Source organism: Massilia sp. Masssp93 (assembly GCF_059491295.1).
The window spans coordinates 4,699,284-4,754,868 of the sequence record NZ_CP168502.1; the positions used below are offsets into that span (position 1 = coordinate 4,699,284).

Consider the following 55,585-nt stretch of genomic DNA (forward strand, 5'->3'; position numbering starts at 1 on the left):
TCCGGTCCGCGCGCCGCCAGCCAGCGCGCCACCGCGAACGCAGGCACGGTGACGCCGCTTGGCAGCGTGGTCGCCGGCACGACGACGAAGCCGGCCGGGAGCGGCGCGGCCGGCCGAGGTCCGGCCGGAAGCGGCGCGGCCGCCACGACGGCCATATCCACCTCGAGATTGCCCATGCGCTACCTAGAACATCTGGTAGACATAGGGCGACAGCGCCGCCCGCGGCCGCGCCGCGACGTGCAGTTCGTGCAGCGCCCGCGCCGCCTCGGCCACGCGCGGCGCGAGCGCTGCCAGCTCGGGATGCCCGTGCGCGCGCCAGTGCGCGGCGAGGCGCGCGCCGAACTCGTCGGCATCCAGGCACGACGGCGCCAGGAAATCGCCGAGGCCCATCGTCGTGCGCGTGCGCTGCGTGTAATAGCTGGCCAGGCGCGGGTTCGGGCCCAGCGGGAACGGCACCTGGCCGGGCACGCAGCCGGCGGTCAGGGCGTCGAACAGCGGCGCCGCAAGGTCGCGCACGGCCGCGTCGTCAATCGAGCTCATAGGTCTTCCTCCAGTCTTCGTCATCCGCCAGCGGCGGCTGTTCGCGGCGCCACAACACGACGTCCTCCAGCACCAGCAGATCCATCTCCGTGCGCATGAAGCAGCGGTAGGCATCCTGCGGACTGCACACGATCGGCTCGCCGCGCACGTTGAACGACGTGTTCACGAGCAGCGGGCAGCCGGTCAGCCGTTCGAACGCTTCGAGCAGCGCGCGGAATTCCGGATGGCCGTCGCGATCCACGGTCTGGATCCGCGCCGAGTAGTCGACGTGCGTGATGGCCGGGACGTCGCTGCGGGGCTGGTTGATGACGGCCATCATGTCGTCGTCGCCGGCCTCGAACGCCCCTGTATCCATCGGCAGCCGGCGCATGTCGTTCACGGGCGCCACCATCAGCATGTAGGGACTGTCGCCGTCAAGATCGAAGTACTCGACGCAGCGCTCGCGCAGCACGGCCGGTGCGAACGGGCGGAACGATTCGCGGAACTTGATCTTGAGGTTCATGGTGGCCTGCGTGCGCGGGTTGCGCGGATCGCCGAGGATCGAACGCGCGCCCAGCGCGCGCGGCCCGAACTCCATCCGTCCCGACAGCCAGCCGACGATCCTGCCGGCCGCAAGCTGCTCGGCCACGAGGGCCAGGCGCTCGCCGCGCTCGGGAATGCGCCGGTACGGATAGCCCTTGCGGTCGAGGAAGGCGAGGATCTCCTCGCTCGAATAGCGTGGTCCGAGATAGCTGCCGCGCTGGGCGTCGCCGGCGCCGGGCGCGCGCCGGCGCGGGGCCTCGAACGCCATGTGATGCGCGAGCAGGGCCGCGCCGAGCGCGCCGCGGGCGGCCCCGGCGGCTGGCTGGATCCAGATACCGTCGAAGATGCCGGCCGCGGCCAGCTTGCCGTTGGCGACGCAGTTCAGCGCCACGCCGCCGGCCAGCACGAGCCGGCTTTCTCCGCTCAGGCGGCGCAGGTGGCGCGCCGTCTTGAGTACGATCTCCTCGGTCACCTGCTGGATGCTGGCCGCGAGGTCCATCTCGCGCCGCGTGATGGGCGTTTCGGGCTGGCGCGCCGGGCCGTCGAACAGGTCGGCGAAGCGCGGGCCCGGCATCGCCATCCCGTCCAGCCAGCCGAAGAACGCCATATCCAGCCGGTACGAACCGTCGGTGCGGACGTCGATCAGGTGGTCGCGGATGCGCCCGGCGTAACGCGGACGGCCGTAAGGCGCGAGGCCCATCAGCTTGTACTCGCCGGAATTGACCTTGAAGCCGCAGAAGCTCGTGAAGGCGCTGTACAGCAGGCCGAGCGAATGCGGGTAGTCGATCTCGGCGAACAGCTCGAGCTTGCGGCCGTGGCCGACGCCCAGCGTCGTCGTGGCCCATTCGCCGACGCCGTCGATGGTCAGCACGGCGGCGCTGTCGAACGGCGACGGGTAGAAGGCGCTGGCGGCGTGCGCCATATGGTGCTCGGCGAACAGCACGCGGCCGGCGCGGCCCAGCGTGCCGAGCGTCTGCCGGACGTGCTCGTTCACCCAGATCTTATCGCCCAGCACGGCCCCCGCCGCCTGCGCGAACAGGCCGCGCGCGCCGGCCGCATCTCCGCGGACGGCGCCGGCGCAGGCGTTCTGCACGACGCGGTCGAACGTCAGCAGCGGATTGTCGTAGAAGACGATCGCATCGAGGTCGGCGGCGTCGACGAAGCCTTCCTCGAGACAGTAATTGATGGCGTTGGCGGGAAACGACGGATCGTGCTTGCGGCGCGTGAAGCGCTCCTCTTGCGCGGCCGCGACGATCGCGCCGCCCTGCACCAGCGCCGCCGCCGCGTCATGGTAATAGCCGGCGATGCCCAGGATGGTCTTGGCCATGGCGCCCCCTCAGCTCGCGCGGGCCAGTTGCGCGCCCAGCAGCGCGGCGACGACGGGTTCGAGCGAGCACGCGAGGGCGTCGTGGCCGGCCGGCGTGAAATGGATGTCTGTTTCCCAGCGCAGGCGGCGCCGCGTCGCGGGCGCGATGCGCAGCAGGTCGGGCAGCGGATCGTGCAGGCGGCAGCCGAGTTCGGCGGTCAGTTCGGCAAAACGGGCCTGGTACGGCGCGGCATCGCAGGTCTCGTCGAGATGCTGCGGCAACGGCAGCGGCATCAGCACCACGGGCCGGTCGAGCGCGCGCACCCATTGCGTCAGGATCGCGCGCATCAGGCGCCAGGCCGGCGTGGCGGGCGAATCGTAATGCGGCAGCGGCTGGTATTGAGTGAGGTGCTGGACCATGTCGCGCATGCCAAGCCTGGTGATCATCTTGCGCAGCAGGAGGAAGCGCCCGCCCTGGTCCACCGCCGCGGCCTGGGCGGCGTCGAGTTCGTGGTCCTCGTACGGTTCGCGCCGCGGCGGCATGTGGCACAGCCGCAAGGCGTCGTTCTCCAGCCGGAAGTACGGCTTGGCGTAGATGCGCTCGATGCCATGTTCGTCGCGGTGCGGACGGAATTGCGCGGCGACGCGCCGGATGTTCTCGACGAAGACGGCGATCACGACGAGGTCGTGCTCGATGTCGCGGGCGAATTCGCGCCAGATGAGATATTGCTGGTCGGTGCCCGTCGACGACAGGCCGAAATTGTAGAACTCGACGGGCGGCGTGCCGGCGTCGGGCAGCCGCGTTTCCAGCAGATCCGTATAGCGCTGGCGGTTGGGCACGGCGTCGCCGGCCGTGAACGAATCGCCGAACACGAGTACCCGCCGGTGCCCGGGCGTGCGCGCCCGCACGAAGGGCCGATCGGCGCGGAACCCCTGTTCGTTGACCTGCATGAGATATCCCCCGCCTTCATGCGGAATCCGCACCCGCAGGCGGGGGATGTAGCGATAGCCGACGACAGGGTGGTATTCGTATAATTGCCTCATCATTTCCTCGTGTGGTCTTTTCGGACGAAATGATGATGCGTTATTTGATTGTGAGGATTTTTATGCAACCTCAAATTCTCGATTCCCAATGAAATAACGGATTCGTTTCCTCTCATATATTATTTTTGGAAAAGTATTTAAACGCAGAAACGAAATGCGCCGCACTGCGTTTCATTGGCGCCGCACAAAATCGGCGTCGGCAAGATCACTCATATTTATGCGGTCGCCCGCAGCACTGGAACGCTCTGCGCAGGGCTGCGGCAGTGCGCGGCGGATGGCACGACGGAATTCTTGGTTTAGGAAAATAGAAAAGCGGATACGCAAATTGAACAACGGGGCCGAGCATGCGACCATCGACTTTTCACCACAATGGTTTATTGATCCGATACCTGATGGTGTTTTTGATCGGCTATGTTCTATTTTCTATTTATGCCCGTGCCGATACCCGACACCATCGATTGGGCGCACGGTCCGCTCAGACGATTTCCGAATGCGGATCGGCCCGCAATTCGAGAATGCGGTCGAATGCCGCGCACGCGCCGGCGCAGGCGTCCGCGATCTCGGCCGGCGTGCGCACGTTGGCGCGCAGCGCCTGCATGAAGGCGCGCCAGCGGGGGCCGGGGCCGCCGGCGTCGCCCTTCAGGTAGCGCAGCCGGTGCGGCGCCAGGCGCGCGCGCAGGCGTCCGTACAGCACGGCGCCGCCCAGTTGCGAGCCTTCGATCACGTAGTGCACGCCCCAGCGGTAGGCGGGGCTTGCCGCTGCCGGCCATGCATCCGCGACCGCGTACTTTTCAGCATGAACCGGTATGCCCGCCTCGGCCAGGTCGGTCTCGATCAGGCCGAGCCGCGCGCCATGATCGAAAGCCGGGCCGTCCGCAAAGCCGGCCAGCCACGCGTGCAGCGGACCGAGCCAGGCGCGCAGCAGGGCCAGGTGGGCCGTGTAGTCGTCCAGCGAGGCGTCGGGGGCGCCGATGGGCAGGCCGCTGTCGAGCGCCGCGTGGCGCGTGGCGGTGGCTGCGCGCAGGGCGGCCAATGGATCGGCAGCGTGCGCGGCATGCGCGGCATCGAGAGAGCGGGTCATGGGATGGACAGGGTGAAACCGGGCATCTTATCAGCGGCGGCAATCCCGCGCCGGATGGCATGCGAGCGGCACCGTCAGTCCGCGACCGGCGCCGGGTACTCGACGCTCAGGATGTCCAGTTCGTCATTGCCTTGCGGCGTATGCAGCGCGACGGTGTCGCCTTCGCGCGCCTTGGTCAGTGCGCGCGCCACCGGCGAGACCCAGCTGATCTTGCCCTTGAGCGGGTCGAGTTCGTCGATGCCGACGATGGTGACGGTATGTTCCTCGCCCGCCTTGTTGACGTAGGTGACGGTGGCGCCGAAGAACACCTGGTCGTTGCCGTGGTGGACGGACGGGTCCACGACGAAGGCCGAATCCAGGCGCTTGGTGAGGAAGCGGATGCGCCGGTCGATCTCGCGCAGGCGGCGCTTGCCGTAGATGTAGTCGCCGTTCTCCGAGCGGTCGCCGTTGGACGCGGCCCAGTGCACGACGCGCACGACTTCCGGCCGGTCGACGTCGATCAGCTGGAGCAGCTCGTCCTTGATGGCCTGGTGGCCGGCCGGCGTGATGTAGTTCTTGGACCCGGCGGGAATCGCCCGGGCCAGCGCCAGGGCCTCGTCGTCATCGTCGTCGTTGTCCGACTCTTTTACAAATGCCTTGTTCATGCGTGTATTGTAGCGCCTTCGACAACACGCACGCGCATGCGGCGTGCCGGTCCCGCGCCGGTTTCCCGTATCATGAGGTCATGACACGCGCCCTTCCACGCAGCCGGATGTTCGCGCCACTGGTGTATCTGGCGGCCGTGGTGCTGCTCGTCGAGGAATGGTGCTGGGATACCGGCATGCGCCTGACGCGTGCCCTCGCGCGCTGGCCCGCGCTGGCGGCGCTGGAGGTCCGCGTGCGCACGCTGCCGCCGTACGGTGCCCTGTGCGCCTTCGTGCTCCCCGGCCTGCTGCTGCTGCCCGTCAAGGTCCTGGCCGTCGTCGCCATCGCCCACGGCCACGCGCTGTCCGGCATCGCGACCATCGTGCTGGCCAAGATCGGTGGCGCGGCCGTGGTGGCCCGGCTGTACGTGCTGACGTTGCCGACCTTGCTCGCGGTCGGATGGTTCGCGCGCTGCCACGGCTGGTTCATGGTGGCCAGGGCCCGTTGCCTGGATTACCTGCGCACGAGCCACGCCTACCACCTGGCCGGCCGCGCGCTGCGCGGACTGCGGATCGGCCTCAGGCGCGTGCTGCGCCGGCTGCGTCCACACCCGGCCGATGCGCAAGGCCGCCATGCCAGCCGCACCGTGCGGGTGCTGCGCCGCTTCGTGGTCCAGTGGCGCGCGCGCCGGCGCTAACCGACAGACGATATGAACATGAGTCCAGACATCTCCAGCCGCAGCCCCCGCGCCGCGCAAACGCAGGCGGCCCCGCCCGCGCAGTCTCCCGCCCCCGGCCTCGTCTACCAGTTCGTGCTGCGCGCCGACGGCACCATGGCCTACCCGCACCTGAGCGAGGGTTGCACGGCGCTGCTGGGCGTGGCGGCGTCCGAACTGCAACAGGACCCGGAATGCTTCGTGCGGCTGATCCTGCCCGACGACCGCGCAGGCTGGCGCGAGGCGATGGCGGCGTCGAAGGCGACGCTGGCCGCGTGGAACTGGGAAGGCCGCATCTGCGCCCGCGGCTGGAACGACGTCAAATGGATCAGCCTGCGCGCGACGCCGCTGCCGCTGATGGACGGCGGCGTGCAGTGGGACGGCATCATGACCAACATCACCGCGAGCAAGCTGGTGCAGGAAGAAACCCGGCGTTCGCGCGCGCGCCTGGCCGAACTGACGGACCACATCCAGCAGGTCAAGGAACAGGAGCGGGCCCGCATCGCGCGCGAGATCCACGACGACCTGGGCGGCAACCTCACGGCGATCAAGATGGCCCTCGCCATGCTGGCCGCGCGCCTGCCCGACGATCCCGCCCTGCGCGACAAGGCCGATTACCTGGACGACCTCGTCGACCGCACGATCGAGGCCGTGCATCGCATCTCGCTGGACCTGCGTCCCGGCACGCTCGACCTGGGGCTCGTCGCCGCCCTCGAGTGGCAGGCGCGCGAATTCGAAAAGCAGATGGGCATCGCCTGCGTGTTCCGCAGCGCCGACAAGGACATCGACCTCGACCCGGACCAGGCGGTCGCGCTGTTCCGCATCGTCCAGGAGGCGCTGACGAATATCGCCAAGCACGCCGGCGCCACGCGCGTGACGGTGAGCCTGCGCCGCCTGCGCCAGCACCTGACGCTCAGCATCTGCGATAATGGCCGCGGCATCACGCCCGCCGACCGTCTCAAGCCGCAATCGTTCGGCCTGCGCGGCATGAGCGAACGCGCCCGCGCGCTGGGCGGCACGCTCGCCTTGTCGCAGGCGCCCGGAGGTGGCACGATGGTCGTCGTCAAGATCAGCCTGGCCGCCGCCGCGGCCGGACGCAGCGAATCCACCCGAGCATGACAGAAAAAGCCAGCATCCGCGTTTTTATTGCAGACGACCACGCCATCGTGCGTGAAGGCCTGAAGCAGATCCTCGCCGAACAGCGCGACATCGTCGTGGCGGGCGAAGCCGAGACCGGTCTCGATGCCGTCAAGCTGTTCCGCAAGTCGCGCTGCAACGTGCTGCTGCTCGACATCTCCCTGCCCGACCGCAACGGCATCGAAGTGCTCAAGCAGATCAAGAGCGAGAAGCCGGAACTGGCCGTGCTGATGCTGTCCATGCACCGCGAAGACCAGTACGCGATCCGCTCGCTGAAGGCGGGCGCCGCCGGCTACCTGACGAAGCAGAGCGCGCCGAAGGAACTCGTCAACGCGATCCGCCAGGTGGCGGACGGCCAGCGCTACGTCAGCGCGCAACTGGCCCAGGTGCTGGCGGCCCAGCTCGGCGAAAACCACGACGCGCCGGCGCACGAAGGACTGTCCGACCGCGAATACCAGACACTCACCATGATCGCCTCCGGCAAGACCGTCAGCGAGATCGCGCGCGAACTCTCGCTGTCGGTGAAGACGGTCAGCGAATACCGCTCGCGCCTGCTGGCCAAGATGAAACTCAAGACCAGTGCCGAACTCACGCATTACGCGATTCGCAATCAGCTGATCGATTAAACTGTCCGGTGGGCACGTGCCCACGCGTTACGCCAACACATCGCGAACGTTGCGCGTGGGCGGAGGGCCGCCCACCTGCCGCTGTCATTACAGTCCGTGAGACTGCGTGGTAATTGCGCGCTTGTTCAACGGTTTGATTTTTTGTCAGCGGCATACCATGGTGACAATAAGAATTCCATATTGCAACGTCCAAAATGTCCAGCTCACAACGCCCGCCGGGGGATCCCGGCCAGAATCCAGCGGAAATCGCACGCGAAGCGTTCCGCCGGCTCGCCACGCGGCGCATCGCGCCGACGCCGGACGCCTACCGCGAGATCTATAACGAGATCGCCGGCGTCGACGTCCTGCCGCCGCCATCCGATCCGGGCGCGGAGAACGTCCTGTCCGGCTTTGCGCACCGGCTGGCCGACACCCCGGGCGAACTGGCCGAGTTCGGCGTCCGCTTCAACCGCGCCGTCAAGCAGCGCGACTGGGACGGCTATGCGCGCCTGCTTTCGCAACTGGCCGAGAAACACCTGCGCCGCCATACCCACCCCGCCCTTGCGCTGGGCGCCGAGAACGGCGAAGCGAAGCTGCTGCGCGACCTGCTCAGCCGCACGCTGACGTTCGCCGTCGCATCACTGCTGGCGGGCACGCCGAACCTGTCCGGCGAGGCGGAATCGCTGGGCGCCGCCGTCAAGGCCGCCCACGGCGAGGATGCGCTGCAGGAAATCGCCGGGCGTTTGAAGGACCTGTGCTACCAGATCGAACTCAAGAGCGGCGACACGGCCGAACAGCAGGAGCTGCTGCTGCGCCTGTTCAAGCTGTTGCTGGAGAACGTGTCCGAACTACTGGACGACGACAGCTGGATGCGCGGCCAGATCGCCGCCGTGCAGGACCTCATCGCCGGCCCGCTCGACCACCGCGCACTGGAAGACGCGACGCGCAGCCTCAAGGATGTCATCTACAAGCAGGGCCAGCTGAAACACGGCATCGCGGACGTCAAGGCGACCGTCAAGAACATGATGATGACGTTCATCGACCGGCTCGGTTCGGTGGCGGCGTCGACCGGCGACTTCCACGAAAAGATCGGCGGCTTTTCCGAGCGCATCCGTCACGCCGGCAATATCGAAGAACTCAACGAGGTGCTGGAAGAAGTGCTGCGCGAGACCAGGCTCGTGCAGGCCGAGGCGATGGCATCGCGCGACCGCATGGTGGCCGCGCACCAGGAAGTGCAGGAAGCGGAGGCGCGCATCAAGGATCTGGAAGCGAAGCTGCAACATATGAGCGAGCTGGTGCGCGAAGACCAGCTGACGGGCAGCCTCAACCGCCGCGGCCTGGACGACGTGTTCGAGCGCGAGAGCGCGCGCGCCGACCGCCGCGGCACGCCGCTGTGCGTGGCCCTGCTCGACCTGGACAATTTCAAGAAGCTCAACGACACCTATGGCCACCTGGCCGGCGACAACGCCTTGCGCCACCTCGTGAAGATTGTCCGCGATACATTGCGCTCGATGGACGTGATCGCCCGCTTCGGCGGCGAGGAGTTCCTCATCCTGTTGCCGGAAACGAATGTCGAGGCGGCCTCGGCCGCGATGGTGCGGGTGCAGCGCGAACTGACCAAGCATTTCTTCCTGCACGAAAACGAGAAGATGCTGATCACGTTCTCGTGCGGCGTGGCCCTGCGGCATCCGAACGAGGACCAGGCCAGCCTGATGTCGCGCGCGGACCGGGCCATGTACCAGGCCAAGCAAACGGGGAAGAACCGCGTGGTGGTGGCCGAGTAACGGGCGCCACGCGAACGCCGCCACGCCCACGCGTCGGCGGCTTTTTTATTGTCCGGCACCAAAAAAATAATTTTTTTCGCCCTAAAGTTCCCGAATTCAGCGCCGCCAAGACAAGCCCGCCCCGGCCGATGACACAAAAATTTCGGTTTTTTTCGCTCTACCCCTCTAAACTTTTTCCGTAGAGCACCGTTACCAGCTTCAACAGCGGTTTGAATGTCACGGAACAGCGTGACAGACCAAAGTAAAACGAGTGGCACGTCGCCACGCCCCGTAAGACCAGTCTGGAGAGACACCATGTCGTCCGTTATCAATACCAACGTTGCATCCCTGAACGCCCAGCGTAACCTCGCAGCTTCGCAAAACTCGCTCAACACCTCGATCCAGCGCCTGTCGTCGGGCATGCGCATCAACAGCGCCAAAGACGACGCCGCCGGCCTCGCGATTTCCGACCGTATGAATTCGCAGATCAAGGGCATGGACCAGGCAGTCCGCAACGCGAACGACGGCGTGTCGATGGCCCAGACGGCCGAAGGCGCCCTGTCCAGCTCGGGCGACATGCTGCAGCGTATCCGCGAGCTCGCGGTGCAATCCTCGAACGCATCGAACTCGTCCAGCGACCGCAAGGCACTGCAGACCGAAGTGTCGCAGCTGACGTCGGAACTGAACCGCGTCGCCACCACCACCCAGTTCAACGGCCAGAACCTGCTGGACGGTACGATGGGCACCGCGAACTTCCAGGTCGGCGCCAACGCCAACCAGCTGATCTCCATGACCGGCTCGAACTTCACCACGTCGACCTACGGCAACAACACGGAAGTCAAGGACGGCCTGGCGACCGCCGCCACCGGCGGGGGCGCCGGCGGCGACCTGGTCATCAACGGCTCGTCGGGTTCGGCAACGGTCACCCTCGGTGCCGACATTTCGGCGAAGACGGCCGTTCAGAAGATCAACGACGTGAACGGCTCGACGGGCGTGACCGCCTCGGCCCAGACGAACACCCTGCTGAAGGCCGACCTGTCGGGCGGCAGCGCCGTGTCGTTCACGTTCGCCGTCGTCTCGGATAACGATCCGACCAAGAGCCCGGTCAACGTGTCGTTCCAGGTTGGTTCCGCCGGTGACGCCGACGCCTACGCCGCCGCGATCAGCGCCTTCAATGCGCAGACCGCCAAGACGGGCGTGACCGCGTCCTACGACGCCACGGGCGGTGGCGTGAAGCTGACGAACGCCAACGGCAGCGACATCAAGCTGACCAACAACTCGACCGACGTCGCCGCCTCCGCGACTTTGGACTCCTACACGACCACTGGTACCGTGGCGAACGCCCCCTTTACGATTGGCGCAGCCGCCGATGGCGTCGCCAAGGGCACGATCACGCTGGACTCGTCGGCAAGCTTCTCGACCAATGACGCCACCGGCTGGGGCATGACGGGTTCTTCGGACCTGAAAGCGGTCGCCGACATCGACGTCAGCACCTTCGACGGCGCCCAGAAAGCCATCAAGATCGCCGACGCCGCCCTGGCCAAGGTCGACGACCAGCGTTCGCAGCTGGGCGCACTGCAGTCGCGTTTCGACTCGACGATCTCGAACCTGCAGTCGACCAACCAGAACCTGTCGGCATCGAAGAGCCGCATCGTCGACACCGACTTCGCTTCGGAAACCGCGAACATGACCCGCGGCCAGATCCTGCAGCAGGCCGGTACGTCGATGCTGGCCCAGGCGAACTCGCTGCCGAACGGTGTCCTGTCGCTGCTGCGTGGCTAATTAGTAATGTAATAAGCCCCCGATAGCGGTGTAAAGTGATTCCTCGGCTGGAGTAATTCAGCCGAGGAATTTTTGCTAGGGAATCATCATGAACATTCAACCAGTGGGTTCGCCCGCCTCTCCCCGCGTGGACGAACGCCCGACCCAGCCGGCGGCACCGGCGGGTAAGGCGGACGCGAGCGGCAAGAGCAAGACCGCCGACGCGGACAAGCCGTCGCACGAGGACGTGTCGGCCGCCGTCGACAAGATGAACGAGGCGATGCTGGGCTCGTCGCAGAGCCTGCAGTTCTCGATCGATGAAGACAGCAAGGACATCGTCGTCAAGGTCATCGACCAGAGCACCAAGGAAGTCGTACGGCAGATTCCTTCCAAGGAAGCGCTGCAGATCGCCAAATCGCTCGACAAGTCGATCGACAAGATGCAAGGCCTGCTCATCAATCAGACGGCCTGACCGTCCGATGTTTGCTTTTTCGTCAAGCGCGGGTCGATGACCTGCGCTTGATGCCCCGTTTCGCCTCCCTCACCCGCGTTTTTCCCGCCCATAAGGCTGGGAGCGGAAATAACGCACATTTCCTGCTCTCAAGTACGGTTTGCTTCTGTCGATAATGACTTACATTATCGCTTTCACGGGAGAAACAAGTGGGAATCAGCTCACCTGGTATTGGATCCGGTCTCGACGTCAACGGTCTCGTCAGCAAGCTGATGGCGGCCGAGTCGCAGCCGCTTTCCAACTACGACATGAAGACCGGGGTGTACCAGGGCAAGCTGACGGCATACGGCCAGGTCAGCTCGGCCGTCGGCGCATTCCAGAGTGCCCTCACGTCCCTGAACTCGACCAATACGTTCAGCGCGCTGACCGCCAAGTCCAGCAACGCGGATCTCATGACCGCCAGCGCCGGCTCGAGCGCGGTGGCCGGCAAGTACAAGATCAACGTGACCCAGCTGGCCCAGGCGCAGAGCCTGATGACGGGCGGCCAGGCCAGCACCAGCACGCAGATCGGCGACGGCAGCAAGACCACGCTGACGTTCCAGTTCGGCAATGTCAGCGGCGGCACGTTCGGCACGGCCGGCAACGCACTGGGCGCCGGTACGGCCGCGTCCGGCATCGCGAGCGGCTCGCTGACCATCAACGGCACCGCGATCAGCACCAACGGCACGACGCGCAGCGCGCGCGACCTGGCGCAGGTGATCAATGACGAAACCGACACCACCGGCGTCACCGCCAAGGCCGGCACGACGACGACGTCGGCCACCTTGTTCAGCGGCTTCGGCGACGTCACCGTTGCGAGCGGCGGCAGCTATGCCCTGTCGGTGGGCGGCGTCAGCCTGGCGTCGTCGGACGGCACCACGACCGTGACGGCCGCGTCGCTCGATACCGCGCTCGGCACCACCGGCGTCAAGGATGCGCTGGCGGCCGCCAACATCACCACGACCGGCTCGGCCGCGGGCGGCGACCTGCAGTTCTTCGCGGCGGACGGCTCCAACATCAACGTCAAGGAAGCGGTCAGCGGCACCGTCACCGGCGGCATCGGCCTGGCGAGCACCGCCGCCAACACGGGGTCGGACACCACCGTGACGGCCGGCGTGACGCTCAGCTCGGCGGACGGCAGCCAGATCGTCGTCGGCGGCAACAGCCCGGCCGCGGCCGGCCTGACGGCGGGCAGCGCCGGCAGCTACCTCGGCGCCGGCTTCGTGCAGGACGGCAGCCAGGCCAGCGGCACCGTCACGCTCGATACCAAGGACCAGACCCTGCAGGGCATCCGCGACGCCATCAACAAGGCCAATATCGGCGTCACGGCCACCATCGTGTCGGACGGCAGCGACAGTCCGTACCACCTCGTCGTCACGTCGAACAAGACCGGCGCCAAGTCGTCGATGAAGATCAGCGCCGACGGCGCCGACGGCGGCCCCGTCAACGCGGGCATCGCCAGCCTGCTGGGCTACGACCCGAACGGCACGCAAAACCTCACGCAGACGAGCGGCGCGCAGGATACCAAGCTGACCATGAACGGCATCGCCGTCACCAGCGCCGACACGACGGTGGACGACGTCGTGCAGGGCGTCACCATGGACCTGAACACGACGGGCAGCACGACCTTGACGGTCGCCCAGGACACGAGCACCGTGTCGACCGCGATCAATGGTTTCGTGAAGGCCTACAACGACCTGAACTCGACGATCTCGAAACTGACCGCGTACGACGCCACGACCAAGACGGGCGGCGTGCTGCAGGGCGACTCGGCCGTGCGCGCGGTCCAGACCCAGCTGCGGCGCGCGCTCAGCACGTCGGTCGCGGGCCTGGACAGCAATATGACGAACCTGACCCAGGTCGGCATCACGTTCGCGCAGGATGGCAGCCTGACGGTCGATTCGACCAAGCTGGGCACGGCGATCTCCAGCAACTTCAACGACATCGCCGGCCTGTTCGCGGCGGCCGGCTCGGCCAGCGACGGCGGCGTCACGTACAACAAGTCGGGCACCGCCACCCAGCCGGGCGAATACGCCATCAACATCTCGCACATGGCGACGCAGGGCACGCTGACGAGCGCCAACGCGCTGTCCGGCTCGACGACGATCGCGTCGAACACGACCTGGACCTTCACGCTGAACCAGACCGATCCGGTCACCGACAGCAAGGTCCAGAACATCCAGATCCCGGCCGGCACGTACACGAACGACCAGCTGTCGTCGATGCTGCGCGCCGCCATCAACGGCAACAGCACGTTTTCCTCGGCCGGCGACAGCGTCGAAACATCGCTCGACGCGACCGGGCACCTGTCGATCTCGTCCAGCAAGTTCGGGGCGGCGTCGAACATCGCGATCGCCAGCGTCACCGGCACCCAGGTCAGCGACATCTTCGGCGGCGCCGCGCCGGCCGTGGGCACCGACGTCGAAGGCACCATCGGCGGCGTCGCGGCGACCGGCAACGGCCAGGTGCTGACCGCGGCCGACGGTTCGAAGGCCGCCGGCATCCAGCTGACGATCAAGAGCGGCGTCGCGGGCGACCGCGGCACCGTGTCGTTCTCGCAAGGCTATGCCTATGCGCTCACGAACCTGGCCACGAGCTTTACCGGCAAGGACAGCCTGCTGGCCAGCAAGACCGACGGCCTGAACGCCAGCATCAAGAACGTGGCCGACCAGCGCGACCGGTTCAGCCAGCACCTGACCCAGGTGGAAGCGATGTACCGCGCCCAATTTACCTCGCTCGACACGATGATTTCGTCGATGCAAAGCACCCAAAGTTACCTGACCCAGCAGCTGGCCGCCATCGCGGCCAACCGATAACTGGATTTATTGGAGAAACAAGATGTTTGGAACCATGAAACGCGGCGTCAACGCTTACGCCAACGTGGGCCTCGAAACCGGCATCGCCTCGGCCTCGCCGCACACGCTGATCGTGATGCTGTACGACGGCGCCCTCGTCGCGCTGCTGAGCGCCAAGACGAACATCGCCGCCGGCAATATCGCCGCCAAGGGATCGGCCATCTCGAAGGCCATCTCGATCATCGACAACGGCCTGCGCGCCTCGCTCGACAAGAGCGCCGGGGGCGAGATCGCCGCCAACCTGGACGCCCTGTACGACTACATGAGCCGCCGCCTGCTGCACGCGAACGTCAAGAACGACGTCGCCATCGTCGACGAGGTGCACCGCCTGCTGGCCGACCTGCGCGAAGCCTGGGTGGCGATCGGCGAGAAGGTCCAGCAGCAGCCGGTCCCGGCGCCCACGGCCATGCCGAAGGCCGCGACGCTGGTGAGCGCATAAACGGGGAACGCGACCATGATGACCAATTCCGAAATCGCGTCCCTGTACGAAGCCATGGTGGGCATCACCGACCAGATGCTGGCCGCCGCCACCGCGAGCGACTGGGATCGCCTGCTCCAGCTCGAGCACCAGTGTGCCGCCTGCGTGCGCCAGCTCAAGGCCAACGGCGACAGCCCGCTGGCCGGCCAGGAACGCATGCGCAAGGTGAACGCCATCCGCAAGATGCTCGATTCCGACCGCAAGATCCGCGACCTGACCCAGCCGTGGATGGCGAAGCTGCAGGCCATGATCGGCAACAAGACCGTCGAACGCCGCGTCGCGCGCGCCTACGGCATCTGAGCGGGACGATCGTCCCGCCGACCTGAACGATGCTGCCGCGCGATACCGTCTCGCTGACCCCGGTCGCGCCTGCCCGTCCCACCCTTCCGGTCGGCGACCCGCGCCAGCAAGCCTTTACGCGCGCCCTCGCCGGCCTCGTCGGGCAATCCCTGGCGGCCGACGTGATGACGAAACTGCCCGACGGCAGCTTCGTCGTACGCATCAACGACATGGCGGCGCGCATGCCGCTGCCCGCCGGCGCCGAGGTCGGCACGCAAGTGCCCCTGACCCTCGTGGCGCTCACGCCCCGCCCCACCTTCCAGCTCCAGACGGGCCAGGGCGCCCCGGCCTTCGCCGAGGCCGGCCCGCCGCCGGAAGGCGCCAACCTGCAATCCGCACCGCTCGCTTATCTGGAAGGCAAGGATGCCGCCGCACTGACGCGCACGGCCGCTCTGCTGGCCGGCGCGCGCGGCCTCGCGCAACTCCCCGGCGGCGCGTTCGATACCGCCAACGCCTCGATCAGCCCGGCCGGCAAGGCGCTGGGCGACGTCATCGCGGCCGCCCAGAAAGCCGATGCGCAGGCGAGCGCCGCCGTCGGCCGCACGCCGCTGCTGGGTGCGCCGTCGGGCGACGCGGACGCCATCGCCAGGGCGCTGCAGGATGGGCTCGCTAAAAGCGGCCTGTTCTACGAATCGCACGTGGCCGAATGGGCCGAAGGCGCCCGCCCCCGCACCGACCTGGCGGCGGAGCCGCAGGCGCGCGGCATGCCGCCGCCGACCGACCCGAACACGGCCCAGTTCATCAACCTGCAGCTGAACGCACACGAACAGGGACGCGTCGCGTGGCAGGGCCAGCTATGGCCGGGCCGCGACATGCACTGGGACGTCGAGCGTGAGGCCGCCGGCCGCCAGGACCGTGGCGATGGCGAAGGGGCCGCCACATGGCAGAGCAACCTGCGCCTGCGCTTCGGCGCGCTGGGCGAGGTGGGCGCGCGCGTCGTGCTGTCCGGCGACCAGTTGCACATCCGCCTCGACGCGCCGGACGCCGCGACCAAGGGCCTGCTGGACGCGTACCAGGCGCGCCTGGCGCAGGCGCTGGACGCGGCCGGGACGCCGCTGTCCACGCTGGCGATCCACGACGCCGCACCGAAAGGCGAACCGGGCGATGGACAAGGATAAGGACGCGAATACCAACGCACGGCGGCGCCAGAGCGCCGTCGCGCTGGCCTATGGCGCCGGCGACCCGGCGCCGAAAGTCGTCGCCAAGGGAATGGGACTCGTCGCCGAGCAGATCATCGGCCGCGCGAAAGAGGCCGGCGTGTTCGTGCACGAGTCGAAAGAACTGGTGGCGTTGCTGATGGAAGTCGATCTCGACCGCCAAATTCCGCCCGCCCTGTACCGCGCCATTGCCGAACTATTGGCCTGGCTCTATTATATTGAATCCGCGCAAGTTTCCGGCCAAACACCACCGCCGGCACCGGACACGATATCGCTCCTCCCACCCCAAGAAAGCACTCCGGTTGACACAGATGCAAGCAATCACTGACGCCGAATTAGAAGCCTGGCACGACTACGAAGTCGAGTCGTCCAGGGAAATCGTGGCCCTGCTGCGCCAGATCGCCGAAAAGAACCAGCTGATCCGGATGCTGATCAAGGGCGAGGCCGACGTCTGCGTCACGTCGCTGCTGCACGTCGATCCGGACGCCGGCACCCTCATCATCGACCGCTCGGTCAGCCCCGAGCAGAACAAGCGCATCGTGGCCGCCGGCACGGTGCGCTGCGACACGTCGCTGGACAAGATCCGCATCGTGTTCGGCCTGGACAACCTGAGCGAAGTGGAATTCGAAGGGGGCTCGGCGCTGCGCTGCGCCATCCCGGCCAGCCTGATCCGCCTGCAGCGGCGCGAGTTCTACCGCATGCCGACGCCGGTGACGAACCCGGTGCGGGCGACGATTCCCCTGCCGGCCGAGCTGGGCGGCGACGCCGCCGTGTTCCCGCTGGCCGACATCAGCTGCGGCGGCATCGCGATCTACGACAACAAGATGCAGCTCGGCACGACCATCGGCGAAACCTACGCCAACTGCCGCATCGACCTGCCGGAGATCGGCCCCGTCACCTGCTCGCTGCAAGTCCGCAATTCGATGGACATGACGCTGCTGAACAACAAGACGAGCCGCCGCCTCGGCTGCCAGTTCGTCGACATCTCGCGCGCCAACCTGGCCGCCGTGCAGCGCTACATCACCAAGCTCGAACGCGAGCGCAACGCGCGCCTGTCCGGCCTGGCGTGACGGAGCGGCCTGACGTATCCTGACGGCGGGAACGCCGGGCCGCGGCCCTGCATCCAATCGTCAGGCATACGACACGAAGGACTCCCATGCAGGCCGCCACACCGAACCCCTCTTCCCTCGACGACGACGCGCTGCTGCGCCGCATCCGCGCCGGCGACCGCGACGCGTTTTCCCTCCTCATGCGGCGCTACAACCGCCGGCTGTACCGCGTGGCGCGCAGCGTCCTGCGCGACGATGCGGAAGCCGAGGACGCGCTCCAGGATGCCTACCTGCAAGCGTTTCGCGCGCTGCCGGCATTCCGTGGCGAGGCCGCGCTCGGCACCTGGCTGACGCGGATCGTCGTCAACGCCGCCCTGATGCGCCAGCGCAAGACCGGGCGGCTGGCCGAGGTCATCGAGCTGGGTGCGGATTTCGGCGCGGACGATGCCGCCGGACCGCACTACGCCGACGCCAGCCAGGGCGAACGGGAGCAGCCGGAACTGGCCGCGCTGCGCGCCCAGACGCGGCGCCTGATCGAAACGGGCATCGACAAGCTGCCCGCCGTCTTCCGCACGGTGTTCGTGCTGCGCGCGGTGGAAGAGCTGAGCGTCGAGGAAACGGCGGCCACGCTGGACATTCCCGAGGCCACCGTGCGCAGCCGTTATTTCCGGGCCCGCGCCATGCTGCGCGAGGCGCTCGCGCGCGAGATCGATTTCGCGATCGAGGACGCGTTCGGCTTCGACGGCGCGCGCTGCGACCGGATCGTCGACGCCGTGCGGCGCCGGCTGGACGCGGAATGGGGCTGCTGACGGATGGCGGGAACGCGGGGGCAATGACGTGCATCCAATGGGTTGTTCCACCTTTTCCAACCCAATCAAGGATGCTGCCATGAACAAATCCACCCCGCTGCTGCTGTCTTCGCTGTTCGCCCTCGCCCTGGCCGCGCCCGCCCACGCCGCCGGGCCGAACGATGCGCAGATCGCCGCGATCGTCGTCGCCGCCAATGCGGTCGACATCGACGCCGGCAAGCAGGCCGAGACGAAAACGAAGAACAAGGACGTGCGCGCCTTTGCCGAGCGCATGGTGGCCGACCATTCCGGCGTCAACCAGCAGGCCACGGCGCTGGTGCAGAAGCTGCACGTGACGCCCGAGGACAACGACACCAGCAAGAGCCTGACGTCGGGCGGCGCGGCGACGCGCACCCGTCTCGCGGGCCTGTCCGGCAAGGCCTTCGACAAGGCCTATGTCGACAATGAGGTGACGTATCACCAGACCGTGCTCGACGCCCTCGACAAGACGCTGATCCCGAACGCTTCCAATGCCGAGCTGAAAGCCCTGCTCGTCAAGGTCCGCCCGGCCTTCGTGGCGCACCTGGAGCACGCGAAGCACATCCAGGCCGAACTCAAGTGAAATTCAGGCAACGCCTCGCCGTCGCATTGTGCTGGCTGCCGATCGCGGCCGGCGCGGCGGAACACCATGTCGTCATCGACGGCATGAAGTTTTCGCCGCAGGTCGTCCAGGTCAAGGCGGGAGATACGATCGTCTGGGAAAACCACGACATGTTCGTCCACAACGTGACAGCGGCCGCGGCCAGGGTGAGCTCGGGCGACCTGGCGCCCGGCAAGTCGTGGCGCTGGGTGGTGCCGGCGGGAACGTCGTTCGACTATCTCTGCACCTTGCACCCGGTGATGAAGGGACGGGTGGATGTAGCCGGGCCGCCGCGGCGTGCGGCGCACTGAGTCGCCGCCGTATCCCGCGCGATAACCGGCTTTCGCGCGCGATATCCGTCGTCTCTGCGCAATCACCGTCGTTCCCGCCTGCGCGGGAACGACGGGTCAAGCATTCATCCACGCCTGCGCGGGGGGCGACGAGCCAAGGGTTAGGCTTACACCTGCATATTCATGATGTCGTGATAAGCCGACACCAGCTTGTTGCGCACCTGTACGGTGGACTGGAAGCTGATGTTGGCTTTCTGCATCGCGATCATCGTATCGGACAGGCTGACGGAATCGTCGCCCGCGGCGAAGCGCTTGCCCATGTCGTCGGCCTGGTTCTGGGTGTCGCTGACGTTTTGCAGCGCCCCCTTCAATGCATCGGAGAAGCTGACCTTCGACGATGACTCGGCCGCATCCGTGCCCGAGGTCTTGCCGAGGCCGCCGATGCCGAGGCCGCCGCCCAGCGCGTCCGCGGCGGACGGCGCCGCGGCCGGCTTCTGCGCCGCCGCCTTCAGCTGCGCCATCATCGCTTCGATCCGGCTGCTGTCGATGCCGCCGATGTTCATGTCCGTTCTCCTGCGCATGTCGATTCAGGCTGTCAGAATATCAGCGCGGCGACAACTATTGCCCTCGAGCAGCGCCGTAAACATGGCCTTATTCCGGGGTTTGAGTGTTGCCTCACGGCTCCATAATGGCGTTCATAAACCCAATCCCTCACCCCACCATGGCAACGACAGCGGAAGAACTTCTCGACAGCGATATCGCCCCACCGGCCGAACAACAGCCCAAGTTCTGGCAGACGACGATCGGCAAACGCGTCGTCATCGGTGGCGTCATCGCCGGCGTGCTGGCCGTCGTCGCCGCGCTGTGGCTGTGGACGTCGGCGCCGGACTACCGCGTGCTGTTCTCCAACTACACCGACAAGGACGGCGGCGCGATCACCGCGGCGCTCGACCAGATGGGGGTCAAGTACAAGTTCTCGGACAGCGGCAGCGCGATCCTCGTGCCGGCCGACCGCATCCACGACCTGCGCCTGAAGCTGGCGGCGCAAGGCCTGCCGCGCGCCGGAAACGTCGGCTTCGAGCTGCTCGAGAACCAGAAGCTGGGCACGTCGCAATTCGTCGAACAGGTCAACTACCAGCGCTCGCTGGAAGGCGAACTGGCCAATTCGATCCAGTCGCTGGCCGCCGTCAGCACGGCGCGCGTGCACCTGGCGCTGCCGAAACCGTCCGTGTTCGTGCGCGACCAGCAGAAGCCGACGGCATCCGTGCTGCTGAACCTGCAGCCGGGCCGCTCGCTCGATCCGGCCCAGGTCAGCGCCATCGTGCACCTGGTCGCATCGTCGATCCCGGAACTGACGCCCGCGAACGTGACCGTCGTCGACCAGAACGGCACCCTGCTGTCGGACAGCGCCGGCAAGAACGGCAAGCAGCTCGATCCGAACCAGTTGAAATACGTCGAAGCGCTGCAGCAGAACATCGTCAAGCAGGTCGAGTCGATCATCGCCCCGCTCGTCGGCCCGACCAATGTGCGCGCCGAGGCGACGGCCGACGTCGACTTTTCCCAGACCGACACCGCGGCCGAGCTGTACAAGCCGAACTCGCCGCCGGAACCGCAGGCGATCCGCAGCCAGCAGACGTCCGAGCAGACCGGGCCGGGCAGCACCAACCCGTCCGGCATCCCGGGCGCGCTGTCGAACCAGCCGCCGGGCGTGGCCACGGCCCCGATCGACGGCAACGCGCCGGCCCAGGCGCAAACGACGACGACCGGTCCGAGCCGCAAGGATTCGACGACGAATTACGAAGTCGACAAGACCTTGCGCTACGAACAGAAGCCGATGGGCGGCATCAAGCGCCTGACCGTGGGCGTGGTGGTGAACTACCGCCGCACCATCGACCCGAAGACGGGCAAGGTCGTCGTCAAGCCGCTGTCCGCCGCCGAAGTCGCGCAGATCAACGAACTGGTCAAGCAGGCCATGGGCTACAGCCAGGCGCGCGGCGACACGCTGAACGTGACCAACGCCCCGTTCGAGGGCGTCGACAAGCCGGACGAGCAGGCGCCGGAATGGTACAAGGACCCGGCCAACCTGCCGCTGGCGAAGGACATCGCGCGTTACGCCTTCATCGCCATGGTGCTGGCCTTCCTGTGGTTCCGCTTCGTGCGGCCGCTGCTCAAGCCGGCGATCAAGAAGTTCGACGAAGCCGTGGCGATCCCGCCCGAGCCGGAACCGGAAGAGCCGGAACCGGAACCGGAACCGGATCCGGACGAGGAAGCCCGCATCATGCGTGAAGCGGAAGAACACCAGAAGGTCCAGGTCTACAAGACCAACCTGGAAATGGCAAAAGACCTGGCGCAGCACGATCCGCGCATCGTGGCCAACGTGATCAAGGAATGGCTGGGAACTGAATAATGAGCGACAAGGACAAGGAAAGCACGACCAAGGCGGCCATCCTGATGCTGGCCCTGGGCGAATCGGAAGCGGCCGAGGTGATGAAGTACCTCGGCCCGCGCGAAGTGCTCAAGCTGGGTGCCGCGATGGCGCAGATGAAGGCCGTCCAGCACGAGGAAGTCCTGTCGGTACTGGGCGAATTCCGCGAACGCGTCGACCTGCAGTCGACCGTCGGCCTCGACTCCGACGAATACATCCGCCAGGTCTTGACCAAGGCGCTGGGCGACGACAAGGCGGCCGTGCTGCTGAACCGCATCCTCGGCGGCAAGGACGCGTCCGGCATCGAAAGCCTGAAGTGGATGGACTCGCCGTCCGTCGCCGAACTGATCCGCAACGAACACCCGCAGATCATCGCCACGATCCTCGTCCACCTCGAGCGCGACCAGGCCTGCGAGGTGCTGGCGCACTTCACGGACCGCCTGCGCAACGACGTCGTGCTGCGTATCGCCACCTTGGACGGCGTGCAGCCGGCCGCCCTGCGCGAACTGAACGACGTGCTGACCAAGCTCCTGTCCGGCAACGAGAACATCAAGAAGTCGTCGCTGGGCGGCGTGCGCACGGCGGCCGAGATCCTGAACTTCATGAGCGGCGAGCAGGAAAGCTCGGTCATGGAAAACATCAAGAACTACGACAACGACATGGCGCAGAAGATCATGGACGAGATGTTCGTGTTCGACAACATCATCGACATCGACGACCGCGGCATCCAGTTGCTGTTGCGCGAAGTGCAGTCGGAAATGCTGATCATCGCGCTGAAAGGCGCGTCGCAGGATTTGCGCGATAAAATCTTCAAGAACATGTCGCAGCGTGCGGCGGAAATGATGCGCGAAGACCTGGAATCGAAAGGTCCCGTGCGCCTGTCGGAAGTGGAAACCCAGCAGAAGCAGATCCTGCAAATCGTCCGGCGCCTCGCCGACGAAGGCCAGATCGTGCTGGGCGGCAAAGGTGAGGACTCGTTCGTCTGATGGCAATCCCGAAAGAATTCCAGTCGGCATATCAACGCTGGGAAATGACGTCGTTCGGCGACGAGCGGCCCAGCACCCTGGCGCAGCGCGCCGCCGAAGCGGAGAAGGTCGCCGCGGCGGCCGCTGCCGCGCGCGCGTACGAACCGCCGCCGCAACCGGCCGTGCCGATGCCGACCGTGGAAGAGATCGAGGCGATCCGCGCCGCCGCGCGTGACGAAGGCTATGCCGAGGGCCTCGACGCGGGCCAGGCCGAAGGCCATGCGGCCGGCTACGAAGAAGGCCTGGCGCTGGGCCGTGCCGAGGCGGCCGAGGAACTCGAACACCTGCGCCAGCTGGCGACGACGTTCGGCGACGCCGTCACGCAGGCCGACGACGCCATCTCGAACGACGTGCTGGAACTCGCGCTGCACCTGGCGCGCGGCATGGTGCGCACGGCGTTCGACGTGAAGCCGGACCTGATTCTCCCGGTCGTGCGCGAAGCCATCGACTACCTGCCGAACCTGCAGCAACCGGCCCTCCTGATGCTGCATCCGGAAGACGCGCTGAGCGTCAAGAGCGGCATCGGCCAGGACCTGGACAAGAGCGGCTGGCGCATCGTCGAGGATGACGGCATCGCGCGCGGCGGCTGCCGCGTGGACACGGCCAGCAACCAGATCGACGCCCAGATCGGATCGCGCTGGCAGCGCCTGACGCACGCGCTCGGCAAGAACCTGGACTGGCTGGAGTAATGGCCACGAACGCGCACACGGGCCGCTGGAAGTCCTACCTGAAGGATTGCGGCAGCGTGCTCGATTTCGTCGAGCCGATGCAGGTCTCGGGCCGCGTCACGCGCGTGGCCGGCCTCGTGATGGAGTGCGTCGGCCTGAAGCTGGCGGTGGGCAGCGCGTGCGTGATCCCGGTCGCGTCGGGTGCGCGCATCGAGGCGGAAGTCGTCGGCTTCGAAGGCGACCGCCTGTTCCTGATGCCGCAGTCGGACGTCGAAGGCGTCGTGCCCGGTTCGCGCGTGTTCCCGGTCGAAGCCAGCGTGCCGAAGCCCGGCAGCGTGCCGCATCCGCGCCGCCGTCCGATGGACCGCGCGCGCCACCTGCCGGTCGGCTGGGGCCTGCTGGGCCGCGTCGTCGACGGCGCCGGCCGCCCGCTGGACGGCAAGGGTCCCGTCGTGACGGAAGACATGGGCCCGCTGAACGCGCGCCCCATCAACCCGCTCGACCGCGCGCCGATCTCGGAAACGCTGGACGTGGGCGTGCGCGCCATCAACTCGATGCTGACCGTGGGCCGCGGCCAGCGTCTCGGCCTGTTCGCCGGCACCGGCGTCGGCAAGTCCGTGCTGCTCGGGATGATCGCGCGCTACACGACGGCCGACGTGATCGTCGTGGGCCTGATCGGCGAACGGGGCCGCGAAGTCAAGGAGTTCATCGAACAGATCCTCGGCGAAGAAGGCCTGGCCCGCTCGGCCGTCGTGGCCGCGCCGGCCGATTCGCCGCCGCTGATGCGCCTGCAGGGCGCCGCCTACGCCACCGCCATCGCCGAGCACTTCCGCGACGAGGGCCGCAACGTCCTCCTGATCATGGATTCGCTCACGCGTTACGCGATGGCCCAGCGCGAGATCGCCCTCGCCATCGGCGAACCGCCGGCGACCAAGGGCTATCCGCCGTCCGTGTTCGCAAAACTGCCGGTGCTGGTGGAGCGCGCCGGCAACGGCCAGGCCGGCGGCGGCTCGATCACGGCGTTCTACACCGTGCTGTCCGAGGGCGACGACCAGCAGGACCCGATCGCCGACGCGGCGCGCGGTATCCTGGACGGCCACATCGTGCTGAACCGCAAACTGGCCGAGGCGGGCCACTATCCGGCGATCGACATCGAGCAGTCGATCTCGCGTGCCATGCACGGCATCACGTCGCGCGAGCACCAGCAGGCCGCGCGCACCCTGAAGCAGCTGTACTCGCGCTACGAGCGCTCGCGCGACCTGATCAGCGTGGGCGCCTATGCGCCGGGCACGGACCCGGTGCTGGACAAGGCCATCGCCTTGCACGAACGGATCGAAGCCTTCCTGTGCCAGGAAATCCACGACAACGTCGGCATGCTGCAGAGCTTGGGGGAATTGACCTCGCTGTTCGGCTGATTGGCCGGGCGGCCCATCGGTATACTTGACGTACCATGGCCAATGCATCCGCACTCGACACCCTGATCGACCTCGCCCAGCGCGAGTCCGACGCCTGCGCAAAGCGCCTCGGCGCCGCGCTGAAGGCCGTCGAGGACGGGGAGCAGAAGCTGCAGATGCTGCACGGCTACCGCGACGACTACGCGAACAAGCTCGACGCGGCGCAGATGGCGGGCATCACACCGTTCGCGTACCAGAATTTCGTCGCCTTCCTCGGCAAGCTGGAACAGGCGATCGACGGCCAGCGCGAAGTGCTCAAGCACGCGCGCGTCAAGGCCGACATGGAAAAGAAGGGATGGCAGGAAAGCGAGCGCAAGCGCCTGTCCTATCGGACCCTGAACGAGCGCGCGGCTCTTGAAGCCCTTGCGCTGGAAAGCAAGCGCGACCAGAAGATGATGGACGACCACGCGGCCCGGACGGCCCGCCACAAGCGCTGACCGGCGCCACACCAACCGAAGCGACAAGCGACATGACCACGACCTCCATGACCCAACAGCTCAACTCGACCAACGGCGTCAACAGCGTCAACACCGTCAACACCGTCAACCAGCGCAACGGCAGCTCGGGCGGCAGCGACGGCAGCCAGTTCAGCGCCATGCTGTCCGGCGAGATGGAACGCAACAGCGCCGCGCTCGCGTTCATGCCGGCCCCGGCGCCCGCTCCGGCGCCTGCTCCGGCCCCGAAGCAGGACGCGGCCAAGCCGGCCGAGGCCGACAAGCCCGCGGAGCACGACCCCGCGCCGCAGGCAGCCGCCAAGCCGGCGGACAAGGCCGGCGCGAGCGATGCGAACGACGATGTCGCCGACAAGTCCGACGACAGCAAGGACGACAAGGATGACAACGGCGCCAAGGCCGGCGACCCGGCCAGCGCCATGCTCGCGCTGATGGCCAGCCTGCACAAGCCGGGCGTGGACACAGGCAAGACGACCACCGCCCAGGCCTTCGACGCGCTCACCGGCAAGGGCAAGCGCACGGACGCCGGCCAGCTGGCCGCGCTGCAGGCCGCGATGAAGTCGGTGGCGAAAGAGGCCGGCACGGACGCGGCCGGCGCCAAGACGTTCTCGGCCACGTCGATCAAGAACCCGGCCCTGGCCGCCGCCGGCGCCGACCTCGGCACCGAAAAGGCCGCGACGGCCGCGGCCGACCTGCGCGGCGCGGCGGTCAGCGCCAAGCCGGATGCCAAGCCGCAGCTGGACGCCGCCGACTTCACCCTGCAGCAGGCGCGCGACGCCGCCCTGCTCGCGCAAAAGGAACAGGTCCCGACGGCCACCGCCGCCGCGGCCGCGCAGTTGCAGCCGGCCACGCTGGAAGCCGCCGAAGCCGCGGCCGCCGCCAGCGACCACCTGACGGCGCACGTGGGCACGGATGCGTGGAACGACCAGGTCGGCCAGAAAGTCGTCTACATGCTGGACGGCGAAGACCAGACCGCGTCACTCACGCTGAACCCGCCGGACCTGGGCCCGCTGCAGGTCGTGCTGTCCGTCTCCAACGGCCAGGCCGACGTGACGTTCTCGTCGAACCAGCTGGAAGTGCGCCAGGCGCTGGAAAACGCCCTCCCCCGCCTGCAGGAGATGATGGGCGAGAGCGGCATCGCGCTGGGCAATGCCACCGTCAACGCGGGCATGTCGGACGGTAACCAGGCGCAGCAGCAGGCGATGGCGTCGAGCGGCTTCGGACGCGGCAACGGCAACGGCAATGGCCGCCGCAACGGCGCCGGCGATACGGGCACGGTCGTGGGCGAAGCCACGGTCCGGCCGGCCACGCGTACGGCGATGCTCGGCGACCGCGGCGTGGTCGATACGTTCGCGTAAACGATTCCGGCAGCATCGGCGACAGGACCATGGGGTGGGCACTCGTGCCCACGCGGACGTTCGAATCATGCATACGTCACGCGTGGGCACGGGGTGCCCACCCAACAATCCGTCAAGAAACAACGAGATAGCCCAGGTTCCTCCTTCTTTTCGACCGTTGCCGCTGCTCAATTTTTCCCGATAATGACATAATGACGGCACGATCCAACAGCGGGACCGAATACCCTTGAAAGCGAATCCAAAAATCAAAGCCGATCCGAAAGCGGATGCGGCCATACCGGCGGCCAGCGGCAAAGGCAAGCTGTTCATCATGATCGGCGCGGCCGTGCTCGTGCTGGCGCTTGGCGCCGGCGCCGGCTGGTACTTCCTGCACGGCAGCAGCAGCGAAGCGGCAACCGGGACGGCCAAGAAAGACCATGCGGACAGCAAGAAAAAGAAGGATGAAGCTCCGCCGGAATACGTCGCCATCGAGCCCTTCACGGTGAATCTGCAGCCGGAGCACGGCGACCAGTACCTGCAGGTGGCGTTCACCCTGCAGGTCAACAGCCCGGAGCAGGTCGAGCTCATCAAGGCCAACATGGCCAAGGTGCGCAGCCGCGTGCTGCTGCTGTTGTCGGGCAAGAAGGCGTCCGAGATCAGCACGGTGGAAGGCAAGCAGCAGTTGGCCGGCGAGATCCTCGCGGCGGTCAACGCACCGTTCGTCGAACATGGCGACGAACAGGAAGTGTCCGACGTTTTGTTCACTTCCTTTATCATCCAGTAAAGCAGAAGTCATTACGGTAAAGCCGCATCATGGCCGATAATTTTCTCTCACAGGAAGAAGTCGATGCCCTCCTAAAAGGGGTCAACGGCGATCAGGACGACGTCGCGGCGCCTGAAGACACCTCGGGAGTCCGCACGTACAACCTGGCAACGCAGGAGCGGATCGTCCGCGGCCGCATGCCGACGCTCGAGATCATCAACGAGCGTTTCGCCAGGTATCTGCGGGTCGGCCTGTTCAACTTCCTGCGCCGGTCCGCCGAGGTGTCGGTGGGGTCCGTGCGCGTGTCGAAGTACAGCGAGTTCATCCGCAACCTCGTCGTGCCGACGAACCTGAACCTGATCCACATGAAGCCGCTGCGCGGCACGGCGCTGATGGTGTTCGATCCGGGCCTCGTGTTCCTGCTCGTGGACAACCTCTTCGGCGGCGACGGCCGCTTCCACACGCGCGTGGAAGGCCGCGACTTCACGCAGACCGAGCAGCGCATCATCATGCGCATCCTCGACATCGTGTTCGAGGCATACGCCAAGTCGTGGGAACCGGTGTATCCGATCGAATTCGAATACATCCGCTCGGAGATGAACACGCAGTTCGCGAACATCGCCACCCCGAACGAAGTCGTGGTATCGTCCACTTTCACCATCGAGCTCGGTTCGGTGTCGGGCCAGATCCACTTCTGCATGCCCTATTCGATGATCGAACCGATCCGCGACGCGCTGACGTCGAGCATCCAGGGCGAAGCGCTGGAAGTCGACAAGCGCTGGATCCGCCTGCTGACGCAGCAGATCCAGGTGGCGGAAGTGGAACTGGTGGCCGTGCTGGGCCACGGCAAGGCGAATTTCGACGAAATCCTGAACATGAAGGTCGGCGACGTGATCCCGATCTCGGTCCCGGAAACGATCCAGGCTACCGTGGACGGCGTGCCCGTCATGGACTGCAGCTATGGCGTGTACAACGGACAATATTCGCTGAAGGTCGAAAAACTGCTGGCGAACAGCGAAACCTTCAACAAGTAAACCACCTCATACGATACGCCGGCGGATCAACCGCGGCACCAGGCAACACAGGAGAGAAACATGTCCGACACCCAAGACGACCAAGACAGCCTCGACGACGATTGGGGCGCCGCGATCGCCGAGCAGGCCGCCGCGGAAGCGGCTGCGCTGGCCAACCAGCAGCAGGCGGCCTCGGCCGCCGTGTTCAAGGATTTCTCGAACAAGGGCCCGCGTCCGGAGACGCCGAACGACATCGACTTCATCCTCGACATCCCCGTCCAGCTGACGGTGGAACTGGGCCGCACCAAGATCGCCATCAAGAACCTGCTGCAACTGGCGCAGGGGTCGGTGGTCGAACTGGACGGCCTGGCGGGCGAACCGATGGACGTGCTCGTCAATGGCTGCCTGATCGCCCAGGGCGAGGTGGTGGTCGTGAACGACAAGTTCGGTATCCGCCTCACCGACATCATCACCCCCTCCGAGCGCATCCGCAAGCTCAACAAATGACGGCGCGCCTGCTGACCCTCCTGGCCCTCGCCCTCCCGCTGACCGCCTGCGCGGCCCAGCCGGGGCAGGTGTCCGGTTCGTCGGCGGTGGCGGCCACGGCGGCCGGACAGGAGACGCGCGCGGCGGACGACGCCAGCGCGGCCGCGGCACCCACCGCACACACCGCGTCCGCCGCACCGGCGCATCAGGCCGGCCGGCAAGGCGCCGCTTCCTCGGCGCCCGCCACGACGCATCCACGGGCCGTGGGCGGCACCGGCGCACCGTCGGCCGCCCCGCAGCCGCCCGCCGTCCAATCCAACACCGCCACGCCGCAGCCGTCCGCCGTCCAACCCGATACCGCGGCCGCACCCGCCAGCCCGGCCGCACCGGCCGTCGCCGCGCCCGACGTCGCCGCACCCCGCCCAGCCACGCCGGGCGTCGCTACGCCGGGCGTCGCCGTCCCCCCCGTCACGATGCCCTCCGGCTCGTCCACGGGCAGCCTGCTGCAGACGCTGTTCGCGCTGATCCTCGTGCTGGCCGTGCTGGGCGCCCTCGCCTGGTTCCTCAAGCGCTACGGCCCCAAGGTCGGCGGCGGCAACGCCAACCTGCGGGTCGTCGGGTCGCTGAACCTCGGCGGCCGCGAGCGCATCATGGTGGTCGAAGTCGGCAATGAATGGATCGTGGTGGGCGCATCGCCCGGCCGCATCAACGCGCTGGCGACGATGCCGCGCCAGGACGGGCAGAATGGCGACAGCGGCGCTGCGAACGCGGCCCTTGCTCCGCATGCCCCCGCGGCGCACAGCTTCGCCGACTGGCTCAAACAGACGATCGACAAACGCAAGTGACACACACTCAACGACTCCTGCTGGCGACGGGTCTGCTGGCCCTGCCGCTGGCGGCGGCGGTCGCCGCGCCCGCCATCCCCGCTTTCACGACGAGCCCGGCCCCGGGCGGCGGCACCGCGTATTCCCTGCCGGTGCAGACGCTGCTCCTGATGACGGCGCTGACCTTCATCCCGGCCGCCCTCCTGATGATGACGAGTTTTACGCGCATCATCATCGTCCTCTCCCTGCTGCGCCAGGCGCTCGGCACGCAGACGGCGCCGCCGAACCAGGTGATGGTCGGCCTCGCGCTGTTCATGACCCTGTTCGTGATGGGCCCGACGTTCGACCGCATCTACACGGAAGCGTACGTGCCGCTGCAGGAAAACCGCATCCAGATGGGCGAGGCGATGGACAAGGCCGCGGCGCCGATCAAGGGCTTCATGCTCAAGCAGACGCGCCAGTCCGACCTCGCCCTGTTCGTCAAGATCTCGCGCACGCCCGCGCTGCAGGGCCCGGAAGACGTGCCGCTGCGCGTGCTGATCCCCGCCTTCATCACGAGCGAACTCAAGACCGCGTTCCAGATCGGCTTCGCCATCTTCATCCCGTTCCTCATCATCGACATGGTCGTCGCGTCCGTGCTGATGTCGATGGGTATGATGATGATGTCGCCGGCCGTGATCTCGCTGCCGTTCAAGCTGATGCTGTTCGTGCTCGTCGACGGCTGGCAGTTGCTGCTGGGCTCCTTGTCCCAGAGTTTTTACTAGGAGGAGAAGACATGACCCCGGAAAGCGTCATCGCGATGGGCCGCACGGCCATGGAAGTCACGCTGATGGTGTCGGCGCCGCTGCTGCTCGTCGCGCTCGTCATCGGCCTCGTCGTCAGCATCTTCCAGGCCGCCACGCAGATCAACGAGCAGACCCTGTCCTTCATCCCCAAGCTGATCGGCGTGTTCGTCGCGCTCGTGCTGGCCGGGCCGTGGATGATCACGGTCATGACCGACTACATGCGCAACCTGTTCAGCGGGATTCCGCAGATGATCGGGTGATGGCGCCAGTGCGCGTCCCGCATCCCCGATGATTTCGTTCACCACGACCCAACTCTATGCGTGGATCGGCGGCCTCCTGTGGCCGCTGACGCGCATCCTCGGGCTGGTCGCGGTGGCGCCCGTGTTCGGCAACACGGCCGTGCCGATCATCATCAAGACGACGCTCGGCGTGCTGCTGGCGGCGATCATCGCGCCCACCCTGCCGGCCGTGCCGGCCGTCGATCCGGGGTCGTGGGCGGGCCTCTTGATCGTCGCGCAGGAACTCCTGATCGGCCTGGCGATGGGCTTTGCCATGCGCCTCGTGTTCGCCGCCGTCGAATTCGCCGGCGAGGTCGCCAGCTCGTCGATGGGCTTTTCGTTCGCGACCTTTTTCGATCCCAGCTCGGCCGGGCGCTCGTCGGCCATCAGCCAGTTCCTCGCGCTCGTCGCGACGATGGCCTTCCTTGCCATGAACGCCCACCTCGCGCTGATCGAGGCGCTGGCGGAAAGCTTTTTCACGCTGCCGATCTCGGCCACCCCGATGTCGCTGTCCGCGCCGCTGGAAATGGTGCGCTGGGGCAGCCGCGTGTTCTCGGCCGGCCTGCAGATCGCGATGCCGATCATCGCCGCCATGCTCATCACCAACATCGCGCTGGCGATCCTGACGCGCGCGGCGCCGCAACTGAACCTGTTCGGCATCGGCTTCCCGATCACCCTGGGCGCCGGGTTCCTCGTCATCAGCCTGACCTTGCCCTACCTCGGCACGCCGTTGCAGAACCTGTTCAACCAGGGGATCGAGGCGGGCCGCAAGATTCCGCGCGTCGGCGCGCAGCGGCCGGGCTCACAGCAGATACCGACACCACCGCGGTAATGCGTGCGCCTGGCGGGCACGGGGTGCCCACCCTACGGCATCCGGGACGTTCGTAGGGTGGGCTCCCCGAGCCCACGCGGCGGCAGGCGGCGCGCAAACGTCCGCGTGGGCGGAGGCCGCCCACCCGACGACCGCGCGGATCAGGAGATGTAGTTGAACAGCGACAGCCCCGACATCGTCTTGAACGACACCTGGGCCGCCTGCAACGTCTGCTGCTGCTGGGTGTACAGCGAAATCGCCTTGACCATGTCCAGGTCCTGCAACCCGCTCAGCGAGGTCTGGTACTGGATGTCGAGGTCGCTGCCCGTGCTGTCCAGCGAATCCACTTCCTTCATGCGCGAACCCACCGACGCCTGCACGGTCAGCACGTTGTCCAGCGCGTTCTTCATGTTCAGGCTGGCCGTGTTCAGGTTGTTGGTCAGCGCGGCCTTGCCCGCGTCGCCGCTGGCGGGGGAACGCAGGGTCTGGATCAGGTTCGTGATCGTCGTGAACACCGACTGCTTCTGGCTCGGCTGGACGCCGAACGAGTCGCCGTCGGCCGGGGCGCCCTTGATGTCGAACGAGATGCCGTCGAAGGCGATCGCGGCACCCGCCGTGTACGGCTGGTCGCTCTGCAGGGCGGTGCCCGTCGTGTTGTCGGTCACCGTGTACGTCGTCGCGGCCGGCGAGCCCGTGACCGTGAAGGCGATCGAATAGTCGTGGCCCGTCAGCTGGCCGGTGTCCGTCACGGCGCCGGGGGCGATGATGCCCGAGCCGGTGTTGCCGGTCGTGGCCTGGGTGACGAACGTGCCGTTGCCGGTGAGATTGGCTTCGAAGACGGCGCTGCCGCTTTCGCTGATGGCCATCTTGCGCGCCGATCCCACCTGCAGGGTGCGCTGGCCCTGGTCGCCCTGGTAGGTGGCGCCGGTCGGGGTTTGCGTGAACGGCTGCGTGGTGGTCTTGTAGCCGGAAAACAGATAGGTGCCGGTGCCGTCCGTCGTGTTCGCCGAGCCGAGCAGGTCGGCCATGCGTCCTTCCAGCTCGGTGGCCAGCGCGGCGCGGTCGCTGTCCGAATAACCGGCGTTGCCGGCGGTGATGATCAGGGACTGGATGTCCGTGATCTGGCCCGTGACGTCCTGCAGCGTCTTGTCGACCATCGACAGCGACGAACTGGCGTTCGTGCGGTTGGTGCCGAACTGCGTGTTCATCGATTGCGACTGGGTCAGTTCCAGCGCCTTGGCCGAACCGATCGGATCGTCGGCGGCCGTCAGCATGCGCTTGTTCGTCGACAGCTGCATCTGCGTCTTTGCCATCTGGCTCTGCAGGGTGTTGATCTGCGTGGTCCCGGCCTGGAAGATCGCATTGGTGCTGATACGTAGGGTCATGGCGTGGCTCCGCTTCAGCTGCCGATTTGCAGCAAGGCATTGAAAATCGTGTCGGCGATCTGCATCACCTTGCCCGATGCCTGGTAGGCCTGCTGGTATTTGAGGAGGTTGGCCGCCTCCTCGTCCAGGTTGACGCCCGAGACGTTGTTGGCGGCCGATTGCGCCTGCGTCAGCTGGGCCGCCGCGGCTTCGGCGTTGGCCTGCACTTCGCGCGTCTTGTTGCCGATGGTGCTGACCAGCGTGGCATAGGCCGACTGGAACGTCGCCTTGCCGCCGTCCATGACGTTGGTCGACTGCAGGTCGCCCATCAGGCTGGCGTTGCGGGTGTCGCCCAGGCCCGTGTTGGGCGCGATCGTGAAGGTGTCGCCGTCGGCCGGGGCGCCGTTCAGCGTGAAGCTCATCCCCGCCACCGTGTAGCTGGCGCCGTCCTGGAACGGCGGGTTGGTGCCGGCCGGGTACGTCGTCGTCGCGCCGTTCACCGTCACGTCGACGTCGGCCGGAAAGCCGGTCAGCGTGCCCGATGCCTTGTCGAAGGCGATCGAGACGGACGCGCCCAGCGGCGCGGCCAGGTAGTTCTTGTCGACCGACCCCGCGCTGATCTTGCCCGAGCCGCTGTTGGTCAGCGGGACGCTCGTCGCGATCGGCGCGGCGGCCGCGATCTGCGCGCCGTCCGTCAGCGCCAGCTTGAAGTTGGCGGCGGCGTTCAGGGTCGGGCGCACGAGGAAGTTGTCGCCGGTATCGGCCGCGCCCGAGACGTCGAACGCGAGGCCGTCGATGACCTGCGGCTGGCTCTGCGGGAACGGCGAGATCACCGTCTTCTTGTTGTCCGACAGGCGGTACACGTTGAAGTTGGTGCCGTCGAAGTCGACCTTGTAGTCGCTCGTCGTGAGCTGCGTGGCGTCGACGACCGTGGCCGCGATGGCCGTGGTGCTCGTCTGGTTGTTGTTGACGTTCTTCGTCACCTCGGCCGGCGCGACGGTGAAGATGTCGCCGCCCGGGTTGCCGTTGCCGTCCAGGCCGAGATGGTTCTGGTCGTTGATCGTCGTGGCCAGCGCGATCGCGACGCGGCCCATCGAGTTCTGCGCCAGGTCCAGCGACTGGGTGCGGAACTGCAGCGCGGCGCCCAGTTCGCCGCCCGTGAGCGCGCTCTCGGCCATCGGCGTGATCTTGCCCTGGGTGATGTAGCCCACCGTGGTACGGGTCTGGTCGGTCGGCGAATTCGTCGCCGCCAGCTGGAAGGAGTTCGTGCCGACGACGAGCGGCTGGCCGTTGCCGATCGAGACGGTCAGGCTGTTGTTATCGCCCGGCACGACAGTCGCCTTGATCTGCTTGTTCAGGTCCATGATCAGCTGGTCGCGCTTGTCCAGCAGGTCGTTCGGCGGATTCAGGCCGGCGGCATCCGTCAGCTTGCCGATCTGGTCGTTCAGCTGGGCGATCTGCTTGGCGTAGGTGTTGATCGACGTGACGCTGGCCGTGATCTGGGTATTGACGCCCTTGCGGATCTCGTCCATGCGGCCGGTCATGCTCTGGAACCGGGCGGCCAGCGTGTCGGCCGACGACAGGAACGAACCGCGCGACGACACGCCGGCGCCGTCGCCGGTCAGGTTCTGCACGGACGAAAAGAAATCCTGCAGCGCCGGCGACAGGCCGGACGTGGTGTCGGCCAGCAGGTTGTCGATCTGCTGGACCTGGGCCTGGTAGGCGTCCAGTCCGCTGCTCGACGCCTGGGCCGTGCGCACCTGCGCGTTCAGGAAGTCGTCCGAATAGCGCTTGACCTGGGCGACCTGCGTGCCCGTGCCGATATAGCCGTTGGCGCCCCCCATCGAGATCGACGTCGACTGCACCACCACCTCGCGGCTGTAGCCCGCGACGTTGGCGTTGGTGATGTTGTTGCCGGCCGTTGCAAGGGCCGCCTGGGCCGCGTACAAACCGGTTTTGCCGATGCTGAGGAGGGACATGATGGTTTTCTTTCTGCTATGTCATTGACGGCAAGTTCCGCCAAAACTTTATTCTTGTTGTCCTGTCAATACTCCATCACGCCAGCGAATGCTTGATGATGCGCGACAGCTTGGCGGCGTACTGCGGGTCGGTCGCATAGCCGGCGCGCTGCAGGCCGTGCGCGAACGCGGACGCGTCGCCGCCGTGCGCCAGCACTTTTTCGTAGCGCGGGTTATTGCTCAGCAACTTCGCGTAGTCCTTGAACGCGTCGGCGTAGGAATCGTAGGCGCGGAACTTCTCGACCCGGCTGTGCGCCTTGCCGTGGATATATTCCGTCGTGACGGCCGTCGCGACCTTGCCCTTCCAGCCCGGGCCGGCCTTGATGCCGAACAGGTTGTTGCTCGACGTGCCGTCGCCGTTGCGGATCACACGCTTGCCCCAGCCAGTCTCGAGCGCGGCCTGGCCCAGCATGAACTTGGCGGGCACGCCCGTCGTCTGTTCCGCTTCCTCGGCGGCATCGGCCAGCTTTTCCTGGAACGCGCGCACGTGCGCCGGCTTGTTCGCGTTGTCCGTGCCGCGCGCGCTGCCGGTGACGCCGGAAGCGCTCGTGGCGGCCGCGCCGTCGGTCGGCATCGTGTCGAGGTCGCCGTGCATGCGCAGTGCCGCGCTGCCCGTCTGCTGCTCGCCGCCGATGCCCAGCGCCTGCTTGTTCATGTCCTGCATCAGCTGCTGGCCCTTCTGCTGCACGGTCAGCTGGCGCACGAGCACGTCGGCCAGGCCGATGCCGCGCTTGGCCAGCTTCTGGCTCATCTGCTGGTCCAGCATGCCCGTGAACGTCTTCGACTCCTGGCTGTCCATCATGCCGTCCTGCGGCGTGGCGTCGCGCATGCTCTTCATCATCATGCCGATGAACATGGATTCGAACTGCGTGGCCGCGCCCTTGAGCGCCTCCGGCGAACCGGCCTTCGCCGACTGCTTGAGGTCGCCGAGGCTGTTGGTGTCGAGCGCGAACTTGCCGGACAGGTCAGAAGTGGAACCGAGCATGGTGGCCTCGCTGGTTATCGGTTAGATGATCTCGAGCTCGGCGCGCAGCGAACCGGCCGCCTTGAGCGCCTGCAGGATCGCGAGCAGGTCCTGCGGCGTCGCGCCGATCGCGTTCATGGCCTTGACGACTTCGGCCAGCGACACGCCGCCGTTCAGCATGATGACCTTGCCGGTATCCTTCTTGACGGACACCTGCGGATTCTTCGTGACGACGGTGCTGCCGAGCGAACCCGCGGGCGGCTGGCTGACCTGCATGTCGGCACCGATGCTGACGGACAGGTTGCCGTGCGCGATCGCGCAGGGCTCGAGCGTGACGGCGCGGTTCATGACGACGGAACCCGTGCGCGCGTTGAGGATGATTTTCGCGGCGGCCTCGGCCGGTTTGACGTCCAGGCTTTCCAGGATGCCGAGGAAGCTGACGCGCTGGTCGCTCGACGACGGCACGCGCACGCGGATCACGCGGCCGTCCAGCGCCGTGGCGATGCCCGGGCCGAACTTGTCGTTGACGGCTTCCACGACGCGGCTGGCGGTGGCGAAATCCGTCGTGTTGAGTTCCAGCTTGACCTGGTTGTCGGCGCCGAGGTTCGACGCGACGGCGCGTTCGACCGTGCCGCCCGACGAGATGCGGCCGACGGACAATTGATTCACCTGCACCTGCGCACCGCCGCCCGACGCACCCGCGCCGCCGACGAGCACATTACCCTGGGCCATCGCATACACCTGGCCGTCCGCGCCCTGCAGCGGCGTCATCAGCAAGGTGCCGCCGCGCAGGCTCTTCGCATTGCCCATCGACGAGACGGTCACGTCGATCGTCTGGCCCGGTTGCGCGAACGCCGGCAGCGAGCTCGTGACCATCACGGCCGCCACGTTCTTCAGCTGCAACTGGGTGCCGGCCGGCAGGCTGACGCCCTTCTGCTGCAGCATCGCCATGATCGACTGCACGGTGAACGGCGTCTGCGTGGTCTGGTCGCCCGTGCCGTCGAGACCGACGACGAGACCGTAGCCGGACAACTGGTTCTGGCGGACGCCGCCGATGCTGGCGAGGTCTTTCAGGCGCTCGGCGTGGGCGGTCGTGGCCATCAGGGGACCGAGCAGTGCTGCGCAGAGTGCGATGGTTTTCAGGTTCATGTTTAACCGGGCTCCGACCCCGAGTCCTTAAAATGGCAGCAATGACTGGAAGAAGCGCGACATCATCGAGGTCATCTCGGCGCGGTCGATCTGGCTGTTGGTGCGGTACTCGACGCGGGCGTCGGCGACCAGGGTCGACTGCACGATGTTGCCCGGCTGGATCGTGTCCGGATTCACCATGCCCGAGAAGCGGATGAACTCGACGCCCTTGTCCATGGCGATCTGTTTTTCGCCGACGACGATCAGGTTCCCGTTCTGCAGGACTTCCGACACCGTCACGCCGATCGTGCCCGTGAAGGCATTCGACGCGGTCTGCGTGTCGCCATCGGCGTACTTGGTGCCGCTGCTCGTGGCGAGGCTGGCGCCCAGGCGGCCCTGCAGCGGACCCGGCACGCCGAGGTTGACGCTGCCCGACTTGTTGCCCGTGCTGGCGCCGCTCTTGTTGGCGGCCGTCTTCTCGACGATGCTGATCGTGAGGATGTCGCCGATGTGGCGCGCGCGCCGGTCCTCGAACATGGGACGGAACGTGTTCGCGTTGTAGATCGCGCCTTCCGTCGGCGTGCCGGCGTCGGCCAGCATCGGCCGCACCGTGGTCGGCCCCTTGACGATCGACGTCGGCGTGGATGCGCAACCGGCCAGCGCCAGCAGAATCGTCATCCCCGCGCAGGCGGAAATCCTAGCGGCGAACGTCGTCCCCGCGCAGGCGGGGACCCAAGTTTTACTCACCATTTTCATAACTGGGAAATCTTCTGCAGCATCTGGTCGGACGTGGTGATGGCCTTGCTGTTGATCTCGTACGCGCGCTGCGTCTGGATCATGTTGACCATCTCTTCGACGACGTTCACGTTGGACGTCTCGACATAGCCCTGCATCAGCACGCCGGCGCCGTTCGTGCCCGGGGTGGTGGCCTGCGCGGTGCCGGACGCGCCCGTCTCGGCATACAGGTTCTCGCCGAGCGATTCCAGGCCGGCCGGGTTGACGAAGTTCGACACCTGGATCGAGCCGATCTGCGTGGGCGCGACGGTGCCCGGCGTCGTGACGGAGACGGTGCCGTCGCGGCCGACGGTCATCGACAGCGCGTTGCTGGGCACGGTGATGGGCGGCTGCAGCACATAGCCGCTGGAGGTGACGAGCTGGCCGTTGGAATCGGTCTGGAACGAACCGTCACGCGTGTAGGCCGTCGTACCGTCCGGCATCAGGACCTGGAAGAAGCCCGAGCCGTTGATCATCACGTCCTTCGAGTTGCCGGTCTGCTGGGGATTGCCCTGCGTGTGGATGCGCTCGGTGGCGACGGTGCGCACACCGGTACCGATCTGCAGGCCCGACGGCAGCTGGGTCTGCTGCGAGGATTGCGCGCCGGGCTGGCGCACGTTTTGATACAACAAGTCCTCGAACACCGCACGCGACTTCTTGAAGCCGTTCGTGCTGACGTTGGCGAGGTTGTTGGTGATGACGTCGAGGTTGGTCTGCTGGGCTTCGAGGCCGGTCTTGGCGATGTACAGCGAGCGGATCATGGTGTTCTCCTATGGCGACGGCAAACCCGTCGCCCACCATGAAATTATGTCCCAGGAGAAATCAAGTCAAAGCGAGGATCTGCGTCGCTTTCGCCGCGTTATTCTCCGCGTTCTTCAACAGGCTCATTTGGGTCTCGAGAGAACGTGCCAAAGAGATCATGTTCACCATCGAGTCGACGGCCGAGACGTTGCTGCCTTCCAGCGTGCCGCTCGTCACCGTCAAGGCCGGGTCGGCCTGGGCACTGGAACCGTCCTGCATCCGGAAGAAGCCGTCGTCGCCGCGCACGAGCTGTTTCTGGTCCGGATTGACGAGCTTGAGACGGCCGACGACGGTGGACGTGGCGGGCACGGTGTCCGTCGTCAGCGACGAGATGGAGCCGTCCTTGCCGACGGACACGGTCGTGTTCGGCGGAATCGCGATCGGACCGCCCTCGCCCATCACCGTCTGGCCGTTGGCCGTCTGCAGGATGCCGTTCGGGCTGATCTGCAGCGAGCCGTTGCGCGTATAGGCTTCGGTGCCGTCCTGCATCTGCACGGCGATCCAGCCCGGGCCCTTGATGGCCACGTCGAGATCGCGCCCCGTCACCTGCATCGGACCGGCCGTGAAGTCCGCGCCGATGGTGTTGTCGACAACGAACGCGCGCGTCGGCAAGCCTTCGCTCACGACGGGCACGGCGCGGAACGTATCCAGCTGCGCGCGGAAACCCGTCGTGCTCAGGTTGGCCAGGTTGTTCGACGTGGTGGCCTGCTGCTCCAGGATGTGCTTGGCGCCGGTGGCGGCCGTGTAGATCAGGCGGTCCATTTACTTTTTCCCGACAACGAATATCAAGATTCCGTCGTTCCCGCGTAGACGGGAACCCAATTTCTGCATGCGTGCGCGCGAACCTGGGCCCCTGCCTGCGCAGGGGCGACGTGCATGCTTTTGCTCTCCAACACGCGCCGTCGTTCCCGCGTAGGCGGGAACCCGAGTTTTGCGTGCATCAGCGCAGGTTCACCAGCGTCTGCAGCACCGAGTCCTGCGTCTTGATGGTCTGGGCGTTGGCCTGGTAGACGCGCTGGGCCGTGATCATGTTGACCAGCTCGGCCGTCAGGTCGACGTTCGAACTTTCCGTCGCGGACGCCTGCAGCACGCCGAAGCTGCCCGTGCCCGCCGTGCCCAGCAGCGGCGTGCCCGAGGCCGACGTTTCGACCCAGGAGTTGTTGCCGATCGGTTCCAGGCCGCCCGAGTTCGTGAAGTTGGCGAGCACGATCTGGCCCAGCGGCTTGGTCTCGCCGTTGCTGTACTGGCCCAGCAAGGTGCCGTCGGCCGCGGCCGAGAAGCGCTGCAGGTGGCCGGCCGTGTAGCCGTCCTGGGTGGTCAGTTTTTCGCTCGTGTCGGCGCCGTACTGCGTGCTGCCGTTGAAGCCGACCTTGATCGACAGCGTTTCCTTGGCGCCCGTGGCCGGGTAGACGGGAAACGACACGTTCAGCGGCAAGGTCTGCGGCGACATCAGCGCGGCCGACAATGCGCCGTTCGAGTCGAACTTGAGCGTGCCGACCGGGATCGACGGCACGGACACGGCGGCGGCGACGTCCTTGTCGACCTCGTCCGGGGTATAGCCGACCGTGCTGCCCGCATCGGTGGCGGCCGTCTGGATGGCGGTGACCGTGGCCGCGGTGGCGCCAGCCGTGCCGGCGGCGCTGCCGACGGCGGCCGAGACCGCGGCGGCGTAGTCGGACAGCGCCTGGGCGACGGCGGCCGGGTCCTGCGGCGACGCCTTCGTGGCGGCGGTCCAGGCATCGCGCGCGGCCATCGCCGTCGGATCGCTGGCGCCGGCCTTGGCCACGTTGACGTTGGTGATCTCGGTGCCGTCGGCGCCGGCGTACACGTCCCACGTGCCCGAGCCGGTCTTCACGTAGTACATCGACATCGTGTGCTCGTTGCCCAGGGTGTCGTAGACGCTGACCGGGACCTGCTTGTTGTACGTGGTCGCGTCGTTGGCGTTGAACGGGAAGTTGGTCGGGATGGTCTCGCGCGAGTCGAGGTTGATCGACGTGTCGACCTTGGTCGTGGCGACCGGCTTCATGTCGGCCGTGCTGATCTTCAGCGGGGTCGGCGTGCTGGCCAGGATCTGGCCGTTCGCGGCGACGCCGTAGCCCGTCACGTTGGCGCCCTGCGGCGTCACGACGTAGCCGTTCTTGTCGAGCGAAAACTGGCCGTTGCGGGTGTACTGGACGGCGCCGCCGATCTCGGTACGGAAGAAGCCGCCGCCGTTGATGGCGATGTCGAGCGGGTTGGCGGTCGTCTCGATATTACCCTGGGTGAACTGCTGGGCGATGCCCGCCACGCTCACGCCGATACCCGCCTGGGTGGCGCCGGCGCCGTTCAGCGAGCGCGCATACACGTCGGCGAATTCCGTGGTCGAACCCTTGAAGCCCACGGTGCTCGAGTTGGCGATGTTGTTGCCGATGACGTCCAGCGATTTCGCCGCGCTGTTCAAGCCGCTCAGGCCTTGTTGGAAGGACATGTTGTGCTCCTGTTATTCGTTCGATCGTTGTGTAAGCGGCGCTTACAGGACTTGCCTGATGTCGGCCAGCGTGAGCGCGCCCTTGCCGGACAGGTTCACCTTGACGCCATCGGTACTGTTGGTGGTGACGCTGGCGACGCTGTCGAGCGACAGGCCGCCGGCGTCGGTCAGGGCGGCGCCGCCGCGCATCGCCACGACCTTGAACGTGTAATTGCCGTCGGCCAGCGTGATCGGCTTGCCGCTGCTGTCCAGCTTGGTCGCATCGGGCACGCCGTCCCACGCGAGCGGCGTGACGCCGGCCTTCTGCGCGCCCAGGTCCATCGTCTCGACCTCGTTGCCCTTCGCGTCGCTGATGACGACCTTGACGTCGTCGGCGTCGCTGGCCAGGTTCACGCCGAGAACGCCCTTGCTGCCCGCCAGGGTGACGTTGTTGCCGTCGACGAGCACGCCGCGGCCGATGAGGTTCGTCGCCTGCATGGATTCCGTGCTCTTGTAGCTGGACTGGAGCGACTCCAGGGTCGTGTTCAGCTTGTTCACGCCGGTCACGGTCTGCAGCTGCGCGAGCTGGCTCGTCATCTGGGCGTTGTCCATCGGGTTCAGCGGGTCCTGGTTCTGCAGCTGGGTCACCAGCAGGGTCATGAACTTGTCGGTGTCGGCGGAAACGCCGTCCGTGCTGGTCGGCTTTTTCGCGTTCATCGTCGACATCAGGTCGGTGATGGGCGTGCTGGTGGTGTCGGTTACGGTCGCCATGGGAGCGTGTCAGTGTGAGTAGAGGGTGATAGTCCGGATTACTGGCCGAGGGTCAGTGTCTTGAGCAGCATGGTCTTGGCCGCGTTCATGGTCTCGACGTTCGTCTGGTAGGAGCGCGAGGCCGACAGCATGTTGACCATTTCGTCGACCACGTTCACGTTGGGCATCGAGACATAGCCCTTGTCGTCGGCGAGGGGATTCTTGGGGTCGTACACCTGCTTCAGCGGGGATGCGTCCTCGACCACTTCGCGCACCTTGACGCCCGTGCCCTGGTCCATCGGGACGGCTTCGAACACGACCTGCTTGGCGCGGTAGGCCTCGCCCGTGGCGCTCGTCGCGCTGTCGGCGTTGGCGAGGTTGCTGGCCGTCGTGTTCAGGCGCTGGGCCTGGGCGCTCATGGCCGAGCCGGCCACGTTGAAGACATTAAATAAGGACATGATTACTGGCCTCCCTGGATGGCCGCGAGCATGTTGCGGATCTGCTGGTTGAGCATCGTGATGCCGGCTTCGTAGCGCAGCGCGTTGTCGGCGAACTGGGTGCGTTCCGTGTCCATGTCGACCGTGTTGCCGTCGACGGCACCCTGCGTCACGGTGCGGTACAGCACGGGCGTGGCGCCGTCCCCCAGCGTCTTGCCGTCGGCCGCTGCCCTGGCGTTCGGATAATGCGCGCCGGACGTCGTCGCCAGCGGCGCGTTGTTCGTCGCACGCGCCAGCGCACCCTGCAGGGCGCTGGAAAAATCGATGTCGCGCGCCTTGAAATTCGGCGTGTCCGCGTTGGCGATGTTCGACGCGAGCAATTCCTGGCGCTGCGAGCGCAGGCTGAGCGCGGTTTCATTGAAACGCAGGTAATCGTCGAGTTTGCCGATCATGGTGGCTCCGTTTTTTCCAGGTATCTGGTGGTGGACAGCATGGATCATACGGACCGGTGGACTCTTCCAATCGGGCAATAAAGAGACCCAAAACCCGGCTATTCGGCGGTTCGACGGCGGCGCGCCGGACCTAAGATGGCAGCGTCGCAAAAACCCGTACCGCTCAATCCATGAAACGCACGCTCCTTACCGCCCTGCTCGTCGGCGCCGCCTCACTGGCCTCCGCGCAGACGACGTCCGCCGGCCGCCAGAACATCAATGCCCTGCGCACCGTCGTCGAGCAATTCCTGCACACCCAGACGGCGGGCCTGCCCGGCACCGTGACGGTGAAGGTGGGCGCGATCGACGCCCGTACCGCCCTCGCCGCCTGCCCGGCGCCGGAAGCCTTCCTGCAGCCGGGCGCACGCGCCTGGGGCAAGACGACGGTGGGCGTGCGCTGCACGGCGCCGTCGAACTGGACGCTCTTCGTGCAGGCGCAGGTGAACGTGCAGGCGGATTATGTCGCCGCGGCGCTGCCGCTGGCGCAGGGCCAGCCGATCGAGCAAAGCCAGCTGGTGTTGGTGAAAGGCGACATCGCCTCCATGCCGAACGGCATCATCACGGACATGGCGCAGGCGCTCGGCCGCACGCCGACAGTGTCGCTCGCGGCCGGCACGCCGCTGCGCCTGGACACGCTGCGCAGCAGGCCCGTCGTGCAGCAGGGCCAGGCCGTACGTCTGGTTTCTAACGGCAATGGATTTTCAGTATCGGCCGAAGGCAAGGCCATCGGCAACGCCGGCGACGGCCAGATCGTGCAGGTGCGCACGCCGGGCGGCGCGGTCGTCAGCGGCACGGCGCGGGCCGGCGGCATGGTCGAGGTGGCGTTTTAAGGCAGCACGGGAGACACTGACATCACGGATCGTCGAGGGGACTTTGAAAAGTGTGGCATGCGCCCGCACTTTGTTTGATGTCCCCTAAAGTTTTCGGCAACAGCGCCGTTACTTAGGCAGATCCCGGGCTTTCGGCTCCGACCTGAGAAGGATGATGCTGTGAAAATCAACGATACACTCAAGAACAACGCGGGCGTGCAGGCCAACAACACGGCCACGACCGCGAAGAGCAGCGACGCGGCCGCCGCGAAGACGGTCTCGCCCGCAGCGACCGACACCGTACGCCTGTCCTCGCAAGGCCAGGCGCTCGCGGCCGGCGGCACCAATCAAGTGTTCGACAGCAAGAAGGTTGAACGCATCAAGGCGGCCATCGCGGATGGCCATTTTCAAGTGAATTCGGAGAAAGTGGCGGACGGCCTGTTGGATACAGTGCGCGATCTGCTGCATTCCCGCAAACAGTAGATAACCCATGGCCATTGCATCCCCTGGCGCAACCCTGCGCGACGAACAGCAAGTGATCGGTTCCATCGTGGAACTGATGAAGACGGAGCAACAGCTCCTGATCAGTGCGGATGCGGATGGCCTCTCGACCATCACCCCCAACAAGCTGCAACTGGCGCAGCGCGCCGCGACCCTGTCGCGCGTACGCCACAAGGCCCTCGCCGCCGCCGGCTTTCCCGCGGGCGAAGCCGGGATGGAGCCCTGGCTGGCCGTGGGCGGCAACGACGAGCAGCGCGCCGAGTGGAACCGCCTGCTGGACCTGACCCGCGCAGCGAAGGAACTCAACCGCGTCAACGGCATGCTCGTCAACCGCCAGCTGGGCCAGGCCCAGGCGGCGCTGAACGAATTGCGCGGCCCCGCCGGCAATGCGGCCGGCGTCTACGGGCCGGGCGGCCAGACCATGTCGACGGGGCCGTCGCGGCGGTTTGCGGTCGGCTGAGTTCACTGCGCCGCCGCCCTGTCGAACACACGCCCGCCATACGTCGCTACGGGCGTCCGCTGGTCGGCAAACATCGCCTCGATCTGCTCCGGCCACACAGGCGGGCTGAAATAATAGCCCTGGATCTCGTCGCACCCGTTCTCGCGTAAAAAGGCCACCTGCTCGGCCGTCTCGACACCTTCCGCCACCGCCTCCAGGTTCAGCGTATGCGCCAGCGCGATGATGGCGCGCGCGATCGCGGCATCGTTCGGGTCGGCCGTCACGTCGCTCACGAACGAACGGTCGATCTTGAGCACGTCGATGGGGAAGCGCTTGAGATAGCTGAGCGACGAATAGCCGGTGCCGAAGTCGTCGATCGACAGCGCCACGCCGAGCGCCTTCAGCGAGCGCAGCACGCTCGTCGCTTCGCTGGTGTCGCGCATCACCGTGCTTTCCGTGATCTCGATCTCCAGGCAGGCCGGCGGCAGGTTGCTGCGTTCCAGCGCGGCCCGGACCCGCTGGGCCAGGCCGGCCTGCTGGAACTGGCGCGCCGACAGGTTGACGGACACCTGCAGCGGCGGCAACCCTTGCGCGCGCCACGCGGCCGCGCGCGCGCAGGCCTCGTCCAGCACCCACATGTCGAGGTCGTCGATCAGGCCCGTCTCCTCGGCCAGCGGAATGAAGCGCGCCGGCGCCACGAGGCCGAGCACCGGATGGCGCCAGCGCACGAGGGCCTCCACGCCGAGCACGGCGCCGCTGGCCAGGTCGACGCGCGGCTGGTATTGCAGCGCGAACTGGTTGCGCTCGATGGCATGGCGCAGCAGCGCTTCCAGGTCGACCCGCTCGCGGATCGCCTGCGCCATCGCGTCCGTGTGGAAGCAGTGGCGCGCCGGACCGTCGGCGCGCGCGGCGGCCATCGCCACCTGCGCCATCTGCAGCAGTTCGTGCGCGCCGCAGCCCCCATCCGGCAGCAGTGCGATGCCGACGCTGGCGGCCAGGAACACGTGCTGCCCGCCGATCGGGAACGGTTCGCGCATGGCGTCCAGCAGCCGTCCGGCCAGCGCCGCGGCGGCCTCCGGGCCCGATTGCTTCTGCACGACGATGAATTCGTTGCCGCCCTGGCGCGCCAGCATGTCGCCGGCCGCCAGCAGGCCCGACAGGCGGACGACGCATTCGCGCAGCACGTCGTCGCCGCCGCCGTAGCCGTAGCCGCTGTTGATCTTGCGGAATTCGTGCAGGTCGAACACGAGCACGGCCAGGATACGGCCGTCCTGGCGCGCGCCGGCGATCGCCTCGTCGAGCGTCTCGAGGATGCGGTTGCGGTTCGGCAGGCCCGTCAGGGCGTCGTGGGTGAGCTGTTCGACCAGGGCCCGTTCGAGCCGGCGCCGCTCCGACACGTCGCGCACGATGGCCACCTGCTGGCCGCTCGGCATGCCGGCGCGGCGCACCTCGGCCGGGAAGGCGGCGCCGGCGCGGCTGCGGCAATCCACCTCGGCGTCGCCGGCGGCGGCCGGCACCAGGATGTCCAGCGGCAGGCCGGCGGCCGCCTCGCGCGCCACCCCGAACAGGTTTTCCGCGCGCGCATTCATCATCGTGATGCGCCCTTCCGCGCCGACCAGCAGGATGGCGTCCGGCGCGCATTCCATCAGGCTGCGGAAGCTGGCCTCGCTCTCGGCCAGCGAACGTTCCGAACGCTGCAGGCGCAGGTAGGGCGCCTGCACGGCGGCCACCCAGATCGCGCGGTGCAGGCACAGGTAGGCGATCACCTTGTACACGTGGCCAGCCATGTTCATGACGTCGTCCGGACGCGCGTACAGCGTGAAGCTGACGCCGCCCAGCGCCATCACGGCCGCCGTCGCGGCCAGGTAGCGGTCGGTGCGCAGGCGGGTGAGCAGCGCGCGCCGCAGCAGAAACAGCGCGGCGACGGCATTCAGGGCGATCAGCACGACTTCGACATCGATCTTGAACGGCGTCAGGCCCTGCCCCGGCACGAAGGTCGGCGGCAGCGCCAGCGGATTGTCCACGGCCACCCAGAAGCCGAGCGCGGCAATGCCCAGCGCCGCCGCCAGCGCCCAGCCGCGCACGCGGCGCCCGACGACCCGCTCGCGCGGGGCAAACGCGGCGATGAGCAGCGCGCACGCACTGACGGTGCGCGCCAGCAGCCAGAATTCGATGCCGCGTCCGACGCTGCCCGGCCCCGCCACGCCGGGCATGCCCTGCACCGACATCAGGTGGCCGAAGTCGAGCAGGCCGACCACCAGCGCGGTCGGCGACAGCAGCGCCACGCGGATCGGCATCTCGCGCCCGATGCCGTGCCAGCCCGTGGAAAACACGAGCATCGCCACGACCACCGAAAACACTTCCATTGCCGTGTGCGCCGTCAGGTACCAGCGCGGATCCCACGGCAGCAGCGCGCCATGGCCCAGCGCGAGCCAGGCCATGAAGACGGCCAGCAGCGCCGTGAGGACGGACAGCCGCACGGCGGACGGCATCCTGCGCGCGCGCCGCCTCATGCCGCCATGGCGGCGCCGGTGCCGGTCGTGCGAAGTCCGCTCATGCAGGAGGCGTGGCTGTCGTGCTCGATATTCATGTGATGAAGCGAATGGCGCCGTCGGCAATGCCGTGTCGGCGTGAATGGAAGAGATTCCCTATAGCAACTTATATATCCCGGGAATCAATATATGATAACAAGTTATTAAATATTGATCGAGCAATACTTAGGTTGCTCATCGAAATGTTGCGTCAATGTAGCAACTTGACCATCATCACGAAGGTATCGCAACGACAAATATTGCGTCATAGCAATACCAACGACCGGAAGCCGCGCTACAACGGGGGTTTGCACCGCCTCTGGAGGCACATATGAACGGTAACGCGCGCTGGACCGGCGGCATGCTCGCCGCCCTGCTGCTGATGGCGGACTGCCAGGCGGCGGCGCCGGGCGGCATCGTCGTCGACGTCACGCCGGTCCGGCAAAGCCTGACGCACGGCGACGACGTCGTCGTGACGGTGACGCTCCGCAATACGTCGACCACGACGCTCTACGTGCCGACCTGGCAGACGCCGTTCGCCGGCGTGCAGGCGCCGCTGTTCGACGTCACGCGCGACGGCTTGCCCGTCACCTACCTCGGCATCCAGGCGAAGCGCCCGGCGCCGACGGCCGCCGATTTCGTCGCAATCAAGCCGGGCGCCGCGCGCCGCGTGCGCGTGGAACTGTCCGCGCTGTACCGCATGGACATCACGGGCGCGTACAGCGTGCGCTACCGTGCCGAGCGCCTGCAGGTGGCCAGCCGGCCGGACGCGTTGCGGCCGCAAGGCCGTGCCGAGGCGTCGCCGCAGGCGGCCGCCGTCTGGATCGATGGCCGCCTGCCGCGCGGGATGCCGGAACCGCCACCCGCGGTTGTTCCTGCCGGCAGCGGCCTCGCCTATTCACACTGTTCGAACGCGCAACAGGACGGCATCGCCGGCGCCGTCCAGGCCGGCCTGGCGATGGCGCAGGATGCCGACGCCTACCTGCAGGGCCAGGCGCTGGCGGTGCGCTACACGAGCTGGTTCGGCCCGGTGGACAATGCCCGCGCGACGACCGTCGCCCGCAACGTCGCGGCCATCCGCGACGCCTTCGCCACCCGTTTGACCACGGTCGACTGCGCGTGCAGCCAGCCGTGGTACGCCTATGTCTATCCGAACGAGCCGTACACGATCCACGTCTGCAAGGCCTTCTGGACGGCGCCGCTGACGGGCACCGATTCCAGGGGCGGCACGCTGGTGCACGAGATGAGCCATTTCACCGTCGTGGCCGGAACCGGCGACTGGGTGTATGGCCAGGCCGCGGCGGCCGCGCTGGCGGGCAGCAATCCCGACCGTGCCATCGACAACGCCGATTCGCACGAATACTTCAGCGAAAACAATCCCTACCGGACCGTGCGGCGCAATTAAGGCGCGACGTGGCGGAACATCACGGGCTCGGTGACGAGCGGCGTCGTGGCGTCGGGCTGGTGGATGTCGGCCAGCGCCAGGCCGGCGTAGCGCAGCTCGTAGGTGTGGTCGCCCGGACGGAAGGCGTAGTCGGCCGTGATGTCGATGGTGTGCGTGTGGGCGGAGTGCGGCGGCAGTTCGAACCAACCGGATGCCCCCTGCGCGGCGCCGGCGCCGACATAGGCGACGACCGCGCCGCCCGGATGCGCGCGCACGTCGAACAGGCGGCCGGCGGACCGCACGTCGGCATCCAGCGCGCGCGGCAGCCACACCCGGCGCTCGCCGCGGTTCTCCGCCCTGAAGGTGATCCATACCTTGTCATGCCTCGCGTCGACGCTCAGGCTCGCATGCAAATTCATCCGGTCTCCTCGTTCGTTCGACATTGCTGTCGGGCGGGAACGATTGTACCGCGCGGGCGCGGCGTCAGGCGCCGGCGCCGGAGAGAATGGTGACGGCCACGCGCCGGTTGCGCGCCCGCCCGATGGGGTCGAGGTTCGATGCGATCGGCCGGTTGGCGCCGCGCCCCACGGCCGCCAGCCGTTCCTCGGCCACGCCGTTCGCCGCGAACAGGCGCACGACGGTGGTGGCGCGCACCGCGGACAATTCCCAGTTCGACGCGAACGCCGGGTTGCCGATCGGCGTATTGTCCGTGAAGCCTTCGACTTCGATCCCGTGCGGATCGTCCTTGAGCAGGTCGGCGACGGTGCGCAGGGTTTCCTGGGCCGGGGGCGTCAGCGCGGCGTCGCCTTCGTCGAACAGCACGCTGGCGTTGATCTCCAGCGTGACACCGCGCGCGGTCTGCGTCACGCGCACCTTGCCGCTGTTGACGAGGGGTTTCAGGATGCTGTCCAGTTTCTTCGCCAGCAGGTCGAGGCGTGCGCGGTCGCGCTTGGCCTCTTCCGCCCGTTTGTGGGCGACGATATTTGACAGCGGCAAAGCGTCGACCTCGACCATCGTATTCGTCCGGTTCGCGGCGCCGCGGCCGCCGAACGCATCGCCCAGCGCTTCCGACAACACCGTGTACTTGCCGATATTGACCACGGACACCGCATACATGACGACGAAGAACGCGAACAGCAGGGTGATGAAGTCGGCGTAGGAAATCAGCCAGCGCTCGTGGTTCTCGGTGTCCTGTTCGTACCGTTTGCGGCGCGCCATGGCAGCGAAGTCAGTGCTGCGCCAGCAGGCACGCCACGCGCTCTTCGATCACGCGCGTGTAGTCGCCGGTGGCGATGTCGTGGAAGACGTCGGTCAGGATTTCGTACTGGGCCACGCGCTCGGCGACGATGCCCTTGATCTTGTTGCCGACCGGGTAAAAGAACAGGTTCGCGAGGCCGACGCCGTACACGGTCGAGACGAACGCGACGGCGATACCGGCGCCAAGGCGCGACGGGTCGGACAGGTTTTCCATCACGTGGATCAGGCCCAGCACGGCGCCGAGGATGCCGACCGTCGGCGCATAGCCGGCCGCCGATTCCCAGATGCGCGCGGCCTGGCGTTCGCGGAATTCGTAGGTGTTGATTTCCGTGTCGAGCAGGCTGCGCAGCTTGTCCGGCTGGATGCCGTCGACGACGAGGCGCAGGCCCTTCTGGATGAACGGATCGGCCTTCGCGACGTACTGTTCGAGCGACAGCAGCCCGTCGCGCCGTGCCGACAGGCTCCACAGGTTGATCTCGCGTGCGAGCGCCTGGCGGCGGTCGGGCGGCGTGATGAACACCCAGCGCAGCATGCGCACGCCGCGCACGAACGCCTGCGATTTGGTCTGCAGCAGCACGGCGCCGAACGTGCCGACCACGACGATGGCGAACGCGGCCGGCTGGATCAGCGAGGAGAATTTGCCGCCGTCGAGCGTGTGCCCGATGAAGACCCCGGCGAGCGCCAGTGCGAGGCCGAGCAGGCTGGTCAGGTCCACGAACGCTCCCGCAGATAGGTACGCAGGCGCGCCACGGCCTGGGTGTGCAGCTGCGACACGCGCGATTCCGACACGCCCATCACGGCGCCGATTTCCTTGAGGTTGAGTTCTTCTTCGTAGTACAGGCCCATCAGCATCTTCTCGCGCGGCGGCAGCGCGTCGATGGCGTCGATGACGGTCTGGCGGAAGTCCGTGTCGAGCAGGCTCTTGAGCGGGTCGTCGTCGTCCACGGCATAGCGGTCGAGGAAACTGTCGCTGCCCTCTTCGTCATGGAAATCCTCGTAGTACACGAGCTGGTGGCCGCCGGAATCGCCCAGCAGGTCCTGATAATCGGCCAGCGACAGCTTGAGCGACTTCGCCACCTCGGATTCGCTGGGCGGACGGCCCAGCTGCTGCTGCAGCGTAGCCATGGCCTGCTCGACCTTGCGCATATTGGCGCGCGTGGAGCGCGGCATCCAGTCGCTGCTGCGCAGCTCGTCCAGCATGGCGCCGCGGATGCGCAGCACCGCATAGGTCTCGAACTGCGCGCCGTGGTTCTCCTCGTAGCGGTTGATCGCATCGAGCAGGCCGATCATGCCTGCCTGTACCAGGTCATCGACTTCGACGGACGGCGGGAGCTTGGCCTTCATCTGGTGGGCGAGACGCTTCACCAGCGGCATGTGCTCCGTCAGCAAGGAGTTCTTGTCCGCTTTCCCTTTGACCGTGTACATGGTTCCAGTAATTAATTATTCTTCGCCGCTCAGGCGGCCCGTCCCTGCTGCATGCCGGTGCGCGCGAAGCGCCCCGCCAGGCGGCGGAAAGCCACCGAAGCGCCGGCCAGCGGGAATGCGTCGACCACGGCGCGCCCGAGGCGCGCGGCGCGGTGCAGGTACTCGTCCGCCGGCACGGAGCCCATGGAGCTCAGCGTTACCGCCAAGTAACGAGTTGCCGCAGATGACATATTATCGTATACCACCTTCGCCTCGGCTTCGGTAGCGCCGGTGACAAGAATACCGAACGGACGGCGGCCGAGCTGCTGCGACAGCCGCTTGATCAGCGCATACGCGTTCGTGATCGACGCGGCGCTCGTCGACACCTGCACGACGATCTCGGAGGTGGCCATGATCGGCACGGGGAACATGCCGTCTTCGGAAAGCTCGCCGTCGACCATGATGATGCTGCCGGACGATTGCTGGACGAGGACGTCGAAGGTTTTGGCGAGGCGCCGCATCTCGTCAGCCGCACCTCCCGTCGCTCCCGCGAAGGCGGGAGCCCAATCTTGCTGGCGTACCCGGCTGTTCGAAGACACCTGGGTCACCGCCTGCGCGGTGACGACGTTTTTATACGCCATCTGGACTACCGAAAACCCCTGCGGCACCGCATGGATCACCTGGTTCAGCGCGCATTCCTGGCGTGCCACGTGCAGCAGGCTGGGGCCGCGGTCGACGCCGAGGCGCTGGGCCACGCCGTAGTCGCGCGTGCAGGCGTCCACGATCATCACGTCGTTGCCGGACTGGGCCAGCGAGGCGCCCAGGTTGACGAGCATGGCGCCCTTGTCGTCCTCGGGCGTGGCGGAAAGAAAGGTCACGATGCGCGGCTTGGGGCCCGCCAGCATCCGGCGCAGGCCCTCCGCCTGGTCGAAGTCGAAACTAGCCAACGTACACCTCGCGCAGCGAACGGTCGTTGTTCAGGTTGCCGAGGCCGGCCATCATCAGCGGCAGGTCGGCGTCAAGCAATTGCGCGGCGGCGTCGCGCTTGTTGCGGAAGGCGCGGTCGACGAGCATCGCGCGGTCGGCCAGGTGCAGGTCTTCCGGCACGCGCTGGCCGGTGGAGATGTAATACAGGTTCAGCTTCTGGCGCACGAGCACGTCCAGCACGTTGCCGATCGACGCGGCCTCGTCCAGCTTGGTCATGATGCAGCCGGCCAGGCCGGTGCCCTGGTAGGCGCGCACGACTTCGTTGAGGGTCTCGTTGGTCGACGTCGCGTTCAGGCACAGCAGGCGCTTCACGTCGGCGCCGGACTCCGTCAGCATGGCGACCTGTTCGGTGACCATCTGGTCGCGCTGCGACATGCCGATCGTGTCGATCAGCACGGTGTGCTTGTTGCGCAGTTCCTTGAGGGCGATGCGCAGGTCGGCCTCGTCCTTCACCGAGTGCACCATCACGCCCAGGATCTTGCCGTAGATGCGCAGTTGTTCGTGGCCGCCGATACGGTAGGCGTCCGTCGTGATCAGCGCCAGCTTTTCCGGACCGTGGCGCATCACGCAGCGGGCCGCCAGCTTGGCGGTGGTGGTCGTCTTGCCGACGCCGGTCGGGCCGACCAGCGCGAACACGCCGCCGCGGTCGAGGATGGCATCCTCGTCGGCCATCGTCGTGATGTTGCGCGACAGGACAGTCTTGATCCAGCGCAGCGACTCGGCAGCATCCTTGCCGGCCGGCAGCTTGTCGATCAGGTAGCGCGACAGGCTCGCCGAAAAACCGGCGGCCAGCATCTCGCGCAGCACGGCGGCCTTCTGCGGCTCGCGCTGCTGGGTGCTGCCCCACGACAGTTCGGCCAGTTGCGTTTCCATCATGCCGCGCATGGCGCGGATTTCGTTCATCATGCCGCTCATTTCGGCGGCGGCGGACTCTTTCGCCTGGGCGATCGCGGCCGACATCATCGCGGTCATCGCAGCCATGTCGAAGGCTGGCGTTTCCGGTTGCGGGGCGCGGCGGTTGGCATACGTCGGCGGCACGGCAGGCGCGGCCGGCTCGTCCAGGTCGTACAGGGAATTCAGCGATTGGCGCGGGGCCGGGGCTTCCTGGAAGGAACGGGCCTGCTGGGCTTCCTGGAAAGCGCGCGCGGGGCGTGCGGCCGGGCGCGGCGCCGGTGCCGGTGCGGGTTCGAAGTCATCGAACGAGGGTTCCTGCATGTGCAGGTTCGGACGCGGCGCCGCCATCTCGGATTCCGGCGCCGGCGAGGCCAGCGACGCGACGTCGTCGTTGTCGAGCGCCAGGATCTCGACCACGCCATCGACCGGGCGGTTCGACAGGATGACCGCGTCCGGCCCCAATGCCTCGCGCACTTTGCGCAGGGCTTCACGGGAAGTCGCCGCTGTAAATTTCTTCACGTTCATCGTTGTTCTCCGCTCTTCCTGGCTGTGGCTCAAGGTGGTTCGCTGTCCGGTCATGCGGGCACAATGGCCCATTCACGGAGAGGATTATTGACGATGCCAGGAGGAAACGATTGGAGGAAAAGGCGGGGGAAAATCCGCCTATTCAATCAAACTCAAAACGCCGGGACATTATTTCCGAAGAATAATTCTGGTCACAGCCCGCGATCGCTGCCATCCTGTCACATGAACGGCCGAGAATTGCGCGACTGGTTGTCATTTCGACATGATCAATGTAGCGAATTGTGCAAACAATGTAAGGAAACGCAAAATTTCTGAAGGCTCTGGTAATTTAAATAACGGCAAATCTATTCAATTGTAACGACCGGCGTCCACGCTCATGCTAGACTGTATTTAAAAAACGATGAGATGGTCGACATAGAAAGGCCAGCAGATGAAACTGAGACTACCGAAGCGTCATTCCGCTGCCAATATGGAAGCCTTGCTCGTGCATTTCTGCGCGTCGCTTGATCGTAGTCTTCCTACTTTGCGGACGTTTTTCATCGTGGCAGGTGTGATTGCGGCAGCAGCCCGCACAGGCATATGTTCCGACTTCCTGTTCGTCACCGGCCTCTTGCTTCAGTTCGCGATATGGTTCGAACACTGGTGGATGCAAAAACGGACCCGCTGAGGGTCCGTTTTTTTATATCCTGGCTCTGAAACGCTTCACCGCAACTTGGCGTTCGCGGTGACATCGGCACCCATCCTGGCCGCCTCGCCCGCAGTCCAACGTCCACGCACCAGACGTCCATACACTGCGACGTAGATCACTACCTGGGCCAGTACGGTCAGGATGCTCATCGCAATCGAGGTCCCCACCGCCACGCTCACCGCCACGCAAACAGCGACGACAGGAGGAATGATGCATGCTACCGCGGCATTGCGCTTCCAAGGATTGCTGGAATTTTTGTCAACATATCTGAACACGATCCGGCGATACACGAGGGTATGCAGGTGCAGCGCGTCCGGCGCGCCCGGGCTGACTTTCTGGATGAAGCGTCGACGATAAATGCTGAACAGCACTTCGATGACAGGATACGCACAGATGGACAGCACTTGCCATGCATTCACGCTGGCGTTACGTACCAGCAGCAGCACCGCCATTTCGGAGACCCAGAAACCGAGGAAATAAGCACCGCCGTCGCCCAGGAAGAGTTTACCGCGCGGATAGTTCAAAGCCATGAAGCCGAGCGTGGCGCCGATGCACAGTACGCCCAGATTCGCCACGAGGTTGTCGCCGCACCGCAGTGCAACCGCAGCCAGTCCGGCGGCCATGATGACGATCGTGCTGCTGGACAGGCCATTGAATCCGTCGATGATGTTGATCGCATTCGAACCGCCGGCCACGACGACGGCTGTCACGAGGAGCGCGAACGGCACGAAGGCGAGCAGCGCATCCACGCCCCAGAGGTCCAGGTCGCTCAGGGTCGCACCCAATAAAGCGCTGGCAGCCAGAGCACTCAACGCGGTTGCCGTCAAACGCATCCGTACCGACACCCGCTTCGTGAAGTCTTCGATCAGGCCGGCCACGAAGGCAGGCAGGCTCGCGACGAGCAACAGCAGCATGTCCGCGCTGATGGACGATGTTTGGCCCGTCTGGTAGAAGCTTCGAAATGCCATGCACCCCAGCAGAATGCCGGTGATGACACCCAGCCCTCCGATGCGAGGAACTGCCGTCGTATGCACTTTTTGCACACCATCCAGGTCATGGTCGTGCGACAGGCCGCCATGCCATTTTTGCGACAGGACGATGAGCATACTGACCAAGAGACTTGCAGCGAAAGCGATCAACGCGAGCTGAAAGAACTGAATTTCCGACATTGTCCTGTTTCCCTCACGCGCGTACGTACGATCCCGGCGCGTGTTTGCAGATGGATAAAGATGTGTTACCGATTCGGCGCCCAGAAATGATGAGCAGAGCACTGTTCGATCACGGCGAATGCGCTGATTTTTCGAACGCATGATGTTATCACGAATCAATATTACAAATTGACTTTTAACATACAGTGCGTCGATCCGTTGCGGCGCAACAACCGGTAACATGTATCGCAAGACTGCCTGGTGCGTTTGGCAGGGAAATATCCGTTTTTCGTACATTTCCCGGCGCAACAACGCCGCAGGCGCTCTCGGGTCATCATTG

The 55,585-nt window shown here is 66.4% G+C and carries 59 protein-coding genes (1 of these 59 running past the window's edge); 33 read left to right on the forward strand and 26 right to left on the reverse strand.

Features of this window, described 5'->3' with window-relative positions; all coding sequences use genetic code 11:
- From ACEN9Q_RS19330 to greB, 6 genes are all read right to left on the reverse strand, one after another.
- Window positions 1–176: the start of a hypothetical protein gene (locus ACEN9Q_RS19330; RefSeq protein WP_495625692.1), read on the reverse strand. The gene continues 589 nt to the left of window position 1, outside the view; the window shows 176 of its 765 coding nt (coding positions 1–176); its start codon is at window positions 174–176; the stop codon falls past the left edge of the window.
- A gap of 7 nt (window positions 177–183) precedes the next feature.
- Complete coding sequence (locus tag ACEN9Q_RS19335) at window positions 184–540, reverse strand: hypothetical protein (protein WP_056443465.1); 357 nt, start codon at window positions 538–540, stop codon at window positions 184–186.
- Window positions 527–2,389 carry a carbamoyltransferase family protein gene (locus tag ACEN9Q_RS19340; protein ID WP_495625693.1) on the reverse strand — a complete coding sequence of 621 codons (1,863 nt, stop codon included), beginning with the start codon at window positions 2,387–2,389 and terminating at the stop codon, window positions 527–529. Before ACEN9Q_RS19340 ends, ACEN9Q_RS19335 begins: the two co-directional genes overlap by 14 nt.
- Before the next feature lie 9 nt (window positions 2,390–2,398).
- Window positions 2,399–3,415 carry an SGNH/GDSL hydrolase family protein gene (locus ACEN9Q_RS19345; protein ID WP_495625694.1) on the reverse strand — a complete coding sequence of 339 codons (1,017 nt, stop codon included), beginning with the start codon at window positions 3,413–3,415 and terminating at the stop codon, window positions 2,399–2,401.
- Window positions 3,416–3,887: 472 nt separating this feature from the next.
- Window positions 3,888–4,493, reverse strand: a complete 606-nt coding sequence (locus ACEN9Q_RS19350; protein WP_495625695.1) for a biliverdin-producing heme oxygenase — start codon at window positions 4,491–4,493, stop codon at window positions 3,888–3,890.
- A gap of 74 nt (window positions 4,494–4,567) precedes the next feature.
- On the reverse strand, window positions 4,568–5,137 hold the full coding sequence (gene greB, locus ACEN9Q_RS19355) for a transcription elongation factor GreB (RefSeq protein WP_056443475.1): 570 nt from the start codon (window positions 5,135–5,137) through the stop codon (window positions 4,568–4,570).
- A gap of 80 nt (window positions 5,138–5,217) precedes the next feature.
- On the opposite strand from greB, the gene ACEN9Q_RS19360 reads away from it, so the two are divergent.
- The 15 genes from ACEN9Q_RS19360 to ACEN9Q_RS19430 all read left to right on the forward strand — a co-directional run bounded on the left by ACEN9Q_RS19360 (window position 5,218) and on the right by ACEN9Q_RS19430 (window position 19,205).
- Window positions 5,218–5,814 carry a hypothetical protein gene (locus tag ACEN9Q_RS19360; RefSeq protein ID WP_495625696.1) on the forward strand — a complete coding sequence of 199 codons (597 nt, stop codon included), beginning with the start codon at window positions 5,218–5,220 and terminating at the stop codon, window positions 5,812–5,814.
- 18 nt (window positions 5,815–5,832) lie between these two features.
- Window positions 5,833–6,951: a sensor histidine kinase gene (locus ACEN9Q_RS19365; protein ID WP_495625697.1), complete on the forward strand. Its 1,119-nt coding sequence runs from the start codon at window positions 5,833–5,835 to the stop codon at window positions 6,949–6,951.
- Window positions 6,948–7,595, forward strand: coding sequence for a response regulator (locus tag ACEN9Q_RS19370; RefSeq protein ID WP_056443482.1), 648 nt, complete (start codon window positions 6,948–6,950; stop codon window positions 7,593–7,595). The genes ACEN9Q_RS19365 and ACEN9Q_RS19370 overlap by 4 nt, the downstream gene beginning before the upstream one ends.
- Before the next feature lie 194 nt (window positions 7,596–7,789).
- Window positions 7,790–9,358, forward strand: a complete 1,569-nt coding sequence (locus ACEN9Q_RS19375; RefSeq protein WP_495625698.1) for a GGDEF domain-containing protein — start codon at window positions 7,790–7,792, stop codon at window positions 9,356–9,358.
- A gap of 294 nt (window positions 9,359–9,652) precedes the next feature.
- Window positions 9,653–11,119: a flagellin N-terminal helical domain-containing protein gene (locus ACEN9Q_RS19380; RefSeq protein ID WP_495625699.1), complete on the forward strand. Its 1,467-nt coding sequence runs from the start codon at window positions 9,653–9,655 to the stop codon at window positions 11,117–11,119.
- 88 nt (window positions 11,120–11,207) lie between these two features.
- A complete protein-coding gene (locus ACEN9Q_RS19385) occupies window positions 11,208–11,570 on the forward strand; it encodes a flagellar protein FlaG (protein WP_495625700.1) in 363 nt (120 codons plus the stop codon).
- A 188-nt stretch (window positions 11,571–11,758) separates the two neighbouring features.
- Window positions 11,759–14,404, forward strand: coding sequence for a flagellar filament capping protein FliD (gene fliD, locus ACEN9Q_RS19390; protein ID WP_495625701.1), 2,646 nt, complete (start codon window positions 11,759–11,761; stop codon window positions 14,402–14,404).
- Between the two features lie 22 nt (window positions 14,405–14,426).
- Window positions 14,427–14,882 (forward strand): flagellar export chaperone FliS, encoded by a 456-nt coding sequence (fliS, locus tag ACEN9Q_RS19395; RefSeq protein ID WP_056443495.1) that lies wholly within the window; start codon window positions 14,427–14,429, stop codon window positions 14,880–14,882.
- 15 nt (window positions 14,883–14,897) lie between these two features.
- Entirely contained in the window at window positions 14,898–15,221 is a 324-nt protein-coding gene (locus ACEN9Q_RS19400) for a flagellar protein FliT (protein ID WP_056443499.1), read from the forward strand.
- 29 nt (window positions 15,222–15,250) lie between these two features.
- Entirely contained in the window at window positions 15,251–16,378 is a 1,128-nt protein-coding gene (fliK, locus tag ACEN9Q_RS19405) for a flagellar hook-length control protein FliK (RefSeq protein WP_495625702.1), read from the forward strand.
- Window positions 16,365–16,745, forward strand: coding sequence for an EscU/YscU/HrcU family type III secretion system export apparatus switch protein (locus ACEN9Q_RS19410; protein WP_056443506.1), 381 nt, complete (start codon window positions 16,365–16,367; stop codon window positions 16,743–16,745). Before fliK ends, ACEN9Q_RS19410 begins: the two co-directional genes overlap by 14 nt.
- Complete coding sequence (locus ACEN9Q_RS19415; protein WP_056443509.1) at window positions 16,729–17,487, forward strand: flagellar brake protein; 759 nt, start codon at window positions 16,729–16,731, stop codon at window positions 17,485–17,487. Before ACEN9Q_RS19410 ends, ACEN9Q_RS19415 begins: the two co-directional genes overlap by 17 nt.
- Window positions 17,488–17,573: 86 nt before the next feature.
- Complete coding sequence (locus ACEN9Q_RS19420) at window positions 17,574–18,275, forward strand: RNA polymerase sigma factor (protein WP_495625703.1); 702 nt, start codon at window positions 17,574–17,576, stop codon at window positions 18,273–18,275.
- 79 nt (window positions 18,276–18,354) lie between these two features.
- On the forward strand, window positions 18,355–18,876 hold the full coding sequence (locus ACEN9Q_RS19425) for a DUF4142 domain-containing protein (RefSeq protein WP_056443514.1): 522 nt from the start codon (window positions 18,355–18,357) through the stop codon (window positions 18,874–18,876).
- Window positions 18,873–19,205, forward strand: coding sequence for a cupredoxin domain-containing protein (locus ACEN9Q_RS19430; RefSeq protein WP_495625704.1), 333 nt, complete (start codon window positions 18,873–18,875; stop codon window positions 19,203–19,205). Before ACEN9Q_RS19425 ends, ACEN9Q_RS19430 begins: the two co-directional genes overlap by 4 nt.
- Before the next feature lie 146 nt (window positions 19,206–19,351).
- Here ACEN9Q_RS19430 and fliE read toward each other — a convergent pair whose 3' ends face one another.
- A complete protein-coding gene (gene fliE / locus ACEN9Q_RS19435) occupies window positions 19,352–19,747 on the reverse strand; it encodes a flagellar hook-basal body complex protein FliE (protein ID WP_495625705.1) in 396 nt (131 codons plus the stop codon).
- A 158-nt stretch (window positions 19,748–19,905) separates the two neighbouring features.
- Between fliE and fliF the strand changes: the two genes are divergently transcribed.
- The 13 genes from fliF (at window position 19,906) to fliR (ending at window position 31,526) form a co-directional block, all read left to right on the forward strand.
- On the forward strand, window positions 19,906–21,591 hold the full coding sequence (fliF, locus tag ACEN9Q_RS19440; RefSeq protein ID WP_495625706.1) for a flagellar basal-body MS-ring/collar protein FliF: 1,686 nt from the start codon (window positions 19,906–19,908) through the stop codon (window positions 21,589–21,591).
- Window positions 21,591–22,595: a flagellar motor switch protein FliG gene (gene fliG, locus ACEN9Q_RS19445; RefSeq protein ID WP_056443523.1), complete on the forward strand. Its 1,005-nt coding sequence runs from the start codon at window positions 21,591–21,593 to the stop codon at window positions 22,593–22,595. The genes fliF and fliG overlap by 1 nt, the downstream gene beginning before the upstream one ends.
- Entirely contained in the window at window positions 22,595–23,323 is a 729-nt protein-coding gene (gene fliH, locus ACEN9Q_RS19450) for a flagellar assembly protein FliH (protein ID WP_495625707.1), read from the forward strand. Before fliG ends, fliH begins: the two co-directional genes overlap by 1 nt.
- Entirely contained in the window at window positions 23,323–24,717 is a 1,395-nt protein-coding gene (fliI, locus tag ACEN9Q_RS19455; protein WP_495625708.1) for a flagellar protein export ATPase FliI, read from the forward strand. Before fliH ends, fliI begins: the two co-directional genes overlap by 1 nt.
- A 35-nt stretch (window positions 24,718–24,752) precedes the next feature.
- Window positions 24,753–25,193, forward strand: coding sequence for a flagellar export protein FliJ (gene fliJ, locus ACEN9Q_RS19460; RefSeq protein WP_056443533.1), 441 nt, complete (start codon window positions 24,753–24,755; stop codon window positions 25,191–25,193).
- 32 nt (window positions 25,194–25,225) lie between these two features.
- Entirely contained in the window at window positions 25,226–26,566 is a 1,341-nt protein-coding gene (locus ACEN9Q_RS19465) for a flagellar hook-length control protein FliK (protein WP_495625709.1), read from the forward strand.
- 226 nt (window positions 26,567–26,792) lie between these two features.
- A complete protein-coding gene (fliL, locus tag ACEN9Q_RS19470) occupies window positions 26,793–27,329 on the forward strand; it encodes a flagellar basal body-associated protein FliL (protein WP_229412739.1) in 537 nt (178 codons plus the stop codon).
- 29 nt (window positions 27,330–27,358) lie between these two features.
- On the forward strand, window positions 27,359–28,342 hold the full coding sequence (fliM, locus tag ACEN9Q_RS19475; RefSeq protein ID WP_056443538.1) for a flagellar motor switch protein FliM: 984 nt from the start codon (window positions 27,359–27,361) through the stop codon (window positions 28,340–28,342).
- Between the two features lie 60 nt (window positions 28,343–28,402).
- Window positions 28,403–28,828 (forward strand): flagellar motor switch protein FliN, encoded by a 426-nt coding sequence (gene fliN / locus ACEN9Q_RS19480; RefSeq protein WP_056443540.1) that lies wholly within the window; start codon window positions 28,403–28,405, stop codon window positions 28,826–28,828.
- Entirely contained in the window at window positions 28,825–29,652 is an 828-nt protein-coding gene (gene fliO, locus ACEN9Q_RS19485; protein ID WP_495625710.1) for a flagellar biosynthetic protein FliO, read from the forward strand. Before fliN ends, fliO begins: the two co-directional genes overlap by 4 nt.
- Window positions 29,649–30,395, forward strand: coding sequence for a flagellar type III secretion system pore protein FliP (gene fliP, locus ACEN9Q_RS19490; RefSeq protein ID WP_157201938.1), 747 nt, complete (start codon window positions 29,649–29,651; stop codon window positions 30,393–30,395). The genes fliO and fliP overlap by 4 nt, the downstream gene beginning before the upstream one ends.
- An 11-nt stretch (window positions 30,396–30,406) precedes the next feature.
- Window positions 30,407–30,676, forward strand: a complete 270-nt coding sequence (gene fliQ, locus ACEN9Q_RS19495) for a flagellar biosynthesis protein FliQ (RefSeq protein WP_056443545.1) — start codon at window positions 30,407–30,409, stop codon at window positions 30,674–30,676.
- A 28-nt stretch (window positions 30,677–30,704) separates the two neighbouring features.
- Window positions 30,705–31,526 (forward strand): flagellar biosynthetic protein FliR, encoded by an 822-nt coding sequence (gene fliR / locus ACEN9Q_RS19500; protein WP_056443548.1) that lies wholly within the window; start codon window positions 30,705–30,707, stop codon window positions 31,524–31,526.
- Between the two features lie 140 nt (window positions 31,527–31,666).
- On the opposite strand, the gene flgL is transcribed toward fliR, so the two are convergent.
- The 11 genes from flgL to flgB form a co-directional block, all read right to left on the reverse strand.
- Window positions 31,667–32,890, reverse strand: coding sequence for a flagellar hook-associated protein FlgL (flgL, locus tag ACEN9Q_RS19505; RefSeq protein WP_056443551.1), 1,224 nt, complete (start codon window positions 32,888–32,890; stop codon window positions 31,667–31,669).
- Window positions 32,891–32,904: 14 nt separating this feature from the next.
- Window positions 32,905–34,848, reverse strand: coding sequence for a flagellar hook-associated protein FlgK (gene flgK / locus ACEN9Q_RS19510; protein WP_056443556.1), 1,944 nt, complete (start codon window positions 34,846–34,848; stop codon window positions 32,905–32,907).
- Window positions 34,849–34,924: 76 nt separating this feature from the next.
- On the reverse strand, window positions 34,925–35,872 hold the full coding sequence (gene flgJ / locus ACEN9Q_RS19515; RefSeq protein ID WP_495625711.1) for a flagellar assembly peptidoglycan hydrolase FlgJ: 948 nt from the start codon (window positions 35,870–35,872) through the stop codon (window positions 34,925–34,927).
- A gap of 21 nt (window positions 35,873–35,893) precedes the next feature.
- Entirely contained in the window at window positions 35,894–37,000 is a 1,107-nt protein-coding gene (locus tag ACEN9Q_RS19520; protein WP_495625712.1) for a flagellar basal body P-ring protein FlgI, read from the reverse strand.
- Window positions 37,001–37,027: 27 nt separating this feature from the next.
- Window positions 37,028–37,657, reverse strand: coding sequence for a flagellar basal body L-ring protein FlgH (locus ACEN9Q_RS19525; protein WP_056443565.1), 630 nt, complete (start codon window positions 37,655–37,657; stop codon window positions 37,028–37,030).
- A gap of 74 nt (window positions 37,658–37,731) precedes the next feature.
- Window positions 37,732–38,514 (reverse strand): flagellar basal-body rod protein FlgG, encoded by a 783-nt coding sequence (flgG, locus tag ACEN9Q_RS19530; RefSeq protein ID WP_056443568.1) that lies wholly within the window; start codon window positions 38,512–38,514, stop codon window positions 37,732–37,734.
- Between the two features lie 61 nt (window positions 38,515–38,575).
- Complete coding sequence (flgF, locus tag ACEN9Q_RS19535) at window positions 38,576–39,316, reverse strand: flagellar basal-body rod protein FlgF (protein WP_056443571.1); 741 nt, start codon at window positions 39,314–39,316, stop codon at window positions 38,576–38,578.
- A 178-nt stretch (window positions 39,317–39,494) separates the two neighbouring features.
- The gene (locus ACEN9Q_RS19540) at window positions 39,495–41,021 is read right to left on the reverse strand and encodes a flagellar hook protein FlgE (protein WP_495625713.1); all 1,527 of its coding nucleotides are present in this window, start codon (window positions 41,019–41,021) and stop codon (window positions 39,495–39,497) included.
- A 42-nt stretch (window positions 41,022–41,063) separates the two neighbouring features.
- Window positions 41,064–41,771 (reverse strand): flagellar hook assembly protein FlgD, encoded by a 708-nt coding sequence (locus tag ACEN9Q_RS19545; RefSeq protein ID WP_056443575.1) that lies wholly within the window; start codon window positions 41,769–41,771, stop codon window positions 41,064–41,066.
- 38 nt (window positions 41,772–41,809) lie between these two features.
- Window positions 41,810–42,208 (reverse strand): flagellar basal body rod protein FlgC, encoded by a 399-nt coding sequence (flgC, locus tag ACEN9Q_RS19550; protein ID WP_056443580.1) that lies wholly within the window; start codon window positions 42,206–42,208, stop codon window positions 41,810–41,812.
- 2 nt (window positions 42,209–42,210) lie between these two features.
- Window positions 42,211–42,639: a flagellar basal body rod protein FlgB gene (gene flgB / locus ACEN9Q_RS19555; protein WP_056443583.1), complete on the reverse strand. Its 429-nt coding sequence runs from the start codon at window positions 42,637–42,639 to the stop codon at window positions 42,211–42,213.
- A 170-nt stretch (window positions 42,640–42,809) separates the two neighbouring features.
- Between flgB and flgA the strand changes: the two genes are divergently transcribed.
- The 3 genes from flgA to ACEN9Q_RS19570 all read left to right on the forward strand — a co-directional run bounded on the left by flgA (window position 42,810) and on the right by ACEN9Q_RS19570 (window position 44,448).
- The gene (gene flgA, locus ACEN9Q_RS19560; protein WP_495625714.1) at window positions 42,810–43,508 is read left to right on the forward strand and encodes a flagellar basal body P-ring formation chaperone FlgA; all 699 of its coding nucleotides are present in this window, start codon (window positions 42,810–42,812) and stop codon (window positions 43,506–43,508) included.
- A gap of 159 nt (window positions 43,509–43,667) precedes the next feature.
- The gene (gene flgM, locus ACEN9Q_RS19565) at window positions 43,668–43,970 is read left to right on the forward strand and encodes a flagellar biosynthesis anti-sigma factor FlgM (RefSeq protein WP_056443589.1); all 303 of its coding nucleotides are present in this window, start codon (window positions 43,668–43,670) and stop codon (window positions 43,968–43,970) included.
- A 7-nt stretch (window positions 43,971–43,977) separates the two neighbouring features.
- The gene (locus tag ACEN9Q_RS19570) at window positions 43,978–44,448 is read left to right on the forward strand and encodes a flagella synthesis protein FlgN (RefSeq protein WP_056443592.1); all 471 of its coding nucleotides are present in this window, start codon (window positions 43,978–43,980) and stop codon (window positions 44,446–44,448) included.
- Window positions 44,449–44,450: 2 nt separating this feature from the next.
- On the opposite strand, the gene ACEN9Q_RS19575 is transcribed toward ACEN9Q_RS19570, so the two are convergent.
- On the reverse strand, window positions 44,451–46,907 hold the full coding sequence (locus ACEN9Q_RS19575; RefSeq protein ID WP_495625715.1) for a bifunctional diguanylate cyclase/phosphodiesterase: 2,457 nt from the start codon (window positions 46,905–46,907) through the stop codon (window positions 44,451–44,453).
- Window positions 46,908–47,289: 382 nt separating this feature from the next.
- Here ACEN9Q_RS19575 and ACEN9Q_RS19580 point away from each other — a divergent pair, with 382 nt between their 5' ends.
- Complete coding sequence (locus ACEN9Q_RS19580; protein WP_495625716.1) at window positions 47,290–48,363, forward strand: M35 family metallo-endopeptidase; 1,074 nt, start codon at window positions 47,290–47,292, stop codon at window positions 48,361–48,363.
- Here the strand turns inward: ACEN9Q_RS19580 and ACEN9Q_RS19585 are convergent.
- From ACEN9Q_RS19585 to flhF, 6 genes are all read right to left on the reverse strand, one after another.
- Window positions 48,360–48,761 (reverse strand): hypothetical protein, encoded by a 402-nt coding sequence (locus ACEN9Q_RS19585; RefSeq protein WP_495625717.1) that lies wholly within the window; start codon window positions 48,759–48,761, stop codon window positions 48,360–48,362. The two genes, ACEN9Q_RS19580 and ACEN9Q_RS19585, sit on opposite strands and share 4 nt — an antisense overlap.
- A gap of 64 nt (window positions 48,762–48,825) precedes the next feature.
- Window positions 48,826–49,560, reverse strand: coding sequence for a flagellar motor protein MotD (gene motD, locus ACEN9Q_RS19590; RefSeq protein ID WP_495625718.1), 735 nt, complete (start codon window positions 49,558–49,560; stop codon window positions 48,826–48,828).
- Between the two features lie 10 nt (window positions 49,561–49,570).
- Complete coding sequence (locus tag ACEN9Q_RS19595) at window positions 49,571–50,314, reverse strand: flagellar motor protein (RefSeq protein WP_056443608.1); 744 nt, start codon at window positions 50,312–50,314, stop codon at window positions 49,571–49,573.
- On the reverse strand, window positions 50,305–51,024 hold the full coding sequence (locus ACEN9Q_RS19600) for an RNA polymerase sigma factor FliA (protein WP_056443611.1): 720 nt from the start codon (window positions 51,022–51,024) through the stop codon (window positions 50,305–50,307). Before ACEN9Q_RS19600 ends, ACEN9Q_RS19595 begins: the two co-directional genes overlap by 10 nt.
- 29 nt (window positions 51,025–51,053) lie before the next feature.
- The gene (locus tag ACEN9Q_RS19605) at window positions 51,054–51,950 is read right to left on the reverse strand and encodes a MinD/ParA family ATP-binding protein (protein WP_495625719.1); all 897 of its coding nucleotides are present in this window, start codon (window positions 51,948–51,950) and stop codon (window positions 51,054–51,056) included.
- On the reverse strand, window positions 51,943–53,409 hold the full coding sequence (gene flhF / locus ACEN9Q_RS19610) for a flagellar biosynthesis GTPase FlhF (RefSeq protein ID WP_495625720.1): 1,467 nt from the start codon (window positions 53,407–53,409) through the stop codon (window positions 51,943–51,945). The genes ACEN9Q_RS19605 and flhF overlap by 8 nt, the downstream gene beginning before the upstream one ends.
- A gap of 430 nt (window positions 53,410–53,839) precedes the next feature.
- Between flhF and ACEN9Q_RS19615 the strand changes: the two genes are divergently transcribed.
- Window positions 53,840–54,076, forward strand: coding sequence for a hypothetical protein (locus tag ACEN9Q_RS19615; RefSeq protein WP_157201940.1), 237 nt, complete (start codon window positions 53,840–53,842; stop codon window positions 54,074–54,076).
- Window positions 54,077–54,111: 35 nt separating this feature from the next.
- On the opposite strand, the gene ACEN9Q_RS19620 is transcribed toward ACEN9Q_RS19615, so the two are convergent.
- Window positions 54,112–55,266 carry an MraY family glycosyltransferase gene (locus tag ACEN9Q_RS19620; RefSeq protein ID WP_056443624.1) on the reverse strand — a complete coding sequence of 385 codons (1,155 nt, stop codon included), beginning with the start codon at window positions 55,264–55,266 and terminating at the stop codon, window positions 54,112–54,114.
- Between the last annotated feature and the right edge of the window lie 319 nt (window positions 55,267–55,585).

Coding starts and splice junctions, on each gene's coding strand:
- greB (WP_056443475.1), bottom strand. CDS start 5,137: ATGAACAAGGCATTTGTAAAAGAGTCGGACAACGACGACGATGACGAC.
- ACEN9Q_RS19620 (WP_056443624.1), bottom strand. CDS start 55,266: ATGTCGGAAATTCAGTTCTTTCAGCTCGCGTTGATCGCTTTCGCTGCA.
- ACEN9Q_RS19345 (WP_495625694.1), bottom strand. CDS start 3,415: ATGATGAGGCAATTATACGAATACCACCCTGTCGTCGGCTATCGCTAC.
- fliI (WP_495625708.1), top strand. CDS start 23,323: ATGGCCACGAACGCGCACACGGGCCGCTGGAAGTCCTACCTGAAGGAT.
- ACEN9Q_RS19410 (WP_056443506.1), top strand. CDS start 16,365: ATGGACAAGGATAAGGACGCGAATACCAACGCACGGCGGCGCCAGAGC.
- fliH (WP_495625707.1), top strand. CDS start 22,595: ATGGCAATCCCGAAAGAATTCCAGTCGGCATATCAACGCTGGGAAATG.
- flgB (WP_056443583.1), bottom strand. CDS start 42,639: ATGATCGGCAAACTCGACGATTACCTGCGTTTCAATGAAACCGCGCTC.
- ACEN9Q_RS19420 (WP_495625703.1), top strand. CDS start 17,574: ATGCAGGCCGCCACACCGAACCCCTCTTCCCTCGACGACGACGCGCTG.
- fliJ (WP_056443533.1), top strand. CDS start 24,753: ATGGCCAATGCATCCGCACTCGACACCCTGATCGACCTCGCCCAGCGC.
- flgL (WP_056443551.1), bottom strand. CDS start 32,890: ATGACCCTACGTATCAGCACCAATGCGATCTTCCAGGCCGGGACCACG.
- ACEN9Q_RS19350 (WP_495625695.1), bottom strand. CDS start 4,493: ATGACCCGCTCTCTCGATGCCGCGCATGCCGCGCACGCTGCCGATCCA.
- motD (WP_495625718.1), bottom strand. CDS start 49,560: ATGGCGCGCCGCAAACGGTACGAACAGGACACCGAGAACCACGAGCGC.
- fliR (WP_056443548.1), top strand. CDS start 30,705: ATGATTTCGTTCACCACGACCCAACTCTATGCGTGGATCGGCGGCCTC.
- flgJ (WP_495625711.1), bottom strand. CDS start 35,872: ATGCTCGGTTCCACTTCTGACCTGTCCGGCAAGTTCGCGCTCGACACC.
- fliF (WP_495625706.1), top strand. CDS start 19,906: ATGGCAACGACAGCGGAAGAACTTCTCGACAGCGATATCGCCCCACCG.
- ACEN9Q_RS19425 (WP_056443514.1), top strand. CDS start 18,355: ATGAACAAATCCACCCCGCTGCTGCTGTCTTCGCTGTTCGCCCTCGCC.
- flgA (WP_495625714.1), top strand. CDS start 42,810: ATGAAACGCACGCTCCTTACCGCCCTGCTCGTCGGCGCCGCCTCACTG.
- flgF (WP_056443571.1), bottom strand. CDS start 39,316: ATGGACCGCCTGATCTACACGGCCGCCACCGGCGCCAAGCACATCCTG.
- ACEN9Q_RS19615 (WP_157201940.1), top strand. CDS start 53,840: ATGAAACTGAGACTACCGAAGCGTCATTCCGCTGCCAATATGGAAGCC.
- ACEN9Q_RS19340 (WP_495625693.1), bottom strand. CDS start 2,389: ATGGCCAAGACCATCCTGGGCATCGCCGGCTATTACCATGACGCGGCG.
- fliG (WP_056443523.1), top strand. CDS start 21,591: ATGAGCGACAAGGACAAGGAAAGCACGACCAAGGCGGCCATCCTGATG.
- ACEN9Q_RS19545 (WP_056443575.1), bottom strand. CDS start 41,771: ATGGCGACCGTAACCGACACCACCAGCACGCCCATCACCGACCTGATG.
- ACEN9Q_RS19525 (WP_056443565.1), bottom strand. CDS start 37,657: ATGACGATTCTGCTGGCGCTGGCCGGTTGCGCATCCACGCCGACGTCG.
- fliQ (WP_056443545.1), top strand. CDS start 30,407: ATGACCCCGGAAAGCGTCATCGCGATGGGCCGCACGGCCATGGAAGTC.
- ACEN9Q_RS19365 (WP_495625697.1), top strand. CDS start 5,833: ATGAGTCCAGACATCTCCAGCCGCAGCCCCCGCGCCGCGCAAACGCAG.
- ACEN9Q_RS19600 (WP_056443611.1), bottom strand. CDS start 51,024: ATGTACACGGTCAAAGGGAAAGCGGACAAGAACTCCTTGCTGACGGAG.
- fliK (WP_495625702.1), top strand. CDS start 15,251: ATGCTGCCGCGCGATACCGTCTCGCTGACCCCGGTCGCGCCTGCCCGT.
- ACEN9Q_RS19360 (WP_495625696.1), top strand. CDS start 5,218: ATGACACGCGCCCTTCCACGCAGCCGGATGTTCGCGCCACTGGTGTAT.
- flgG (WP_056443568.1), bottom strand. CDS start 38,514: ATGATCCGCTCGCTGTACATCGCCAAGACCGGCCTCGAAGCCCAGCAG.
- ACEN9Q_RS19415 (WP_056443509.1), top strand. CDS start 16,729: ATGCAAGCAATCACTGACGCCGAATTAGAAGCCTGGCACGACTACGAA.
- ACEN9Q_RS19540 (WP_495625713.1), bottom strand. CDS start 41,021: ATGTCCTTCCAACAAGGCCTGAGCGGCTTGAACAGCGCGGCGAAATCG.
- fliO (WP_495625710.1), top strand. CDS start 28,825: ATGACGGCGCGCCTGCTGACCCTCCTGGCCCTCGCCCTCCCGCTGACC.
- fliN (WP_056443540.1), top strand. CDS start 28,403: ATGTCCGACACCCAAGACGACCAAGACAGCCTCGACGACGATTGGGGC.
- fliM (WP_056443538.1), top strand. CDS start 27,359: ATGGCCGATAATTTTCTCTCACAGGAAGAAGTCGATGCCCTCCTAAAA.
- ACEN9Q_RS19400 (WP_056443499.1), top strand. CDS start 14,898: ATGATGACCAATTCCGAAATCGCGTCCCTGTACGAAGCCATGGTGGGC.
- ACEN9Q_RS19585 (WP_495625717.1), bottom strand. CDS start 48,761: ATGAATTTGCATGCGAGCCTGAGCGTCGACGCGAGGCATGACAAGGTA.
- flgK (WP_056443556.1), bottom strand. CDS start 34,848: ATGTCCCTCCTCAGCATCGGCAAAACCGGTTTGTACGCGGCCCAGGCG.
- ACEN9Q_RS19570 (WP_056443592.1), top strand. CDS start 43,978: ATGGCCATTGCATCCCCTGGCGCAACCCTGCGCGACGAACAGCAAGTG.
- fliE (WP_495625705.1), bottom strand. CDS start 19,747: ATGAACATCGGCGGCATCGACAGCAGCCGGATCGAAGCGATGATGGCG.
- ACEN9Q_RS19335 (WP_056443465.1), bottom strand. CDS start 540: ATGAGCTCGATTGACGACGCGGCCGTGCGCGACCTTGCGGCGCCGCTG.
- fliS (WP_056443495.1), top strand. CDS start 14,427: ATGTTTGGAACCATGAAACGCGGCGTCAACGCTTACGCCAACGTGGGC.
- ACEN9Q_RS19385 (WP_495625700.1), top strand. CDS start 11,208: ATGAACATTCAACCAGTGGGTTCGCCCGCCTCTCCCCGCGTGGACGAA.
- flgC (WP_056443580.1), bottom strand. CDS start 42,208: ATGTCCTTATTTAATGTCTTCAACGTGGCCGGCTCGGCCATGAGCGCC.
- ACEN9Q_RS19380 (WP_495625699.1), top strand. CDS start 9,653: ATGTCGTCCGTTATCAATACCAACGTTGCATCCCTGAACGCCCAGCGT.
- ACEN9Q_RS19465 (WP_495625709.1), top strand. CDS start 25,226: ATGACCACGACCTCCATGACCCAACAGCTCAACTCGACCAACGGCGTC.
- ACEN9Q_RS19375 (WP_495625698.1), top strand. CDS start 7,790: ATGTCCAGCTCACAACGCCCGCCGGGGGATCCCGGCCAGAATCCAGCG.
- flhF (WP_495625720.1), bottom strand. CDS start 53,409: ATGAACGTGAAGAAATTTACAGCGGCGACTTCCCGTGAAGCCCTGCGC.
- ACEN9Q_RS19520 (WP_495625712.1), bottom strand. CDS start 37,000: ATGAACCTGAAAACCATCGCACTCTGCGCAGCACTGCTCGGTCCCCTG.
- ACEN9Q_RS19580 (WP_495625716.1), top strand. CDS start 47,290: ATGAACGGTAACGCGCGCTGGACCGGCGGCATGCTCGCCGCCCTGCTG.
- ACEN9Q_RS19370 (WP_056443482.1), top strand. CDS start 6,948: ATGACAGAAAAAGCCAGCATCCGCGTTTTTATTGCAGACGACCACGCC.